This window comes from Paracoccus onchidii (assembly GCF_028294535.1).
GTDB lineage: Bacteria > Pseudomonadota > Alphaproteobacteria > Rhodobacterales > Rhodobacteraceae > Paracoccus > Paracoccus onchidii.
On sequence record NZ_JAQBIE010000011.1, the window covers coordinates 111564 to 160485 of the forward strand.

Below are 48922 nucleotides of genomic sequence, written 5' to 3' on the forward strand. Positions count from 1 at the left end.
TGCAATTGTCGCGCGATTATCCCCGCGAAAGCCGGCTGTTCGCCTATGAAGTGCTGCAAGGGGCACCTCATCTGGAAGGCATCCTTGGGGGCAGGTTGCGCGATCTGGTCGAGAACACCGTGGCGGTTCTGGAACGTTGGATGGCGCAGGGAAGGCTGAAACCCGTCGAGCCGCATCACCTGATTTTCTCGATTTGGGCGTTGACCCAGCATTATGCTGATTTCGATGTTCAGGTAAGGGCGGTGCTTGGCCCCGGACATGATCCCTATGCCGAGGCCGAGCTTTATCTGGAGAACCTGTTTCGGCAGATGTTAGAGCCCTAGGTGTTTGATCCCACAGTTTGATGGTGCGATCCTTTCTTTGGAATGGAAGGATGCCCTATGGGACAAGTTCGTCACGGAAGCGCCACGACCACGCACGCAGTCAGAGCAGCAATAATGAGGGCGGCCCGCCATCGGTCCGAGGGCCTGCCCGAATAATCGCAAGCTTCGCTCGCGACGCTGAGCCGGGAGCTGGGGATCAATCTGAAGACGGTTGCGAAGTGGCGTAAACGGCAGACGGTCGAAGATCTCAAGACCGGCCCAAAGGAGCCACGTTCGACGGTCCTCACGGAGGCTGAGGAGGCGGCCATCGTCGCGCTTCGGCGCCACACGCTGCTGCAGCTTGACGATTGCCTCTATGCCCTTCAGCCGTCCATCCCGCACCTGACACGCTCGGCGCTGCACCGTTGTCTGCAGCGGCATGGCATCTCACGCCTGCCTGACGTCGAGGGCGACAAACCGAGGAGGTCGAAGTTCAAACGCTACCCGATCGGCTTCTTCCACATAGACATCGCCGAAGTGCAGACTGCTGAAGGAAAGCTCTTCCTGTTCGTTGGCATCGACCGCACGAGCAAGTTTGCCGTTACCCAGCTCGTCGAGAAAGCAGACAGGAAGACGGCCTGGGAGTTCCTGCAACACATGCTCGAAGCTGTGCCATATCAGGTCCACACCGTCCTCACTGACAACGGCATCCAGTTCGCTGAGCAGCCCCGGGACCGGAACACTGCCTATTCTCGGCCTATGCGTTTCGACATGATCTGCGAGGCCAACGGGATTGAGCACCGGCTGACCAAACCCAATCATCCTTGGACCAACGGACAAGTCGAACGGATGAACCGCACGATCAAGGAGGCCACCGTCAAACGCTTCCACTACGACAGCCATGATCAGCTGAGAACGCACCTCTCGGACTTCATCGCAGCATACAACTTCGCGCGCCGGCTCAAGACCCTCAACGGGCTCACACCCTACGAGTACATCTGCAAGATCTGGACTTCAGAGCCGGACAGATTCATCTTGAACCCGATCCACCAGATGCCGGGACTGAACACCTAGGCTCAGCTGTTCAGCAGCTGGGCTGATCCGACGATCAGCGCCAGATGCTCCCGCGCCAGTGCGATCAGATCCTCTTGCGGGCCGGTCACCCATTGGCGGGTTGCGGTGTTGGTGGCTGCCACGATTGCCGCGGCCAGGATCTCGATCTTGCGATAATCGGTATCTGGAAGGCGACGTTTCAACAGTTCGCGCATCTGTGCACGTCGCGCAAGGATCGCGCTGCTGAACAATGCACCGACCTTTTGGTCTTCGGCGGCGAGGCGGTTGATCTGCGCGACCATTTCGCGATCCCCCAGGTAACGGGACAGGTGCGATTCAATCAGCAGGTTCAAATCGTCGATCAATCGTCCGTGGCCGGCAACAAACACCTCGGAGGCCTCGGCGGGATAATCGGGCGGCGGCCCCATGATCGCCGCTTCCTTATAAGGAAAATGGTTGAAGAACGTGCGCGTGCTGATCTCCGCCTGGCGGGCGATTGCTTCGGTCGTCACATTCGCAAGGCCGTGACGGGCGGCCAGGGTGACTGCTGCGGCCTGAATCTTGCGTGCGGTACGAAATCTGCGCGAAGTCTGGGGGTTCATCTGTTCCTGGTTTCCGCTATCCGTTTCGATGGTGGTAAACGCCAGCGTTTAGGAACAATTCAGACGCGTCAAGTGTTTCAGTGACAGGATGTTATGCCCGGATCTTCATGTAAATGACTCAGGAATGACAAAACCCGTGCGCCGCCTGGCAGGACGGGCAGGTGGCACAGGGGTTTCGTCGTTTGTTTCGGGTCAGGATCCCCAGCTGCGGATCGGCCCACAATCCATATGTACGAAATTCGAGCGCGAATACTTTCCGACGCCGCCTGCCTTGCAGGCCATCGCCGCCTTGTACATCTGGTTGACCGAGCGCGACTTGAGCCGCAGATCTGCGGCCTTGCCCTGCACATGCAGCGAATTCTTGGCCACGCCGCGCGAGCGACGGCGCAGCATCGCGTTGGTTTGGGGCGAGCGATAGCCCGACAGCATCATGTAAGGTTCGTTGGTTTGCAGCAGCCGATGCGAGGCCGCCGCAACGTCGATCGTGCGCGGGTCAATGCCGATCGCCGTGCCTGTGCGCCAGTCGCGCATGAAGATGTTCACTTCGTTGAGGGCTTCGCGGACGTATTTTCCATCGACCCAGTAAACGGTATCGATGCTTTCGCCGGTGCGGCCATTATACATCTTGATGCGCCGCACATCACCGGCCCCGCGAAGGAAACCGAATGCATTTGCCATCACTGGTGCAGCTGTTGCCGAGGTTGCCGCAAACACACCAAGCACGCCGCGACGCGAGATAAGGTCCATTGTCATGTCAGATCGCCTGTCCTGCTTCATTCTGCTGACCGCATTCCTTGCGGCTTAGACGGGTTTAGCCCCGACTTGCTAACAATATGTCAAATCTTGGTGGTTTTATAAACAGATTCCTGTGGAGCCTGCCTGATTTCTGCTATCATAGGCGAGTTTTCGCCGAGCCCTTGTCTTTGTTGCGACGCTGCCTCCTGGCGTGGCTGGTTTGCAACAGTTGTGTTCGCGGCATGGTTGAGGTGGGTGCAAGCTGGTGCCGCGCAGAATTTGCAGGCAAATTATTGGTAGTTGAGTATCGAGGTTGACATGTTGCGTATTTCCCAAAGATTTGCCGTGTCCTTATTTGCCCTGTTGGGGCTGGCCGGCTCTGCCGTGGGGCAGGGGGCGGTTCAAGTCAGTGCGGGCTCGGGCGCGCTTCTCTCGCCCAGGTTGAATTTTTCGGCTGCGGAAATGGAGCTGGCGCAGGCCGTGGCAGGGCAGCCTTACCTTGCGGAATTCTATGGCGGCAACGGGTTGAAGCCGGTGTTTCAGGGTGCCGAGGGGCGCGCATTGCGCGAGGCGTTGCGAAGGGTGGCGGTGGATGCGCCGCAGCATGGTCTGCCCCGGTCCCGCTATCGCCCGACTGCCTTGAAGACGACAGAAAACGGTTTGCGCGCAGAGCTGCTTTTTGCCGGTATGCTGGCGCGTTACCTTTCGGACATGACTGGCGGGGCGCTTGATCCGCAATCGGTCTCGGATCAGAACCATCGCCAGGTCCGTCGACCTGCGATCGGGCCCTTGATGGCGGCGTTCGTGGATGCGGCGTATCCAGTTGCGTTTCTGCGCCAGCAAGCGCCTGCCCATCCTGCCTATACCGCCCTTCAGGATGCGCTTGCGGGTCCGCGGAAATTGACCGTGCCCACACATCTGCCGCCCGCACCCGAGGCGGTTTGGCGCGTGGGTATGCGCGGCAAAGGGGTGCTTCCCTTGCGTGATCGCTTGGCCAGCATCGGGTTCGGGGCCGAGGTTGCCGATCCGATGCTGTATGATGCCGCCCTGTCCATAGCGGTTTCGCGCTATCAGGGGGCGGTCGGTCTGTCAGCGGATGGGATCGCCGGGCCGAATACGATTCGCTATCTGAATGGCGACATTGACGCGACGACAGATTGGCGGAGCCGCAAGATCGTCGCCGCGCTTGAACGTATGCGCTGGTTGGGCGGTGAAGATCTGGAGGCGCGGCATGTCTGGGTGAATATCCCCGAATATTCGGCGCGGATCGTTGATGGCGGTGCCGAGGTTTTCAATACGCGGGTCGTCGTGGGCAAGGCCGAGGCCAGACTTCAGACGCCAGAGTTTTCGGACAGTATGGAATATGTGGTTGTCAATCCGCGCTGGAACGTGCCGCGCTCGATCACCGTGCGTGAATACTTGCCGCGCCTCAAGGCCAACCGCCATGCGCTGTCCCATCTGGATGTGGTCGATGGCAGGGGCGGGGTGGTTGCGCGCGGCAGCATCGATTTCGGCCGCTACACGGCCGCCAGCTTTCCTTACCGAATGCGACAGAAACCGGGGCCGAGCAATGCGCTTGGTCTGGTCAAGTTCATCTTTCCAAACCGTTGGAATATCTATCTGCACGACACGCCAAGCAAGCATCTGTTTGGCAATCGCACCCGCGCCTATTCGCATGGATGCGTGAGGGTCGGAGACCCTTTCGACCTGGCCCGGGCATTGCTGTCGCGGCAAAGCAGCGATCCGGCGGCCTTGTTCCAGCGCGCGTTGGATAGCGACAGGGAAAGGTGGTTGAAACTGACGCCCGAGGTGCCGGTGCATCTGGTCTATTTCACCGCCTATCCTGACAAGTCCGGCCGGATCCGCTATTTTGAGGATGTCTATGGGCGTGATGACGCTATCCTGCGCGGATTGGACGCCATCGCACTGGATTCGGCGGGCGAAAGCGAATAAGTCGGCACTTGAAAGAGGGTGCGATGAAATCAGTAAATATCGGTGAGTTGGCGCGAGCGCTGGATGCGCGCAGCTGGGGGGATCTGACCCTGCCTGTGACTGGCGCGGCAGAGCCCGCCTCGACTGGTCCCGTGGGGCCCGAAGGCGGTATGATTGCGATGGCCATGTCGCCAAAATATGCCGACGCTCTGCAACCCGGAAGTATGGCGATCCTCGCCGAAGGAATGGACCCAGAGGTATATGGGTTGAAGGCGGCGATATTCGCGCCTCGTCCGCGCTTGCTGATGGCGGGGCTGACGCGGGCTTTTGATCCCGGGCTCGATATCGCGCCGGGCATTCACCCCAGCGCGATCGTCGACCCTTCTGCACGGATCGGTGAGGGGGTTGCGATTGCGCCCCTGGCCGTGATCGGCGCGAATGTGCGGATCGGAGCAGGGTCCCGGATCGCGGCCCATGTCTCGATCGGACGGGATTCCGTTCTGGGCGAGAACTGTGTCATCCATCCGGGCGCAAGGATCGCGCATGGCGTCAAGGCCGGTGACAGGCTGATCATGCAGCCGGGGTCGTCGATTGGTGGGGACGGGTTTTCCTTTGTCACCCCCGAGGAATCGGGGATCGAGGAAATCCGGCGCACCCTTGGCCCCCGTGCCGATATTCACGCCCAACACTGGACGCGCATCCATTCGCTGGGTGGTGTCGAATTGGGTGATGATATCGAACTGGGCGCCAACTCGACCATTGATCGCGGCACCATTCGCGCCACCCGAATCGGGTCGGGAACCAAGATCGACAATCTCGTCCAGATCGGCCACAACGTCGAGATCGGCACGGATTGTCTGCTCTGTGGCCTGGTCGGTGTCGCGGGATCGTCGCGTATCGGCGATCGGGTGGTTCTGGCCGGACAGGTCGGGGTTTCGGACAATATCGTCATTGGCGACGACGTGATCGCCGGTGGCGCAACCAAGATCTTCAGCAGGGTGCCCGCGGGGCGGGTCATTCTGGGCCATCCGGCCGTGAAGATGGAAACGCAGATGGAAATTCAGAAAGCGATGCGTCGCTTGCCACGTTTTGCACAACAGCTCGCCAAGCTTCAGGAAACTGTTACACGCCTGTTGGAAAAGGGCTGAACAGGAGGCCTCATGACCGACACGATCAAATCCAGAATCACAGCCATCATCGCGGAACAGGCGATGCTGGAACCCGATCAGGTGACTGACGACGCGACCCCCGAGGATCTGGGCATTGACAGCCTCGGCCTGGTCGAGTCGATTTTCGCATTGGAAGAGGAATTCGACATCACGATTCCCTTCAATGCCAACGAACCCGAGAAATCCGAGTTTGACATCACGAATATGGGCACGATCATCGCGGCGGTTGAACGCCTGGTGGCGCAGAAAGCTGCATGAGTCCCAAGAAGTCAGGTAAGAAGGCCGCCCGAAACGAAGGCGCGGCCGAGAGTACAGCAGCATCGGGATCTGCCAGCGCAGCACCTGAAATCGTCAAACCCCTTGCCGGCGAAAGCTACAAGGGATTGCGGCGCGTGGTCATCACCGGTGCAGGCACGATCAACGCGCTTGGACATGATGTCGATACGACGCTTGGCGCCTTTCGCGAAGGGCGCTGCGGGATCACGCAGCTCAGCTTTCGCGATGTCGAGCGGTTGTCGATCCAGATCGGTGCGCAGGTGCATGACTGGCGACCCGAAGATTACTTCAATCGCCAACAGATCCTTCTGTATGACAAGTTCACCCAGTTCACGCTGTTGGCCGCAAAGCAGGCGGTGGCCCAATCGGGTCTTAGCTTCGTTGGCGCGCTGGGGCTGCGTTCGGGTGTCATTCTGGGGACCGCTGGTGGCGGATTGAACACCTGGGACGAAAACTATCGAGCCGTCTATGAAGAGGGGAAGAACCGTGTTCACCCCTTTGTCGTGCCCAAGTTGATGAACAATGCCGCGGCCAGCCACGTGTCGATGGAATTCGGCCTGCGCGGGCCTGCATTTACCGTTGCGACCGCTTGTTCCAGCTCGAATCACGCGATGGGCCTTGCGTTTCAGATGGTGCGGTCGGGCGCGGCGCAGGTCATGTTGACCGGCGGTTCGGAAGCGATGCTTTGCTTTGGGGGCGTCAAGGCCTGGGAAGGTTTGCGCGTCATGTCCAAGGATGCGTGCCGACCCTTCAGTGCCAACCGGAACGGGATGGTGCAGGGTGAAGGGGCGGGGGTCTTTGTATTCGAAGACTATGAATCGGCCCGTGCCCGTGGCGCCGAGATCCTTGCCGAAGTGGTCGGGTTCGCAATGTCCTCGGATGCGCAGGATATTGTCATGCCATCTGCTCAGGGGGCCGAGCGTGCGATTACCGCCGCCATCGCCGATGCAGGGCTGAATCCCGAGCAGGTCGGTTATATCAACGCGCATGGCACCGGCACCGCGGCGAATGACAAGACCGAATGCGCCGCCGTGGCGCATGCGTTTGGGCATCACGCCGACAGCCTGATGATTTCATCCACCAAGTCGATGCATGGCCATCTGATTGGCGGGACAGGTGCCGTTGAACTTCTGGCCTGTATCATGGCGCTGCGCGACGGGGTGATCGCCCCGACGATAGGATATCAGGAACCTGATCCGGAATGCGGCCTTGATGTGGTGCCCAACGAAGCGCGGGATGCCAAGGTTGATGCCGTTTTGTCCAATGCGTTTGCATTCGGGGGGTTGAATGCGGTGATTGCATTGCAACGCGTTTAGGCGGCGTCAGAGATGCCCATGTAAAAACGGCGCCCGAATTCGGGCGCCGTTTCCTTTCCTGAGCGCGTGGGAAGTTTAATTCGCCGCAGCGCTGGCCTGATCTGAATATTCCGACAATTCGTTGAACGCCGCCGTGAAGCCCGACAGGGATAGTTCAAGCTTGACCGGGTTTTCCGGGTTTCCGCCGAACGGCATCAGCGAAAGATTCGCGACATTTCCGCCTTTCAGCGCCGTCAGTTCACCCGCGGTAAACCCGACGCGGGCCACACATCCGACCGGCGCACAGAAGCTGAACGGATATTCCTGTGTCTTGCTGCTGTCGATCGAGAACCCCAATCCCTTGATCAGATCGGTTTCCAGCGGCGCCACGATGGTCGCGCCCGCGGCAACATTGCCATTCTTCAGCGGGATCAGCGTCATTTCAGCGACCGAATTGCCCTCGCCGTCCTGCAACAGTTGATACAGTTCGCAAGGATCCTCTCCTTGTGCGGCGCGAATACAGCGCAAGGTCCAGTCGGTATGGGTCGATTTCACGTAATAGCTGCCGACCTGCGGTTCATCCGATTCCGCGGCGGCTTCACCCTCTGCGGTCGGGGTTTCATCGGTTGCCGTGGTTTCATCCGCTGCGGGGGCCTCTGCTGCGGGGGCTTCGGCGGGTTGTTCTGCCTCGGTCGCAGCCTGTTCAGCGGGTGCGCTGGTTTCGTCAGAGGCTTCCGGGGTGCTGTCCTGGGCAAACGCCGGCGCCGCAACAAGAGCCAGCGCTGCCAGCAAAGTCTGCGAGGGTTTGATCGGCATGTCTATGTCTTCCCTTTGCTCGATAGTCCACGCCCGCCTAGCATGTCTGTAGCGCTTTGTCAGTCCACAAGAACCGCGGCGCGCATCAACATGGGTTGAGTGTTGTTGAAACCATGAGATGTCAGGCTTGCGGTTGCGGGCCTGCATTCCCGTTTTCAGTAGCAGGGCGTGCGCAGAAAGTGGCGCCGGAATTGAAAAGGGCCGTGGTTCAACCACGGCCCCGACGCTAAGGCGTCCTCTCCCTGCCGGACGGGCCGGTCATCATTGCCTGCACGCTAGTCGCGCAACCGTGATCCGTCAACAGCCTATACAGATAGGTTCAATCACAAAAAAGCCGCGCCCGGGGGCGCGGCAGTCCAACAGGGAGGAAGGTCCGGACCGGACGAGGGTACCGGACAGTTCCCATACTGGCACATGGCGGTTAATTTTGTATTGTCGCAGCGTGCGTTGGGGCGCAACAGGGTGGAAGATGCAGCAGGAGGCGGCGCGAATGACGAATGTGCTGAATGAACAGGCGGGCACGATTTTCGTTGGCGGGGGTGGAAAGAATTACGGTGATCCACAATCACTGTTGCTGAAATACGCAAACCGTCACGGCATGATCGCCGGGGCGACCGGAACCGGAAAGACGGTTACCTTGCAGACCCTCGCAGAAAGCCTTTCGCTGGCGGGCGTGCCGGTGTTCTTGTCTGACGTCAAAGGGGATCTTGCGGGCCTGTCACGCGCCGGGTCCGAGCAGGGAAAGCTGCATGATGCCTTTGTTAAACGCGCGGATCAAATCGGATTGACGCTGGATTATCAGGCATTTCCAGTTACGTTCTGGGATGTCTGGGGCGAGCAGGGTCACCCCGTGCGCACCACGCCCGCCGAGATGGGGCCGCTGCTTTTGTCGCGGTTGCTGGGGCTGACCGATGCGCAGGAAGGCGTGATGAATATCGCATTCCGCGTGGCCGACGAGCAGGGATTGGCCCTGCTGGATCTGGATGACTTGCAGGCCATGCTGGTTTGGGTTGGCCAGAACGCCAAGGAATTGTCGCTGGAATACGGGAATATCAGCACCGCGAGTGTCGGGGCAATCCAGCGCGCATTTCTGGTGTTGGAAAATCAGGGCGGCAATCACCTGTTCGGAGAGCCGGCACTGGATCTGGCGGATATGCTGACGACCGACAAGGATGGTCGAGGTACGGTCAACATTCTGGCCGCGGATCGCCTGATGCATTCGCCGCGGCTATACGCGACCTTCCTGTTGTGGCTGTTGTCAGAGCTGTTTGAACAGCTGCCCGAGGTCGGCGATCCAGAGCGGCCCAAGATTGCCTTCTTCTTCGATGAAAGCCACTTGTTGTTCGACGATGCGCCCAAGGCGCTGATCGACAAGGTGGAACAGGTCGCCAGATTGATTCGATCCAAAGGTGTCAGCGTCTGGTTCATCAGCCAGAATCCTGCGGATATTCCCGAGGATATTCTGGGGCAGCTGGGAAATCGGGTGCAGCATGCGTTGCGTGCGTTTACCGCCAAGGATCAGAAGGCGCTGCGTCTGGCGGCGGAAAATTATCGCACCAATCCCGAATTCGATATTGCCCAGGCAATCCAGAGCGTGGGGACGGGCGAGGCCGTGACATCGCTGTTGGAACACAAAGGCGTGCCCGGTATCGCACAGCGTTGCCTTGTGCGCCCCCCCTTCAGCCGCTTGGGGCCGATCGATGAAACCGAGCGGGCACAGACAGTCGATGGATCCCCGCTGCGCGCCAAATACTCAGAACGGCTGGAACGAGAATCAGCCAAGGAAATTCTGACCTCTCGCGCCGAGGCGGCAGCCAAAGAGCTTGCCCAGAAGGCCTCTACCGCGCCCGAGGATGATCTGTTCAACATGGATCGCCCCGAATATCGCAACGCCCGTCGCTATGAACCCACATCCAAACCGAAGACCCGCAGCAGATCTTCTCGCAGCGACAGCGTTGCCGAGACATTCGCTAAAAGCCTGGCGCGCCAATTGGGCACAAGATCCGGGCAGGCCCTGGTCAGGGGTGTGCTTGGATCATTGTTCCGCGGTCGCTGATTGCGGTAAGGGCGGGTGCCGGAATTTCGCCGCGTGCGGTATCTGCCTTGGGGTCGGCCTGTCCGCTGACCTCTCGCATTTCGGCCAGGATAGCGATCATCAACAGGACGTGGCGATGCATGTCATAGTCGGATGCCTTTTCAAGGCGCCGCTCATTCATGACGGCTTCCATCGCGCGCAGGCGGGGAAGGGTCTGGCCAATAGCCGGACAACCGTCGCGGCGTAGCAGGCGGGCCAGGTCGCGGTTGCGTTTCCAGCTTGCCTGGCCCGCGCGGGCGGCGCGGATCAATGTCGCTGGCCGACGAAGTGCCGGCTGAGAAGAATGCTGGCGCAGAACGATGACGTTGCCGGTCGTGGACATGGGAGACTCCTTGATGCGTGTCCCAGTCAGCTTCACACAACCTTAACGTGTGTTGCCAAGTCATTGATTGGACCGTTCGCTGCAGCAATGAATCTTTAAAGTTTGTTAGGGAATGTTGCCACTATGTGCAGAAAGTTACCTGCGCATTAACCAGAGTGATGCAACCCAGGGTGGCAAACTTCTTGCTGTCCGAGGATGACAAAGGACCTGACATGACCGTATTCACCGGTGATTTCACCATCGAGGCGGGCGGCGCCGACCACCGATCCGAGATCGCCAGCGTGACCGCGACACGAACCGACCTTCCGGAAGATGCCCGATTGTATCTGCGCCATGTCGAGGACGGTGTGACCATCCGTGCGTTGGCCCGCGAGGCGGGCTGCCACGCTTCGACCATATTGCGTCGTATTCGCCGGTTCGAGGCGCGCCGCGATGATCCCTTGATCGACCGGGCCTTGTCGCCCGAACGTAAACCTTCGGCGAATGATGATGCCACAACCTTGCGGATCCTGCGTCGTCTGGCCGAGCCAGGTGCGGTTCTTGCCTCTGCCGAAGGGATGGACAAGGCAATCGTGAGCCGGAACGATATCAGGACTGCTGTGCTTGAACGCGATCTTGCGGAAATGATGGCGCTGCGCGGTTGGGTGGCCATGATTTCGAATGGGGGGCGTATCCAGCGCTATGCGATTGCCCCTGCCGGGCGCGAAGCCTTGCGCGCTTTGTTGTCGCGTTCGGGCATGGGGGCTGCCGTGCCCGGACCGGGTGATTTTTCAAACGCAACGCCTGTCGACTTGCCTTCGGCGCAAGGCGATGTGACCGGGGGGAACGCAACCGATCATGCAGAGCAGCATCGGGTGTGGGAAGAGCGGAAGATTCAGGATCCTGAAGACGGCAAGCGGCGCACGGCTCGTGTGAATATTGCCGAAAGCCCCTTGTTGCTGTTGGCGCGGCGGCGCGATCGGGATGGAAAGCCGTTTCTTTCGGCAGGGATGGTCACCGCAGGTGAGAGGTTGCGCGAAGACTTCGAATTGGCCCAGATGGGGCCGCGGGTGACACAGAACTGGACCGGGTTCCTGACTGCGGGCATCGACCGGTCCTTCAACGGTGGCGGGTATCGCGGCGGTTCCGAAAGTGCACGTGATCGCGTTGCGACCGCGTTGCGCGAACTGGGGCCCGGAATGGGCGATGTCGTCCTGAGGGTGTGCTGCTATCTCGAGGGTATCGAGATGACCGAACGACGCCTTGGCTGGTCGGCAAGATCCGGCAAGATCGTGCTGCGGCTGGCGCTGATGCGTCTTGAACGCCATTACGAAGAGGTTTACGGCGGCGGTTCGCGATTGATCGGCTGAGTGAATATTCAGGCTCATAAGGCAGTTGCGGCGTTTCCCGATGATCCGATAGTGTGCGCTTATGAACATCACCCTGCGTCAATTGCGCTACTTTCTGGCCCTGGCCGAACATGGTCATTTCACTCGGGCGGCTGAAACGGCACATGTGACCCAACCGGCCCTGTCCATGCAGATCAAGGCGCTGGAAGACGCCGCCGGTGCCAGTCTGGTCGAACGCACTTCTGCCGGGATCGTATTGACCCCACGAGGAAGACAGTTGGCCGCCGATGCAAGGCAGGTCATGGCGGCGATGTCCGGTCTTGAGCAAGGTTTGCGACAGCCCGGGCAGGGCGGTCGGCTGACATTGGGTATGATCCCGACGGTGGCGCCTTATCTGTTGCCTCAGGCTTTGCCGGTCTTGCGGGCACGCGATATTGGTCGCGATCTTCATCTGCGTGAGGCGCAGACCGACCGGTTGCTGGATGAGCTTGAAAACGGCCGGTTGGACGCCGCCGTGGTTGCGACACCTTCTGATCGCGACAATCTGTTGGCCACTCCGTTATTCGCCGATCGGTTTCTGTTGGCCGGCAGCGCCGAACGCATCCGACAGTTTCAAGATGATCGCGATTCGCCTCGTCCCGAAGATCTTGACCCCGGACAATTGTTGTTGCTGGACGAAGGCCATTGTCTTGGCGATCAGGCGTTGGAAGTATGTGGCATTGGCCGCCATCGCAGCCGCCTGGACCTCGGCGCCGCATCGTTGGCGACGCTGTGCAGGCTTGCCGCGCAGGGAATGGGTCTGACATTCCTTCCCGAAATTGCCCGGGCTCAGGAATTGGCGGCGGCACCCGGATTGGCAACGATCAGCTTTCCAGATCCCCAGCCGTCGCGGCAGGTGTTGTTGATGCGCCGCGCGACGACAAGCACGGCCGGATGGTTCGACGACTTGGCTCAGATATTGCAAAAGGCGGGGCGGGATCTGCGTTCAGCGGTGTGAATGAAAGAAAACGGGGCCGCATATGCGGCCCCGCCATCATGTTCGACTGTCCCGAGCCGATCAGGCCGGTTCGCCAACCTTGGCCTTTTGCAAATAGCCCAGAACCGTTTCAGGCGAGGATTCCCCATAGGGATCCTCGGCGTGGTTGTCTGCGCGGCCCGGTTCCTCGAACCATGCTTCGACAACTCCGTCATTGATGACAGCTGCATAGCGCCAGCTGCGGGCACCGAATCCCAGATTGTCCTTGCGCACCAGCATGCCGGCTTTTTCAGTGAATTCACCCGATCCGTCGGGGATGACATTCACATTCGCCAGACCCTGCGACTTGGCCCATTGGTTCATGACGAAACTGTCATTCACCGACATGCAATAGATCGCATCGATGCCCAGAGCGCGCATTTCGTCGAACGCCTTTTCAAATCCCGGCAGCTGATAGGTCGAGCATGTCGGAGTGAACGCACCGGGCAACGAGAACAGCACGACGCGCTTGCCTTTGAAATAGTCGTCCGTGGTCAGCGTTTCCCAGCGAAACGGGTTGGGCCCGCCGATCGATTCGTCGCGCACGCGGGTTTGAAAGCTGACTTGCGGAAGTGTATCACCGATTTTCATTGAATTGTCCTTTCAGCATGAATCTGCCTCCTCCCATTTGCCTTGTGCCGCGATGCGGCAACAGGGATATGCACGTGCAGCATGGACAGCGCCGTTGATCAAGCCCCCTTCAAACGTTAAGTAGGAAAAAAAGCTTCGAAAGATTGATCATGTCCGATCAGACCGCTTCCCAGCCGCCACGCCTGCGGCATCCTGAAAAGGCCCATCGGGCCGATCAGAGCCAGCCACGCAAGCCGGACTGGATCCGCGTGAAAGCGCCGACCTCTGAAGGTTACAAGCAAACGCGCGATATCCTGCGAGAAAACCGCCTTTCGACCGTTTGCGAAGAGGCCGGCTGCCCCAATGTCGGCGAATGTTGGAGCCAGGGCCACGCCACCATGATGATCATGGGCGAAATCTGTACCCGTGGCTGTTCATTCTGCAACGTCATCACCGGTCGCCCGGATGCCCTGGATGTGTTCGAACCGGGCAGGGTGGCGCATGCTGTTCAGAAACTGGGCCTGAATCATGTGGTCATCACTTCGGTCGACCGCGACGATCTGGATGATGGCGGTGCCGAACATTTCGCCCAAACCATTCGCGCGATCCGTCATCGTTCACCCGCATCGACCATCGAGGTGCTGACACCGGACTTCCTCAAATCAAAGCCCGGCGCACTGGAAACCGTCGTCGAGGCGCGGCCCGATGTGTTCAACCATAATCTGGAGACGGTGCCGGGGCTTTACCCCTCGGTGCGGCCCGGCGCGCGCTATTTCCATTCGTTGCGTCTGCTTCAAAGGGTTAAGGAACTGGACCCCGGCATGTTTACCAAATCGGGTATCATGGTTGGGCTGGGCGAAGACCGGCAGGGCGTGCTTCAGGTGATGGATGACATGCGCGCTGCCGATGTCGATTTCATGACGATCGGCCAATATCTGCAACCGACGCCGAAGCATCACCGTCTTGATCGCTTCGTCACGCCGGAAGAATTCGCCAGCTATGAAAAAGCCGCATTTGGTAAAGGGTTCCTGATGGTTTCGGCAACTCCGCTGACGCGATCATCCTATCATGCCGGCGACGACTTTGCGCGGCTTCGTTCCGCGCGCCTGGAAAAGCTGGGCCGCGCCTGACGGGTTCCAGGCTGACAGAGTCCGGGCGTCAAGGCCCGGGCACCGGGGCGGGTGTTTTCCGTTTCAGTGTCGTGTTTCATCCGCCATACGCATTCTTCAGATCACCTCTTGCATATCCTGTTTGATCTGCGTAAACGCAGCGAAGGCAATGGTTTGCCCGAGTGGCGGAATGGTAGACGCAGCGGATTCAAAATCCGCCGCCGCAAGGCATGCCGGTTCGAGTCCGGCCTCGGGTACCAAAGCAAAAACAACAGCTTAGACGCAATGTCGCGACAGGTTGTTGGTACGGGGGACGGCGAGTCCCAATGGCTTTTCCCACTTTCACTGTTCACCCCCTGTTCGTTCTTTCATCGAATGACCGGCCCGAGATAGAATCTTGCGATTTGCGCGGCGGCGGTAGTATGCGACCATTTCTGCGCTTTGATTGGTGATTGCCTGGATCTGTGCATCTGAGCATCCGGCCTCGGCCAAACGGATAATCGCAAGCTTGCGAAGGCCATGCAGTGAGTATGGGGCGGCCCGTTCGCCAAGGTCTTTTCGCCAAGCCCGGAATGCCTTTTCCACGATGTCATACCCGACTGGCTGGGTTAGGTTCTTTCCGATCACATAAGCGCCCGACACTGGCAAGCTTTCGATGTAGGCGCGTAGCTGTGTGGGGCAGAATACCTCATAGGCTTCATCGCTCTTTTCATCGGTGACTGTCATCCATTCCCCGGCAAACTGATCACGGCGCATCAGGATTGCGGCCTGTGGTCGCTGCCCGGTCCCGAGGATCAGTTCGGCGGCGCTGCGAACCCGTTCCGGGGCGGTGTCCAGCTTCTTGACCATCCAAGCGGGCCAAGGCTCGAATTCTCGCTGCTTGCCATACAGGTCGATGCCGGATGCGACATTCTCGATCTTCCAGCCAAGTTTGCGGATCGCGAAGTTCAGCAGCAGGCGAACCACCTGAATATACCAGTCAGCCTTGCGCGGAGTGTCAGCGTATTTGGCGTGCACATCCATCAGCGCCTTGCGCGTCATCTGCCGGACGGATTTATCGGCGTTCTTTTCCAAGATGCGCTCCATGATCCGGTCATATTCCTTGCGTGTGCCTGCCGCCAGCTTGCGATACTTGGCAGAGGATCGATAGGCAGTGATCAGTTCTCGCCACGTGTCCCTTTGCTTCGGCTTCACCTTCTCGGATGTGCCCGACCTGATCGCCCAATATTCGGTGGAAAATTCAGGGCTGTCGATGTCATCGGGCAGGCGAACAAACCGCTCCCGTCGCTTACCACCATCGGTCCAAACTTTGCGGAAATAGACGCGTCCGGATTTGATCGCGACATATGGCGGCAGGTTCTTCCTCACAGGTCAAAATCCTCAGATGGGCGCACAAATTCACCACGCATGGTAGCGCGGATCTGTTCAACGTCCCAACGCTGGTGGCGGACGGGGCCCGGCAATGCCCCGGCCTCGACCAGACTGCGAAATTCTGTTGGCTTCATGTCCAGCATCTTTGCTGCCGTATTGGCGCTGGCGAACATGGGCTGCATGTCAGGCCGTCTCATGCTATTCCCCCATTGCGATTTTGCGTAGCTGAACAAGATCCATGTCCAGCATCCTGCACATGGCCTTGAATGCCTCTGCTGCGGTGTGGCCTGCATAGAAGGCACGATCGTCTTCAGCCCATGCGAGAAACGTTGCGGCGGTGATCAGATCATCAACAAAGGCTGATCGGTCGTATCCCGGCAACCGCCCGCCTTTGCTGATGTATCGATCGGCTATCCTGGAATTGGTTTGCATGGCTATACTGCTTTCCCGCATCCGCAATCGCCGGCATAGTGGCAGGCCCAGCAATATTCGTCGCCCTGAACCGGATCGGGGTGACGGTGCGTGCGGGCGGGATCGTTTGCGCTGTGTCGGAAGTGATCCAACGCCGCTTCTTCGGCGGCACTTTCGATCAGGCTCTCGACCGACCGCCCGAGCTTCTGGGCAATGGCGTGCAGGCGGCGGTCGGCAGATTCATCCAGTGAGATGTGATAGCTGTTCATGCTACTTCCTCCAGTGCTGTTGCGCCCCATTGATCCGCGCAGGCATCCGCGACACCCTCGAAGGTGCGGCTGCGTATTTTCCAGCGATCGGGGCCGGGTGGTGCGCGATGGACGGCATTCCACGCCTTCCATTCCGCGCTGCCCTTCTCGGGTTCTTTGAGGCGGTTGGTTTCTGTCAGTTGCGGCAAGCCGCGAAGGTAAAAGCCGGTGGCCTTGTAGGCCGGTTCGCCAAACCAGAAGGGCTGGACGATCTGGGGTGAGGGCAAGTCCGGCGGCATCCGATCTTGCGCCAGGTCATTCATTTCGGGGTTCTCGATCGCGACCCGCTCGATCGGGGCGCGCCAACAATCGATGAACAGGCTGACCCCTTCTTCAAATTCTGCCCGCAGGTCCTGGACCGTGCGGCCCTTTGGCAGCTTCTTGGGCGGCGTCCATTTGCCCGGCCCAGACATCCAGCGCCGGCCGGATCGGCACAGGCGGGTGCAGGGCGGGTGCATGACGGCAAGCAGGTCCCAGCCATCGTCCAGCAGGTCGCGAACATCGCCACGGATATGACGGTTGCTGCCATCCTCGGCCGGAAGCAGATCGCATGACCAGACATCGTGGCCGCGGCGTTCGAATGCGCGGCGCATGACGCCCGAGGTTTCGCACGCGATCAGGATCTTCATGGTCGTTGTATGCTGGGTGCCAAACATCGGATCAGGTGAACATCCAGACGGCCAGTGCGCCGCCGCCGATCATGCAGGCGGTGGCCACCGAAATTGTGAGGATGTCGCCCTTGGTCACTGCCTGCAGCGGGGTCTGGTCGTCGGTGTCGGCAAAGGCCGGCAGGTCGATGGGCAGGTTGTCGGTGCTGTGCGGCGCGTGATCATGCTGTTGCATCACCGTGCCTCCGCGATTGCGGCCACGCATTCCGCGCCGCGATAGTCGCCGCAGGTGTCGGGATGGGTCGGCCTGTCGATGGCCCACAGAGCCAAAAGCACAAGGGTGATCACGGCACCGCCGATCACGAGGGCAGCGACGAGGGGCAAGCCGATGTCCTGATCGGCGCCTGCCTTATTAGTCGGTATGGCTTGATTGGAAGTGCAGGGCATTGGTTGCTCCATCGGGGTGCGATGGAGGGTAAAATGCCCAACAGGAATATTCCTGTCAATGATAAATATTCACAGCAGGAATAAATTGCGCTGCACGCAATGGTTGTGCCTTGCCTCTGCGCCCGGTTGGGTGCAGGTTGTTGCCGTTATGTTCTATTTCGAGGGGGCGGTGTATTGGGGTTGGTTGTGAGATTTGAGGAGGCGTTGCGGAGGATGAGCAACGATCAGTTTGCCGAGTTTCTTAACCTTCTTTCGAAGAGTGGGGAGCTAGCATCTCTGCCATGTCAATCCAGCCCTGCTGACGTTCAGGGGGAAGGCGGCGAAACGCAGAAAGTATAGCGTTCTCTGGCCCTGTTCTAGATTCTCCAACCAAATCGGCAAGTGTTATATCCAGCGCTTCCGCAATCTTGTTGAGGGTTCGAAGCGTTACGCCATCAAAGCCCTGTTCGATTTTTGACACAGTTGGTTGTTCAACGTCTGCCATCTCGGCGACGTCTTTCTGTGTGAGGCCCCTGGCCAGGCGTATTTGCTTCAGGTTCATTTGATCATTGTCCGGCAACCTGTTGGTAACGGCAAACACGCAGCAAGAATTATATGCTTGACGGGAATATTCCTGACATGCATACGATGCGCCATGATGACACTCAGCCAACATCTTGAGAGCACCGGGGAAACGCAGTCAGCGTTTGCCGCACGAGTTGGTGTTCAACAAGGAACCATTTCAAAGCTTGTCAGGCAGCAAATCACGCCAAGCTTCAAGCTTGCTCAAAAAATCGAGGCTGCGACATCAGGAAATGTCGCGGTTTCAAGTTGGGTGTTGTCGTTCACAACAAATAGCGAGTTCTCCCATGTTAAATCCCAAGACAACGACGCAGCGTGATCGCTGTGCGCGTCAAATGTCCCATGCCAATCTGCTTGACGGTCGTGGGCGCGGTCACAGGCATATCCGCCGCGCCCACGTTCATGCGCATCGCCCCGATCGGGCGGTGTTCCTGCAACGGTGGTCGTTGCTGATGATCGCCAGCTTTGACAGCCGCGAAGCCTGCGCCGTGCATTTCGGCGTGACCTTTCAGACGGCCTGCAACTGGTTCGACGGTTTAAACGCGCCCTATGGCCATCACGTCGATTTCGCCCATGCAAGCCTGTCAGGCTTTTCCAAGGTCATGCGGGAGGAGAAAACGTGAGTTGCCTATCCACTTACAAGGGCGTGGAACTCGGTTTCACCGAGGATTTGAATAGGCTGCCCATCCGCAATAAGTTCCTCGGCTTTCCGGTGCTTGCTGCTTTTGTCGTGCCCGTTCAAAACCTCAAGGTCTTGATCGCCGACAACGAGAATGTTGAGCTTTTTCGATACGCCCGTCCGAACAGTAAGGCCGGACTGCGCAGCAATCTGAGCGGCTTCATCGCGAGACATGCCCAACTTGCCTGTAAAACACACAGTTTTACCGTGAAGCGGCCCGGCTTCGTTTCCGGGGATCGACACTCGTTTGGGGTAGCTGCGTTTGGTAGGATTGCGCGTAAGTATGCTGTCAAAGGCTACCCCGAGCCGTTCCTCTGCGAGCAGCACGACCTGTGCTGCTGCTCTGGCATCCTCTCCGGCGTCGTGGTGATCGAAGTCGAGACGGAGTTCGTTCTTCAAGTTCGCGAGCCCGTGTCCGCCGTTGCCTTTAAATTCAGGCCAGGCGCGACGGGCGATCTGAACGCTGTCGATCCATTGGCTTTTGATCTTTTCTATCGCGGCCAAATCACAGGCGCCATTAAAGGCGCCTCGATCGAACGTGCTGTGCTGAATGAGGATGTGGCGGTTGAGGAAATCAGACAATGTGCCGAAAATTTCAGGGAACGCCGGTGCTCCGGCGACCTTGCGGTGGTTGATGCCATGGAGGTCGATATTGAACCTCGCGAAGTTTTCTCGAGGGTTCACGAAGCAGCTGTAAGTTCTGATTGTGTTGTCGTGATCAACGAGAGCAAGGCCGATCTGACAGATGCTGTGGCTATTTTCGTTTGCGGTCTCAACATCGACGGCAACAAATTTATAGCTCGTGCCAAGGAAGTCGAGGTCATAGTTCGATCTTCTCTTGGCAGCATAGGCCTCAATGGCGGTCGCGCCGATCTTCTTCTTCTTGAACAAACCAAACACTGTCTACTCCACACAGATTCGCAAACGGGTATGTCCGCACAATATCCAGTAGCGATTGGCCCTGTCTACGCTGGGGTTTCTATCTAATGCAGTTCGGGTTTTCAGGTTGCCCGGGGCGGGGGAGAGGTGGGGTCGCAGAACCTGGCCGAAACCTCGTCGTGATTCTGGCCGCTTCGGGCGGGTTGCAAACCGGAATCACGGAACCTGCGGCTGGCCCGGCCGAGAGCCGTGCTGAGGTGGCAGAACGTCAACTTCAGTCGGCAGGGCAGAATTTCTCACTTTTCGAAAATTCGGCACTCAAATCAGCGCGAATACAGAACAAAAGTTTTACGGAAGGTTTGGGTGAACATGATGACTGATCGAACCATCAGCTCCCAAGCAGCGCTTTCACAATGCACCGCGACCGACGGCGAGTTCGTTGCCGTCGATGCCTGCCGGTCGTTGTGGTGCGCCGTGTTGGTGGGGGCTTGGCGGGAAGCGTTCTCGACCAGTCCGAAGGCTACGCGCAAAGACCTTGCCGCGGCGCGACGTTGGTTCGGGTCGGGCGATTTTCACACGGTTTGCGCGCTGGCCGGTTTTGACGGTGATCACATCCTGGGCGGTTTCGAGGCGGCTTTGCGCGGCGATCGGCCCGTTGACGCCATCTTCAACCCACGCGGCACGGGTCCGGTTCAGAAAGGAAGGGTGGCGGCATGACAGTGCAATTGGCCCGAGCTGACGATCTGGACGAATATCCTCTGTCGGCCGATGAACGTCTGGATAGCCATTACTTCATGCCATGGGAACGGCGGCGTTGGCTGAACTGCGACATGCGGTTGAAGGGCACCGCCGAATGTCGCGCACTGTATTTCGACCTGATCAATATCAGCTACGATCAGTCGCCAGTTGGCACGTTGCCAACCGATATGGCGGTTCTGGCGAAGATGCTGTTTGTCGATCGGGGCCATTTCGAGCAGCTGTGCCGCCTGGAGTTCGGGCCGCTGCACAAGTGGCGGCGCGTGTCCTGCGAAGGCGAAGTCCGGTTTATGCATCCTATGGTGCTGCGGTCCTTGCATGACGCCATTTCGCGGCGTGAGGATCATCGTGCGCGCAGTGATGCGGCGAACACCAAGAAGCGGTTGCAACGTCTGAGATCGGTGATTGGTGGCCAGTGGACCGAACTGGCCAAGAACGACGCCTGCATCTTGTGGGTAGATGAGTGGTTGCAGGAGCAGGGCTGCGAATATCGCACGTCGAGCTGGGTCGAGCGCGCAGTTTCTGCCTGGCACAACCATAGTTTCTCGATCGAGCGCATGCGGAAGATGGACGCGCGTTAATTCGTCCTAACTGTCCCAACATTGTCCCGGGGACAGTTCAAGACAGTCCGGGGACACTCTGAGACTGTCCCGCACGATAGAGACAGGGACAAAGAAAAAGACAGGGACAGCGACTGTTCCGCGACATTTCAGGTGTGGTGCCTGTGGATAACTTGGCTGGCTGAGAAAGGGGTAAAGCGATGTCCGGTGCGACAGCAGAGGCGAAGGCGCGGGTTGATGCGTTGCTGATGCAACCTTTGGCGGGGTTGGCGCGCAAACGCGGGATTAGCGCCGAGGCGCATGAAAAAAGTTTGGAGCGGCTGCGATCCTTCCTGACATACATGTCGGATACGAACCTTTCGGGGCTGGTCGATCTGATTGCCCGGCATGCTGCCAAGGGTGTCTGGCCGGAAGAGGGTCTGGTTCGTGCCTGGGCGATGACCTTGCAGGTGCCGCCGCCGCGCGATTGCGCCTATGCGCGCAGCCTGATCCGGTCGGCGATGGGGCGGCGCGCGATGGAAGAGGGCTGGGCGGTCGAGCTGTTTCAGGTCGCGCGCCGCCTCGGTCCGCCGCCGGGCAAATACATCATCGCCAATCTCAAGCGCGATGCCGAAGAACACCGCCACCGCCGTCGCGTGATCCGCGAGAACATCGAGGCGGGCTTGGCGACGAATGACGAAAAGGCCTGGCTGGAAGGGTGGCATGCCGATCTGGCCGAGGTCGAGGCGATCCAGTCAGCCGTGGAAGAAGGGGCAGCAGCATGACAGTTATCGACAGGCAGGCAGCGAATACCAGGTCTCGGGAAGAGCGGGCGCGAATGGAGGCGATCCTTGCGCGCGCGACTCCGGCCGAGGGTTGCGGTCCTGCCATACCGGTTGCGCCGGCGCGGGGCGCGTGCCGATCGGTCACGCCGCAATCGATGGTGCCGGATGCGAAAGACAGGACGGGGTGGAAGGCCGAGGAAATGGGCTGGCGGGGTTTCAAGGCTGCCGCTGCGATGGATGTCTTTGACACGCTTGCCATGAATGCCGCCCGGCGCAAGCAGCCGCCGCCATTTTCCAAGGGTCAGGTGACCGTCGCCCGGTTGTATCGTGATCTGGTCGAACGCCACGATGCAGGTGGCATGAAGCTGGCCAGCCTGGAAGGGCGCGTGGCATCGGGTTCGGGCACAGGTGGCGACTTCATGGATGCGTTTCTAGCTGAAGGCGATGCGATCAAGCGGCTGCGTTCACTGATCGGCACCGGCGTTGCGATGCCGGTCAGGCGAGTGCGGCCGGGTGCTCGTGGCGGCAAAGGTGCCCGGGCCATTCTCGATCGGGATCTGGCCGATGCCGTTTGTCTTCATGGCCGCAGCTTCCGGTGGGTGTTGCGAAAGCATGGATGGAGTGAGGGAGAAAAAAATGTCGTGCGCTGCGTGGCTGCTTTGCGCGATTGCCTGGATCGAATGCAGGGGTATCCGGTAACGCGGAAAAATTCTTCCTTGACGGCTTAGTACGCACGGCCCCATAACTTTTGACATCATCCAGAAGTGCGCCCGAAGCTTTGCCTTGCGGGCGCTTTCGCGTTTGGAGGTGCTGCATGGTGATGAAGCTGTGCTGTGCGCCGGGCTGTGATGAGGTTGCCATCGATGGGCGGGCGCATTGTCCCGAGCATGCTGCGGCAGCGGATGCGCGTTTGAGGGCGCGGCGAGATGCGGCAAAGACTTCTGCGGTCGCCCTGGCGGGTGCTGCCTTCTATCGGACGCGGCGTTGGCGCAAGCAATCAAAGCTGTTTCTTGATCGGCATCCGCTATGCGCTGACTGCGCGGCAATCGGGATCGTGACCGCGGCGCGCGAAGTTGATCACATCGTGCCGCATCGTGGTGATGCAAGGCTGATGTGGGACAAGTCGAACTGGCAATCGCTTTGCAAGCCCTGCCACAGCAGGAAGACGGCGCGCGAAGTTTTTGCTGGCTGCCGCCGCGATTGATCCCGGGACACCGGGGGTGGTCGAAAAATCAGAGCTACCAGCGGTGGACCGGCGGGGGGAGCTTCCTTTTCGCGCACGTTGATTTAATAAAAAAAGCCCATCTGTCAGAAGGTTAGTTGGGTTTCCTGTCAATCTTTCAATGAAGGAGGCGCATATGCGAGGGTCCAAACCATCGCTGGACAATGTTGTCCCGATGAAGGGTGACATGGCCGCAAGGCATATTCCGGAGCCATTGCCACATATGGCAGGGCGCTCGGTTGAAGTCTGGAAGGAGTTGGCGCCGCTACTGGTCGCAAAGGATCGCCTCGATCCGCTCTACCTCTACCAATTCGCGTCTTATTGCGAGGCGGTCGCCAACTTCATCGATGCGACTTACTCGATCGGCATGGAGGGGATGTATTACGAGGTCGAGACCCGAAATGGGCGGCAACAGAAGGCCACGGCTGCGTCGCGCGCACAGCAGGAGGCCATGAACCAGATGCGCCGGGATTCGGCGCTGTTTGGCCTGTCGCCAGTTGATGCAGCCCGGATCTCGGCGGGAGCGCAGGGTGATCTTTTCGAAGACATCATGCGCAAGATCGATGGAACCGATTGACCACCCGGTCTCGCGCTATGCGCTTGATGTGGTCGAGGGGCGCGAGGTCGCAGGCGAGCTGGTGACATTGGCGTGTCAGCGCCACTTGCTGGATCTGGAAACCGGCAGAGATCGTGGGTTGTGGTTCGATTGCAAGGCTGCAAGCCGGATCACGAATTTTGCCCAGCTGATCCAGCACACGACCGGGCCGATGGGCGGCCAGCCTCTCAAGTTGGAACCGTGGCAGGTCTTTCGGCACGGCAGCGTGTTTGGATGGAAGCGCGAGGAAGACGGGCTGCGCCGTTTTCGATCGACCTATCACCAGGTGGCAAAGAAGAACGGCAAGACAACGGATACCGCGGTGCCGGCGCTGTTCACGCAACTGTTCGACGGGGAAGCCGCGCCGCAGGGATATTGCGCGGCAACGACGCGCGATCAGGCCGGGCTGCTGTTCAAGGAACTGAAGCGGATGATCAATGCATCGCCCGCGCTCAGCCAGTTCATGAAACCCTGGCGCAGCTCGATCGAGATTCCGCGTACCAGTGGCGAAATCAAATGCCTGTCCCGCGACGGCAATACCTCGGACGGGATCAACCCGCATTTCGCGGCGCGCGATGAGGTCCATCGCTGGACGGATCGCGAGCTGGCAGAAATCGTGGTCAACTCGATGATCGCGCGCGCCCAGCCGATCGATTGGGCGATCACCACGGCCGGCGCGGATATGGTCTCGATCTGTGGTGAATTGCGCGACTATTCCGAGCAGGTTCTGCGCGGATCGGTCACGGATGACAGGTTTTTCGGATATGTGGCCGAGCCGCCGCATGAATGCGACATCCATGATCCAAGGATCTGGAAAATGGCCAATCCGAATCTGGGCGTGGCGTTCAAGGAAGAGGATTTTCGCGCCAAGCTGAATGAGGCCCTGGCAATCGCCGGGCGGATGCCGAATTTTCGGAGGTTGCACCTCAACCTCTGGACCGAAGGTGCGCAGTCCTGGATCGAGCGCAGTGTTTGGGATCTGGGCGCCGATCCTTTCGATCCTGAAAGCCTGTTTGGTCGCAAGGCATGGGTCGGGTTGGACCTGTCGAAGACAACCGACCTCACCTCGATCGTGGTTGCGGTGCCGATGGACGGGTTGATCTATCTGATCTGCTACAGCTTTCTGCCATCCGGACCGAAAGGTTTCATCGCTCGCGCTCAGTCTGAAAAGCGCGAATACGTGCAATGGCGGCAAGAAGGTTGGCTGGAAGTTCATGGCGGTGGTGCCATCGATGAAGATCAGATCATCGAAAGAATGGAAATCATTCGGAATGTCTTTGACGTCCAGGAAGTCGCTTACGACCGCTGGGGGATGAAATATGTGGCGAAGGAACTGACGCGCCGACGGTTCCCGCTGATCGAACATGGCCAAGGCTATGCATCGATGTCGTCACCAATGAAGCGGTTCGAACAATCGGTCGCGCGCAAGCGTCTGCGCCACAACGGCAATCCTGTTCTCGCCTGGGCGGTGGGCAATGTGCATCGCGATGAGGATGCGGCCGAGAACATCAAGCCCAACAAGGCGCGTTCGAAGGGCAGGATAGATCCTGCCGTCGCCGCGATCATGGCAGTCGGTCGCGCAGAGGCTGCCGAAGGTAAACGCAAGGCTCGGGAGATCGAGACGGTATGAGCATCATTACGCGGATCTTTGGCGGCAGTTCGGCCCCGCAGATGCGGGAGGTTGCACCCCATATCCGGGCCGAGCCGCCGGTCCGTTCTGTTGCTTGCGCCGATGGGCCAGTTGGAACGGCGTCGGCGACAAGCTGGATGGCGGAGGCGGGCTGGAACGGGCAGAGCCGTGTCAGGACATTGCCGCGTGTCTCGGCGACCATCGCCCAGAAGCACGCGACGGTCTTTGCGTGCTGCAACATCATCGCAGGCGATCTGTCGAAGATCCCGCTCAAGCTGTATCGCCGCCGGGAGGGTGGGACGGAAGAGCGGTTGCGCGACCATCCTGCAGCCTATCTGCTGAATGTCGAAAGCTCGCCTGGTGTGCCGGCGGCTGTGACCCGGTTGGTGCTGGGTTATACCTTCGCCTTGCGTGGCAATGCATTTGCCTATGCGCCGCGTGATGGCTCGGGCGAGCTGGAACTGATCGAAGCGATCGGCCCCGATGCGGTTTCGGTTCTGCGCAACGGGCGCGCGCGGTTTTACGATTTCGAGGATGGGGCGGGAACGTTGCGGCGGGCGCCTTCCCGGTCCATGCTGCATCTGCGTTACATGGCCCTGGACGGATGGACGGGACGTTCACCTTTGGAGGTGGCATCCGAAAGCGTTGGGGTTGCGCTGGCCGGCCAAGAGGCGGCAGCGCGGACGGTATCCGGAACCTTGCTTCGTGCCTATATCAAGATGGAAGACAGCTACGAGGATGAAGAAGCATACCGGCGCAATGGGCGCAGGGTGCGTGCTGCCATCGATGACCCCGATTCAAATGGCATGCCGATCCTCGGCGCCAGTGACGAAATCAAACGGTTGGATCTGTCGGCCGCCGACCAGGAGCTGCTGGCATCCCGGCGTTTCGATCGCGAACAACTGGCGTCGATCTATCGGGTGCCGATGCCAAAACTGCAGATCCTCGAAAACGGGGTGAAGGCAAATGCCGAGCAGGCGGCCATCGACTATCTGACCGACTGCCTGCTGCATTGGGGCAAGCAACTGGAGGATCAATACGCCATGTCCCTGCTGAGTGAACGGGAACGGCGTAGCGGGTTCTTCTTCCGCCACGACTTCGACACGCTGCTTCGCCCGACCACCAAGGAACGTTACGAAGCGCTCGGCAAGGCTGTTGGCGGGCCTTTCGTGTCGCCCAACGAGGCGCGGCGCAAAGAGGGGTGGGCCCCGATCGAAGGCGGCGATGCGCTCTATCCGCCGCCCAACATGACACGCGACAGCAACGCAAAGGACAACGGCGATGACGAATAGCATCAAGGCAATGTTGGCGGGGGCTCCGGTCGCGATCGCCAGTGACCTTGCCCACGACCTGATGTCGATCGAATTGCCCGATGCGGCGATGCATCAAGAACAAAGGGCGGCGGCATCTGTCGAGAGATTTACCGTCACGCGCGGAATCGCGGTGCTGCCTGTCCGGGGTCTGTTGACGCCGAACAGCGAAATCCTTGAGCGCTATCTGGGGTGGTCAACCTATTTCGGGCTGACCGAAGCCGCCGCCGAGCTGTCTGAGCGCGGCGATGTCTCGGCTATTGTCCTGGACGTGAACAGCCCTGGTGGCACTGTCGTGGGTTGTGAAGGTGCCGCCGAAGCAATCGCCGAAGCCGCGAAGAACAAGCCGGTTCACGCAATTGCCTCGCCGATGGCGGCGTCGGCTGCGTATTGGCTCGCCTCTCAGGCACACAGTATTGCTGTCATGCCCGGCGGCATCGTCGGGTCGATCGGCGTCGCGATGATGGCATCCAGTGTCGTCGGTCCGGACAGCTACGGCGAGCAGAGATATCTTCTGACATCCAGCCATGCCCGTGCGAAGCGCCCCGATCCTGGCACTGAAGAGGGCATGACCGAGTTGCGCCGGTCTCTGGATGAGGCAGAGGGCCAGTTTCATGCGGCCGTTTCGCGGGGCCGCGGCATCGCGTCGGATGCTTTGCTGGGCCAGTTGTCGGTCACCGATGATGAGCGTGATGGTGGCGCCGTCTTTGTCGGCCAGCAGGCCATCGCGCGAGGCTTGGCGGACAGTGTTGAGACGCGGGCCGCGTTCTATGCGCGGATGATCGAAGCCTATGGTGCTGCCGGATCGTCGGGTCCGTCTGTTCGATATCGCGCCCGTGCCGAAGCCGCTGCGGCATTGGCGCGAATTTAACCGAGATTTTCATTCCTGCCGGTCGCGGCAGGTTCACCTGGACCGCGCATTGCGCGGTCTTTTTCGTAGGAGCATGACAATGCCGAAAATCGATGACCTTCGCCGCGACCGTAAGGCCGCTGCCACGAAACTCCAGGAAGCCGCCGATGCGATTGCGGCGCTTGAGGATGCCGGGACCGGCGTTGAAGAGGATGCGCATAAAGAGGCGGTTGCGGCCTTCGACGCAGCCCAGGCGGAATTCAACACACTCAATGCGCAGGTGAAGCGCGCGGAAGCGGCAGAAGCGGCACAGGCTGCGGCAGCTATCGGAGATCAGGGTGCTGATACCACCACGGCCACCACGCCACGCCCGGCCGTCGTCGCCGATCCCAACCAGAAGGGCGTAAGCCTCGGCTTTATGGTTCATGCTCTGGCCCGGTGCCGCGGCGATCGCGACAAGGCAGCCAGCTATCTTGACAACGAAGGGCATTCGGGAATTTCGGCTGCATTGTCGGGTGCGTCGGAAGCGGCGGGTGGCGTGACTATCCCTCGACCGATGGCGCAGGAAATGATCGAGCTGCTGCGTTCGCGTGTTGTGGTGCGTCGGGCAGGGGCGCGCACATTCCCGATGCCTGCTGGTCAGATCCGCCATTCCAAGCAAACCGCATCGGCCACCGCGACCTATACCGCTGAAAACGCGCAGATTGCGGCGAGCGAACCCGAGTTCGACAAGATCGACCAGTCGTTCAAGAAGCTGACTGGTCTGGTTCCAGTTGGGAACTCGCTGCTTCGCCATTCCGGAATGGCCATGGCGCAGCATGTTCGTGACGATCTGCTGAAAGTCATGGCCCGGCGCGAGGATCTGGCATTCATTCGCGGCACCGGCACGGCCAATACGCCGCGCGGGATCCGCAACTGGCTGTTGGCTGCGAACTGGATTGCGGCGCTCGATGCCGGGATCGGCGCAACATCGGCAGCGGCAGAAGCGGCGCTGCGCACGGTCGTGTCGCGTGTCGAGGATGCAGATGTGAACATGAGCCAGGCGGGCTGGATCATGCGGGCGTCGGCCAAGAACTTCCTGGCCAATCTTCGCGATGACAACGGCAACAAGCTGTTCCCCTCGATCGAGGCCAATGGGCAATTGCTGGGCTGGATGATCCACACCACGTCACAGATCCCCAACAACCTGGGCACGGATGGCGATGAAACCGAGGTCTATTTCGGTGAGTTCTCTGAAGCCATGATCGGCGACAGCATGGATCTGAGCATCGGCGTTTCCACCGAGGCCGGATATTTCGATGGATCGGATTGGGTTTCGGCTTTCCAGAACGACCTGACCCTGATGCGTGCGATCTCAGAGCATGACTTCGCCCTGGAGCATGACGTGTCCTTCGCCGGTTTCAACGCGGCCGGCTGGTCGCTCTGATCGTCGGGTGCGCGGGATCTGATTTCGCGCACCATTTCGTCACCCTGAACATTGGAGAGCAGCCATGAAGAAAGTGGCAGTTGAATTCAAGCGCAGCTGGTCGCGCTACAACCCCGGCGAGGTTGCCGGGTTCGACGAGGCGCAGGCAGATGAGCTTGTAAAGGCCGGACATGCCGTGCGCGCGGGAAAGCAGCCCATGCCAAAAATGGAAAAACTGACCATCGCGGTGGGCGATATCCGTGAAACGGATGCGTTCAAGGATGCGATGTCCGAAATCCAGGGCGAATGGCAGAAGCTGGAAGAACGGGCCAACCAGGTGGAGGCTGAAGAAAAGCGTCTCGAAGGCGTTCGTGCGCAACTCGATCTACAGATCGATGCCTCTGATCCGGGTGATTTCTGTGTGGTTGACGCCAAGGATTCCGGTGATCCGGATAATCAGCCCGATACGGCTGCTGGCGAACCCGAGGCCAAGCGCAGTGGCAAGGGCGGTCTGCCCAAGCAGGGCCGCTAAGGCGCGATCATCATGAGGGTGCTTACCGATATCGTGGCGTTGCCTCTTTCAGCGTCAGATCTGCTTGATCACATCCCTTTCGATCCGGATGCAGAGCACAGAATCCAATCTCTGATCGAGGCGGCAACCGCGGTTGTGGAAGCTGCGACCAACCGGCCGATGATGCGGCGCGAGGTCGAGATCGAGCTTCCTGCATGCGCCTGGTCGGTTTTCTGGTTGCCTTGTGCGCCAGTGATATCGCTTCGGGATGCGAATGGTGCGGAGCTGGTCAGCGCCTTCAATGAGCCTCGTATCCGTCGGGGCACCTATGCCGGCGAGACGATTGTTGCCGAGGTCGGATATGAGCATAAGGGCCGTATTCCGCAACAGATGCGCCAGGCAGTGATCCTGCTGGTAAAGGAGTGGCTGGAAACCGAGATCTCGGTTGGTGATCGATATGATGCGCCGGTTTTGAGTTTCGGTTTCCAACGGCTTGTAAAGCAGGTGAAATATAGCCGCCCGCAGGTGTTGTGCTGATGGCCCGTATTTCTTTTGATCGCCGTATTCAGTTCCTGCGCGCCCAGATGATTGACGATGGGTTCCAGTCGCGGCCAGGAGATTACACGCCGTTCGGTTCCCGGTTATGGGCGGCAAAGAGCGAAATAAGCGACGGCGAAAAATTCAGTGCGGGCACGATCGTGCCCAATCTTCAATCCCGTTTCACCGTTCGTTGGTCCAGGCTGTCTGCAAGCATCGAGCATACCGATCGGATCGAAGCGGAGGGTCGCGTTTATGCGATTGTCGGCATCAAGGAGGTCGGACGGCGCGCGGCGCGGGAGTTCACGACAGCATTGGTGGCGCCATGAGCGTGACCGTTGATGTGGAAGGCTTCGCCGAACTGGAAAGAACGCTCGACAATCTGTCAAAGGCAGCCGGCAAGGGGGTATTGCGGCGTGCGCTGAAAAAGGCCGCTCAGCCCACCGCTGACCTGGCGAGTTCAATGGCCCCGGTGAGAACCGGGAACCTTGCGAGATCCGTGATTGTCGGAGCCAAGTTGGACGGACGTCAGGCGCGTATTCACCGACGTATGTTTCGCGATGACAAATCCTCGGTCGAGATGTTCGTCGGTCCGTCTTATCTGTCGGGGGACGGCGGGCGGCATGGCCATCTGGTGGAGTTCGGCACCTGGAAGATGGCGGCACAACCGTTCATGCGCCCGGCTTGGGATCAGGACAAGCGCGCCATGCTCGATCGATTGTCCGAAGAGCTGTGGGCCGAACTTGAGAAAGCTATCCGGCGCGCCGAGAAACGCGCCGCCAAGCTGGCGGCGAAGGGCTGAGCGATGGAAGAAGCGTTGCGTGCGATGCTGCTGGCCGATGGCACGATATCGTCAGTGGTGGGCGGTCGTGTTGATTGGGGTGAGGGAATGCAGGGCGCGGACCTGCCCGCGATCGTCATGCAGGTGGTCAGCAGCGAAAATCAACACAGCATGCAGGGGCCTGACGGGTTGTTTCAATCACGGGTCCAGATCGACGCCTATGCGCAAAATTATGGGGCCGCGAAACGACTGCAACGGGCCGTTCTGGCGGCGTTGGATGGCTATCACGGCGGGCCAATGCAGGGAGTATTTCACGCGGGTTCGCGTGAAGGACGGGAAGCGGGGACCAATGAGGCTGAACGGCCATACCGGGTCTCGATGGATTTCATGACAAACTGGAGCGAATGACATGCCAGATGGACAAATCGGCTATGGCAGCCAGGTGCGGATCGGTGTTGGGGCAACGCCGAACTGGACCGAACTTGAATTTGTGGGTGATATCGAGATGCCTGATGAGCAGATCGATGAAATCGAAGTCACCCATATGCAGTCGCCCGGTCGGCGCAAACAGTTCATCTCGGGCCTGACCGATGGCGGCGAGGTCAGCATCCCGATGAACTATATTCCGGGCAGCGCCAGCGATGTTCTGTTGTTGGGTCTGAAAGCGTCGGGCGAAACTGTCCAGGTCGAGATCACCCTGACTGCCGCCGGGACGCCGGAAACCTATGCGGGATTTCTGAAAGGTTACGCACGCACCGCGCCGGTGAATGACAAGATGATGGCCACGGCCACATTCCGGCTGTCGGAGGCCATCGAACCATGAGCAACCGGTTTCTGGGCGAAGCGACTGCAACGCTGGGTGGCAAGACCTATACGTTGCGTTGTGATTTCAACGCGATGTGTGAATTCGAAGATGCAACGGGAAAGGATGCACTCGCGACCTTCGAGGCCTTCGAGGGCTTCGAGGCGGGGAAGGTCAGCGTGAAGGACATGCGGGCCATCATGTGGTCGTTCATGTTGCATCATCATCCTGAGGCCACGTTGACCGAGGCCGGCGAACTTCTCAGCGCCGATGTCGATGCTCTGGTGACTGTGATCAGGGCCGCAAGCCCGTCCGCATCCGAGGCAGCAGAGCTGGGAAAGGGACAGGCCGCTCAGGGTCCGGCGGCCTAGACTATCTGGCGATGTTGCGGGCCTATGCAGCTGCTGGCTTTTCGCCCTCTGATTTCTGGGGTCTGACGCCCCGGCTCTATCTTGCGCACATGTTGGGTGCGTCGGATCGGATGGATCGGGATCATCGAAACAGCGCCTGGTTGGCCTGGCATGTCGAAGCGCTTCGCCGCGCCAGGAAACTGCCGGATGCCAAGCGGTTTATCTCTGGTGATGCCGGGCGGGTCGAGGATCAGGCCCAGGTGGCGATCCGTCTGGGCTGCCTGCGAGCGTCTTTGCCTCGCATCACTCAAGCGCAGTGGCGTGCGCGGTTCGCGACTTAGAGTTCTTCAAGGGATACCAGTCGCCATGAGTTGTCGGTGGTGTCGATAACGCAGGACCATTGCGAAAGAATTTTTGTTCCAAGCGCATTATGCACACGGAACGAAGGTTCTACGGTGATCGTGCTGCCGTTTACCCGAGCGGGCCAAGTCGCATACCAGTTGTCACTGCCCATTTCCCATTCGGCGGATTCGGGGTCGTGCAGGTTCGCCGCGATTGACTGCTGGCATGCATATCTCGCTTCGCTCAGATCCTTATCTTTCTGGGACATCTCTTGCTTTGGTGGGTTCAGATCGTCGTCGGTCCAAGACCACCAAAGAAAGGGAGCCGCGATTGCGATCACTCCGAGTGAAAGTATCGCTTTTACATTTTCGTTCATAGGGATTCCTTTTTGGGGGTAGGTGGATGGCACAATCGGTTATTGGTGCGCTTCGAGTAAATCTGGGACTTGATAGCGCGAAGTTCGAGAGTGGGGCCAGACGTGTCAAGCAGCCTCTTGCTGCCATGCGAACACAGTTTCTCGCAGTGGCGGGGGCAGCATCTGCATTGGGAGCGGCTATCGGTGCTGCGGCCCTAAAAGGGGCGGGGGATATAGATAAGGCCGCGAAGTCTGCGCGCCGACTGGGTGGAACTATAGGTGGGTTTCGCGCAATCGAGATGGCTGCTGGCGAGGCAGGCGTTTCTCTTTCGACGCTGACCGATGCTGTCCAGACGATGGATCGCGAAGTGGCGCGTGGTAGCAAGAACGCGGTCGGCGCACTTGGACAGCTTGGCATTGCCGCTGCGGATCTTGATGGCAAGGACGCCGATGAAAAGCTTGCATTGATTGCGGACCGCATCGTCGAACTGGGTATTTCGACCGGTGAAGCCTCGGCGTTGTTGCAGGATCTGGGCGTGCGAAACCGGGAAATGTTGTTGGCTGTCATGGCCGGCGGCGATGCCTTTCGCAATGCCCGTCGTGATGTCGAGGAATATGGTCTAGCGCTTGGCAGCGTGGATTCCGACGCGATAGAGCTGGCGAATGATCGGATCGGTCGGCTGGGATTGGTTGGCCAATATGTCGGTCAACAGCTGGCGATCACCATCGTTCCGACTTTGGGTCGGCTGGCCAAAGCAATGACCGATAGCCTGCGCGAAGGTGGTCATCTGCGTTCCGTGATCGATGGCTTGACGAATAACCTTCAGCGGTTGGGAACATATGTTGCTGTCGCGGTTGCCGGTTTCGGCGTGCGTTATGTAGGTGCCATGGTGGCGGCACGAGTAGCGACATTGAGCCTTTCTGGTGCGCTGGTGGCTCTGCGGGGGGCGCTAATCCGGACCGGGATTGGGGCGCTGGTCGTTGTCGCCGGTGAGTTGGTTTACCAGTTCGGGCGGCTTGTGAGCGCAGCTGGTGGATTTGGGGAAGCGATGGGGCAGTTGGGGGAGCTGTCTGCTTTGGTCTGGCAAGGGATAGCAGATTCGGCACAGGCTATTCCTCCTGCGCTTGCGGCGGTTTGGGCCAACGTGAAAGCCGGGTTCCTGCGGTTCGTGGGTGACTTGCAGTGGGCTTGGTATTCCTTTCTCGGCAGCATGTCGGCGGGCGCCAGAGACCTTGGTATGGGTGATGTTGCAGATAGTCTTCAGGCTCAGGCAGCAGCTGCTGGTCAGGCATGGGACGGCATTGCTGCGAAAGAGGCTGATGCCCGCGCCGCTGCAAGTGAAAATGCCGGTAGAGCGGCTGGTGCGATATCGGAGGCGTTTGCCCCTGCCGCTGAAAAGCTTCGTGAATTGCGGGGGATGGTCGCAGGTACTTCCGAGGCGTTGGATCATGGCGCGATGTCTGCGGCCAGCTTTGCGGGATCGTTGGATGATGTTGCAACTGCCGCTTCGGGTGGCGGTGCTGGTGGTGGTGGCAAGTCTGGCGGGGCTGCGGGTGCGCTGCGAGATGTCGGAAAGGCCACGGATCAGGCCAGTGAAAAGGCCGATGACTTCAAGGCATCGTTCGGGGCCGCGTTCGAGGGCATTGTGACGGGATCGAAAACAGCCCGTGAAGCGATCAGCGAATTGCTCAACGGTTTGTCCAGCGTGTTCGCGAACCGGGCCTTTGAGGCGCTGTGGGGCGGGATGGCAGGCGGTGGCGGGCTTCTGTCATCGGCCTTTGCTGCGGTCGGCATGCCTGCATATGCCAACGGCGGCCAGCATGCTGGCGGCTTTCGGTTGGTCGGCGAGCGCGGCCCCGAAATCGAAGCGACTGGTGCAGCGCGTTACTACAGTTCAGCACAGACGCGCGACCTTCTCAGCGGGGGCACTGCACAGCCTTCGCGATCGCAGATTGAAATCGTGCCAAGCCCGTATTTCGATGCGCGCGTGAAGGAGGTCTCCGATCGAAGTGCGGCGGATATGGGGGTCAAGGTTTCAAAATCGATCCCCGGACAGATCCAGGAATACAACCGCAATCCGAGAAAGCGTTTCTGATGCCACTGAGCTATCCATATCCGCTGAGTTTCTTTTGCGACCAGTTGCGCGTCAAGAAATGTCGGGTTTTCATGCAGCGCTTCGATGAGAGTTCGGGTTCGGGCGATGGCCGTGTTTGGTCAAGCGAATTGTCGCGCCCCTTGTGGTCTGCCGAACTGAGCCTGGCCGATCGGGCGGCGCATCTTGCGCGCGACATCGAGGCCAGGATCGACGGGCTGGATGGGGCGCGCAAGACATTCCTGTTTTCCGATCCCGGCTATTCTGGCCCCCAGAACGGAATCACTGCGGGTCTGGGAAGCGTGACGATCGACAGTATTTCTTCGGATCGATCACGCGCGGCCTTTTCGGGCTTCCCGCCGGGCTTTGAGCTGACGGTCGGCGATTTCTTCTCGATCGCCTATGGCGCCGACAGATATTACTTCGGCCGCGTCATGGAAGGGGGCGGATCGGCCGGCGCATTGCGCGAGGTGCGGCCCTATCTGCCATTGCCGGTGTCGACCGGTCTTTCGGTCGAGCTGGTGAAGCCGCGCTTCAAGGCGATCATTCCGCCCGGCGGCTATCAGCCGTTCGATTTCGATTTGCCTGGGGGTGACATCGCGCGCGGCGGATCGATGAGGATTGTCCAGAAACCATGAAGATACTTGAGCCAAGCCTGATTTCGTCCCTGCAGGCGGCGAGGGATGAGGGCATTGCACCGGTCTATTTTGCATGGATCGAGGGGCGCAGCAGGGACACGGGTACGGTCGAAGGGCTGGGGTTCTGGTCGGGTGATGACGATCACAGCTTCAACGTTCAGACGCCATCGGGCGGGCTGACCAGCCGCGCATATATCGGCGGGTGCAACCTGACCATCAGCGATCCGACCTATGTCGCCGACTGGACCGACAACCCGATCAGCATTGGCCTGTCGCAGATTGCCGATGCCGCGCAATACCTGGCGCGCGGCCTCGATCTGCGGCTGGCCTATGTCGAGACCCATGTCACCACCTGGGATAGCGGTCGCCTGAGTTCGAACCCGCAGCTGCACTGGATCGGCATCGTTGATGATGCGCAGATCTCGACGCCATCTGCCGGGGGCGATGGCGGCATCAACCTGACCGTGCGTTCCGAGCTGCTGTCCCAGATGTCCACGGTCAATCCGGCAAAATCATCGGACGCGCACCAAAAACGGCGCAGTTCTGGTGACCTGTTCTCGGTCTATTCCGGCATGATCCGCAGCCGCAAAACTCAATGGTGGAACGAATGAGGCGGTTGGAGAACTGGCGGGCGCGATTGTCGGCAGAGCTGGACGCCCAACGCCGTGCGCCCTTTGCCTGGGGCAGCCATGATTGCGCCATCGGTTTTGCCTGCCGCGTGGTTGAGGCGATCACCGGCGAGGATCTGGCTGCACCCTATCGCGGAACATATGACAGCCCGCTGGGGGCGCTGCGCGTGTTGCGCGATAGCGGGGCCCTGACCCTTGGCGATTTCGTGGCGATGCACCTGCAGGAGATCGCGCCTGCGCGGGCGCATATCGGCGATCTGTGCCTCGTGCCGTCAACCGGCCCGATCGGGCAGGGGCTTGGGATGGTCGATGCGACCAGCCTGATTGTATTGACCGAAACCGGCCAGGGCCGTCGCCCGCGCGCCGACATGATCCGCGCCTTTCGCGTCGGGGAGTAAATCTTGAAGAAGCTGCTTTTCCTGACCGCCGCGTTGATCGCGGTGGCTGCACCTGCGCATGCGGACCCGGTAACGGCTGTCGCGACATGGATCGCCACCAGCCTGAATGTGGGTGTCGCGACGGCCTTTGCGATTGCCAATACGGCGATCGGCATCGGTGTGTCGGCGATTGCCTCGGCCTTCCAGCGCCCTCCCGAGTTCAAGGGCGCGTCGGTTCAGTTCGATGTGCAGATGGCTGATGACCTGCCGCTGTCCTTCACGGTCGGGGAATACGCGACTGCGGGCAAGCGCAAGTATATAAAGTCCTGGGGCAAGAATACCCGCTTCATCACCGAGGTGATTGAGTTCAGCGCCTTGCCGCAGAGCCTGTCGCGCATGTGGATCGATGATGAACCTTGGTCGGTCGTGGCCGGCCGGCGTGGATCGGTTCCGACCGGCGCCGGCCCAGACCCGATCGAGAGTGTCATCGCCTATAATGAGGGGTCATTGCCCGCTGGTCATGTCGATCTGGGCGCGGAGCTGAACAATTACCGCGATGACGGCGACAGCACCAACCCACGCATGTGGGTCAAATGGGTTGACGGCACGCAGACGGCGGCGGACCCGCTGACGATCTTTGCCGCGACGGGCGACACGGATTACCCGTGGACCGCCGCCATGATTGGCGAGGGCAAGGCCTATGCGGTTGTGACGGTGCGCTATGACAGCGACTCGATGACCAGCTATCCCGCCTATCTGTTCGAGCCTGAACCGCTGCCGGTCTATGACATCCGTCAGGACAGCAGCAACGGCGGCAGTGGGTCGCATCGCTGGAACAATCCCGCGACCTGGGAACCTTCGCGCAACCCTGCCGTCATCGCCTATAACATCATTCGCGGCATTCGCTTCGAAGGCGAATGGATCTTCGGGGGCAAGGATCTGGACGCCTGGCGCCTTCCGTCTGCCGAGTGGATTGCGGCTGCCAATGCTTGCGATGAGACGGTGAATCTGTCTGGTGGAGGCACCGAGCGGCGCTATCGCTGCGGGATGGAAATCAGCGTCGACGTGAAGCCCGTGGATGTTCTGGAAGAGCTGGGTCGCGCGGCGAATATGCGCTTTGCCGAGGTTGGCGGCCAGATCAAGCCCGTGGTCGATATCCCCGCAACCAGCGTCTTTTCCTTCACGGATGAGGATATCATCACGACCGAAGGGCAGTCGCTGAAACCGTTCTATCCGGTGACGGAAACCTACAATGCCCTGTCCGCGACCTATCCGGAACCCGGCGAGAAATGGGCCAGCAAGGACGCGAAGGAATATATCGATGCCGACGCCACGGCGGATGATGGCGGGCGCTATCTGCCGACCTCGATCAGCTACGGGGCAGCGCCCTTCGCCAAGCAGGTGCAGCGGCTGCAACGATCGCAGATGCGGGATTTCCGCCGGATGCGCCGTCACCAGTTCTATCTGCCGCCCGAGGCTTACGCGCTGGAACCGGGGATCGACACGGTGTCCTGGACAAGTGGCCGCAACGGCTATGACAGCAAAAGGTTCATGGTCGAGACGGTGGTCAAGACGCCGGGCATGAATGTCCTGGTCTCGCTGCGCGAAATCAATCCATCCGATTATGATTGGTCCAGCGATTTCGAAGCCCCCGTGACCATCACCGTGCCCAGGAACCCGGTGCGGATCACGCAACCAATCAACGGCCTGACGGTCACGCCAGCCGCGGTCGAAGATCGCGACGGGATTGGCCGGCGTCCCGCGATCCTTGTGGCCTGTGATGGGGATGAGGTGGGCGTCACCGATATCCAGATCCAGGCGCGGGTGTCGGGGCGTCCGGTCACGATCGACACGACGCGCCGGTTTGCAGATCCGCATGCCTGGTATCTGCGCGATGTCCTGGCCAGCACGGATTACGAGGTTCGGGCGCGGCTGTTGTCGCGGCTGACGCCCAAGTCCAGCTGGTCATCGTGGCTGTCGGTCCGCACACCCGATATCGGCCTTACCTGGCTTGATTTCGAGGAAGAGGTCACGCAGGCGGTTGCGGATGCGCAGGCGCAAGCCGCCGCCGCGGCGGAAGCAGCTGCCGATGCGGACGAAAAGGCGGATGACATCCGTGCCGACCTGACATCGGCCCAGACATCGCTCAGCGATGAGATCGATGCTGTCGAGCAGCTGGCGATCGACAACCTGAATATCGCCAGGAACTACACCGATACCTCTGTCCAGTCCGAAACCACCGCACGGCAGACCGCGACTGATGCACTGGCGGCGCAGATCAATTCACTGACGGCTGTCCTGAACAGCGAAAACTACCTGGAAAACCCGCGCTTCAGCGACGATCTGACCGGATGGGCGGGGCATACCGGCAGCGCCACGGTTGTCGCGCAGGATGAGGCATCGCCCGATCCGATCACTGCGAATGCGCCCGCCGCGAATTTTGTCGAGCTGGACGGGCATGCGTCGTTCAATCGCGAGCTATTGCAGGTCTTCTCGGTCGATCTGGATACGGGTGAAGTGTTCCAGTGGCGCCTGAATGCGACCTCGGCCGGGACCGGGCGGGATCTGGATGTGATGATCCAGTTTCTGGACAGCGGCGGCGCATCGCTTGGGCATCCGTCCACGACGATCAGCCTGACCCAGAATGAATGGCGGGTGTTTTCCGGTCAGGAAGTGCCGCCCGACGGCACGGTCAGCGTCAGGTTCCGCACGCGGATCACACCGACCGCTGCAACCGATCCGATCGCGATCACCGACCTGTCTTTCACCAAGGTCGATCAGTCCGCCATTGCCCGGATCACGGATCTGGAAGTGGTGGTCGCAGACAATCATCAGGCCTTCACCGCACATCGCGACAGCGCGAACAGCCGTCTGGACGCGGCCGAAGCAGATATCACGACAGAATCTGCAACCCGCGCGTCGGAAACCGGGGCGCTGGCTTCGCAGATGACGACGGTTTCTGCTGAGGCATCTCGCGTTCGGACCTTTCGAAATTCGACCGCGCCTGCGAATCCGCGCAATGGGGATATCTGGTATGATACCTCGAACCACAATCGGCCTTATCGGTGGTGGGATGGCTCTTGGTTGCCCGTTGAGGACTCGCGTATTGATAGCCTGACAGCTACGGTCACGACGCAAGCCACCGCGATCTCCGACCTCGAAGGCAATGCCAGCGCGGGCTATCTGATCCGGGCGCAGGCGGGCGGGTCGGTCTCATTGCTGGATCTGGTCGCCGCCGATGGATCGAATGGGTCTGTCTCGGTGGCAAAGCTCGATGCCGATCATATCCTTCTGAAAGGCAGCGTGGCCGCAGACATGCTGACCGTGATGGATCTGTCTGGCAACATGGTTCCCGATGCGGAAATGGTCAGCCCGAGTTCATGGGGCATCGATGGCGATCCGGATTGGATCATGCTTTCTCCTGATGAATTCAATTGGGTCAAAGGCGAAAGCGCCGGGGAAATACAATGCTCGGTTACAGGCAGTTATGATGTCAAGAACAGCCTTACCTTCAGTATTCTGGAGGGGGAAACCTATACCTTCAGCGGCATTATTCGCGCCATTGGAAACAACGCTGCGTCTGCCGCAATAACAGTGGGTTGGTTGGATAATCAGGAAAACATGCTGAGCCAAGACACAGTGGTCGGGCTTGGCGACAACGGTTTCAACGAAGGTGAGCGCAGCTTGACAGCCCCCGAGGATGCCAGAAGGGCGCGCATCCGTTTGCTTGTATATAGCAATAACTCAGCGACAGTCGGGTTCAGTAGTGTCAGCTGCATTCGAAAGCGTAGCGGTGCCACGTTGATCACGCCTGGCGGGGTCACCTCGGACCTGATCACCGGCAACACGATGCGGGCGCTTCTTGGTCAATTCGTCAGCCTGGAAGCGGCGAACCTGACCGTTGGAACCGGCGAGATCGACACCCTGAACATCAAGGGTGACGCGATCTATGCACCATATAATTTCAGCCGGTCTGACCTGACGATTTCGCGCGACCGGTCAGATCCGCATACGATCATCAGCCGGACGATCACCGGTTTCGAAGGGGGCGGGTTCACGGCCTTCTTCTCGGCCGTTGTCGACACGATCAACCAGGGGCCGGATAACTTCTGCGTTCTCTACATGGAAGTCAATGGCCAGGAGGTCGCGCGATCCCGCTTTGGTGTCAGATCCAGTGGCGATGGCGATGTGAAATACGCCATTCCTGCGCATCTGATCGCCACGACCAAAGGGTCCAGCTCGGTTCATGTAGCAGTTTATGGGTTCAGCCGCGAATTCAGCAATGCCGCCGTATCTTCCGGCCCGCTGGATATCACCAACATCACCCTGTCAATTTCCGGAAGCAAGAGATGACCCGCTATGCCTATCTCGATCCCGATGACGGATCGATCGCGATCGACGATATCGCCCCTGAAGACATCAGCTCCTATGTGGTTGCTGACGATACGGATCCCAATGACATCTATATCAAGAACGGCGCGGTCTGGGCGATCCCGCCGCGTCCCGATCATCCCCATGTGGTCTTTGATGTCACCACCGATCAGTGGATCGATCCACGCAGCCAGGCCGAATATGACGGGGCGCTGCATCAGGCCCGAATGGCCACCGAGATTTCGACAAGCCTGGCGTTTCTGCGCTTTGCCGAGGCGGGCGCATATCCGATGTCACAGCTGGCCGATGATACGACCTCGCTGCCGGCGACGGTCGAGGAATTTCTGAACCTGCCCGAATTCAGTCCTGCGCAGCATGATCTCATCAAGGCCGGCCTCAAGTCCTGGCCAACCATTTCGCGCGGAAATACGCGCCTTGTCGGGCCATTGCATCCCGATGATCCGGGCGACGGGCTGCCGTATTTCGTGCCGTGGCTGGCATCTGCAAAGGGCATCACGATCACCGACGAAGATCTTGACGGGATGTTCGAGGTGCCGGTTCCCGCGCCGATCTACACAGGGGAATGACATGACGACAGTTTACAGGCAGGGGGAGGCCGGAACGCTTGGGTTTCCGGTGATCGATCCCGAAACGGGCGCACCGTGGGATGCGACGGGTCTCGATGCGCGAATGGTCATCTATCTGGATGGCGTCGACCTGGTTCTGCCCGGCTACTGGCTGACGGATCAGCAGGTCATCGATGACGGCGTGGCCATGCCGGCCGCGACGGTCATGGCCTTCGACATTGCGAGCGATTCAATTCTGCTGCCGCCGCGCGTTTACAGGGCTGCATTGCAGATCGAAGGCCGCAACGGATGGCGCACGTTGCCGGATGGCGAAATCAACATCGAAGTCAGGAGTTTGTAATGGCGATCACTGGATTTTGGCGGGGCGAGCCCGGATCGGGCGGCGGTGGTGGCGGTGATTGGGCCGATGTGACGATCGCGACGGGCGCGGCTGGATCTGATGTCACCTATGATGAGCCGTCGAACACGCTGACCATCCCGCGCGGCGATGAAGGGCCAGCCGGTCCGCTAGGCCCGCAAGGTGATCCCGGCGCGGATGGGCAGGACGGTGCGCAAGGCATTCAGGGCGAACAGGGCATCCAGGGTGAGCAAGGACCGCAGGGCGATACCGGACCGGCTGGCGCTGATGGTCAGGACGGCGCAGAGGGTCCGCAAGGCCCTGCTGGGATTGACGGCGAGAGCGTGACCATCACCACATTCACCGACCAGACCGCGTATGACGCATACAGCCCCGCGGCGCTGGAAATTGCAGTCCTGACGGAAAGCTGATCCATGCCAAAACTCGATCTGTTGAACGCCACGGCCATCAAGGTTGCTGGCGGGAATGCACTTGCGCTGAAGGGGGTGGGGTTCTCGTGGTCCCCCCCGCCTGCGACCCCGAATATGGGGGTGGGCACAGACACCCCCATGATGATTGCGGGCGGATCGTATCCGGTGGGCTTGGCCTATAACTGGTGGGGCGGTTCTGACGGTGATCAGCAAGGCAACACCGGGCATGGTATCCTTGCTGATACCCGTGGCGATTACACCGGCGCTGTGACGTCCTCCGCACTGGGAGAGACACTGCCGGGGGTTGGGTTGGCGATGCAGGTTGGCCCTGCAAACAATTCCCAGTGGCTGTGGAACCGCTATCACGGCGAGTGGGGCGACTATTGCGATCCACGTAATGACATGCCTCTGTTCTCGGGCGGTGCTTTCCTCATGTATGAGGGTGAGCAGATGCTTCATGAGGATTGGGTAGCGCGAGAATATACAGGCGTATTCGCCCAGCCTTACATCTGGCGCTCCAATGGGCATCGGATCACTTTGGCTCGTGATCTGGATTATGAATATCGCCTGTTTGAGCTGGCTGCACAGAACGGCGTGACGCCTTACATTGGTGGTAACTGGCCCCCGATGGTTATTCTCCCGATCGATGATGCCGCCTGGCGTGGCCGGTTTGATGGCTATGACATCGCTCTACGTTATCGCCGCGAATACCTGTCCGCTCAGCTCGCCGCGAACAGCCTTCCGTCGGATGTGTGGATTGTCCCGACGCACTGGATCTATGCCCGTGCCTATGATGACGATCAGGCAGGTAATTTGCCGGCAGGCATCGCTTCGCACTTGGATTTCCATGCTCTTGAAAATGGCTATTCGGCTGAAAACCGTGGGCATCATCCCTACATGCCAAGCAAGCTGGCGATCTACTGCGCCCGTGCCATGATCTATGATGTGGTCGAAGGTCAGGACGCCTTGGCGCTGCCCGACAATGCATCGGAGGGCATCACCGGCACCGTTGCTTCATACCTGCGCCAGATGGCCGCAGACATCGTGTCAGACTATGCACCTGCTGGTCGCGGCGGTTCGTCCTATTCAGAACCGGCGCTGCTCACAGCGACCGCACAGGCTCCCGAGCTGGCATTGGGTGATTGGGTCGGCAGCTATGTCAGTGGCGGCAGTGCCATGACCAATGCCAGCTCCAATGGGGTCCGGTATCTGGCGGCCATTGCGAATTTCGACAATGCTGACAGCCATGTCGTGAACAGCGAAACCGAGTTGGTCCATCTATATGGGCCAGACAGTGACCACATGGTTCTCAAAGTGTCTCGCCCGGATTGGCACAACAGCGGCAACACCACGATCCTGTGGGGCGAGGTCTGGGACAGCACGGGGGCCGGTCAGGGCTTTGCTATGGTTGATGCGCCCACATCCGGCGACTGGCTGGTCGAGATTTGGGTTGATGATGGGCAGGTAAGGTTCCGAAAGGTTGATCTGAATGCCTCTTGGGATTCCGCGGACAAGGTAACTTACCAACAGTATGGCGGCGGCTCTGATCCAACGCCATCGGCTGCTGACAGCTTCACCGTCAATGATGGGCAGACATACTATCTGATCCATGCGGCATGGGCAGCAGAGGCTCCTCCCAGTTCTCAAGGCTTTGTTGATCTGAACGCGTGGATCGATGGGCTGAACCCGTCATGGGTTGCCTGGGAGTGACGCGGCGCGGACGATCGGAAGGGGCGGGGGATTTGCCGATGAGCGAAAGACTGAAATTTTGGGCCTTCGTGGCCGATGAGGCGAAGAAATGGGCGACCCGGGTTGCCTTTGCGGGATGCGCAGCGGTGATCGTGTTGCTGTTCACGCCCTGGAAAGAGAGGCTTCTGGAAATCTGGGACAGCCCGGATCGTCTGGCCAGCATTTCCGACAAGCTGGACTATCTGACCGAAGAGGTCATGCGGGCCACAGGCGAAGATCGGGTGATCCACGAAGCCCCCGGCCTGACCTATGTCACCGAGCCGGTTTACCTGGGCGACCGGATCACGCTGAATATCGTGGTGCGGCGCACCCGCACCGGTGCCGCCTGCACCTTGCTCAGTCGCACGGCGCTGTTCACCGATGAAACGAATATCGCCACGCCCGGTCCGCGTGTCGGACCATCGCGCCAGGTGGGCGATTCCGACACGCCGATGCGGCTGCGCCTGGATCTGCCCCGCCAGCTCAGGGCGGGGCGGGTGACGGTGCATCTGTCACTGGAATTCGACTGTGGGGGAAAACGCGTCTTCGATCGCACCTCGCCCGTCGCCTTCATGCTGCTCAGCCCGAAGTGACTTGTGCCGGGCCTGTCAATACAGATCACGCGCCGACGATTTCCCGGCGCGCCGAGGAAGAGATAAACGCGGATCGGGTCATCCCCCGCGCCTTCGCGGTTTCATCGATGGCGCGCAACAGGCCCCGGTCAAGCGAAATGTTGACGCGGGCAAGCGCCGTGTCCGCAGGAATATAGGGCACGGGCATCAATACGGCACCTTCGGCCAATTGCTGTCGAACATCGTCGCGCCGGCGCAGCTCCTCAAGGGATAGGGGTTCGACATCCGGCATGTCTTCGAACCAGAGGTCAAGGGCATCCGCAACTGCCGCCGGAATGGCGTTCCAATCATCGGCAGCCGCGAAGCAGCCGGGAAGGTCGGGAAAGCTCAATCCATAAGCGCTGTCATCGTTCTGATGAACGACGGCTGTGAAATAACGCATGCTGTCCATCCTGTGCGGTTGCGTTGGTGAAGAAACGGTGGATGGAGGGGCCATTACAGCCCCGCCTGTTCGTAAATGCTTCTGACTGTCCCCAGTGGCAGGTCTTTCTTCGGGTGTGGAAGGATCACGGTGCGATCGCCTTTCCGAAGCTTGAGGTGTGATCCCTTCTTCGAGATCTCTTCAAAACCTGCGGCCTTGAGCAGTTTCAGGAGCTTTCGGGAATTGGTTTCAAGCTCCACCGCCCCTCCTTTCTGTGTAAATATATACACATAACTCAAGCTGTGCACAAGACCTGAAAACACAAATAAATACACATCCACCCGCCTCGCGCGGGCTTTTTCATGCGAGGTCATCATGAAGAGAATTATCTGGCACTGGACGGCGGGAACCCATCGCGCCAGTGCAGTCGATCGGGACCATTACCATCTGCTGATTGAGGGCGATGGCAAGGTTGTCTATGGCGCGCGGCCGATCAGCGCCAATGCCGCGCCGCTATCGGCCAATTATGCGCGTCACACGGCCAGCCTGAACACCGACAGCATCGGGATTGCCGTCTGTGCGATGGATGGGGCCGTGCAGTTGCCTTTCGATGCCGGCAGGTATCCGATCACAGAAGAGCAGCTGCACCAGCTGGTCACCGAAACCGCCCGGTTGGCGAAGGGATACAACATCCCGGTCAGCCGCCAGACGATCCTATCCCATGCCGAGGTGCAGCCCACCCTTGGCGTGACGCAAGCGGGGAAATGGGACATTGCCTGGCTGCCCGGGCGCAGCAGCGCAACCGATCCGATCGGCTGTGGGGATCACCTGCGCTACCTGGTCGCCCAGGAACTGGCCGGCACAAGCCGCCCGCCGGTCAAGCCCGATATTCCCGCGCCGGATGCCCCGGCCGCGAAACCGAACCGCCACGCCCCCGCGCTGATCGTCGGAGCTGGCATCGGGGCCATCGCAATCCTGAAACTGTTGGGGGTGATCTGATGCTGCGCATCATCCGTGAAATCAATGCAACCGTGAAACTGGCTAATGAGATCGCGGCCGCGGCGGGGCAGGGACCGCGTTGGACCCTGTTCGTGACCAACCGGTCTTTCATCGCCCAGGTGCTGGCACTGGTCTTTGCGCTGGCCGGGTTGTTCGGGGTGCCGCTGCCGATCGGCGCCGAGGATATCAGCGAAGTGATCTATCTGATCGGCTTCGCCGCGGCTGAAGGATGGGCGATGTTCGAGCGCTTCACCGGTCGCACCCGCGCCGTCTGGTCGCGTGAACAGGCCTTGAAAGCCCGAGAGGAAGCCGACGCCCTGTCGGCTGCATTGCGCCATGCGACAACGCAATGAAAGGCCGCAAGCAGCGCCCGACCTGGTGGAAGCTGTGGAAACGTTGACACCCGTCACGCTGGGAATCACGCGTGACGGGTGTCGATCTGGCAGGGCGGGCGTCGGATCCTGCTGGTCGATCACCACGGCCTGCCGGGCATCGCGCAGCGGTGCCTGATCGCGTGGCATGAGGGACGGTGAGCGCGAGACATCTTATGGGGTGGTTGGATTCAGATTGCGTCTGGGTCGAAGTCATCGGGGGCGCCGCAGTCAAGGGATCCAAAGGGGGCAGGTCAGGCGGCTTGAGGTTGTCGCCGCGAAAATTACTCCAAAAACCGTGACCGTTTCGCGTCCACCACATGGGGGCGGGCGGTTTGCAGACATGCGGCGGCGCAGCATGGAAAGCCCGGCGGTGGAAACAGCGGTCATTCGTCGAGCGTGATCGGGCGCCAAGCCTTCGGCCGCAAAAGTCCCATAGCTGAGGCTTGCCGCTCGGGAGAATGCGGGTGGCAAGGTCTCCACTTTCGGATGACCTGATTCCAGATGCAGTTGGCGTTGTCGGCGGGACATTGTGTGTATATGTAGCGCTCGTATTTTTTTATTTACACACTCTTGGTTAAGCTCACATAGTGAAGCCAGGAAGAAGAGAGCGGCATCACATGGCACAGGTAGCAATATCGCCAGCCGTCCTAGAGTGGGCGCGAGAGCGCGCTGGCATGCCATTTGAAACTCTATCTAAGCGCTTCAAGAAATATCCGATCTGGCTGGACGGGCAAGGCGGACCCACGTTCCAGCAGCTCGAAACCCTTGCGAGCATCCTTCACCTGCCGATGGGCATGTTTTTCCTTCGGGAGCCCCCGGAGGAGAGGCTGCCGCTTCCAGACTTCAGGCGCATGGCGGACGGCGGGGTTCAAAGACCTAGCACGGAGTTGATCGACACGATCCACATCTGTCAGCGGCGACAGAGGTGGTATCGCGAACATGTTGCCGGTTCTCGTTCCGACTCTCTCCCCTTCGTGGGTGCAGCCGACGTGGGCGATCAACCCGCGGTAGTGGCAGGGCACATCCGAACTGTTTTAAAGCTCGAAGTTGGAAGCCGAAACGAAGCGGCGACCTGGGAAGAGTTCTTACGTCAGTTCATCGCGCTAGTGCGCGAGGCGGGTGTTCTGGTAATGATCAACGGCGTGGTCGGAAACAACACCCATCGCGCCTTGAACACCCGAGAGTTCAGGGGATTTGCGATTACAGATCCCTTCGCCCCGCTGGTGTTCATCAATGGCGCCGATACCAAGTCTGGGCAAATCTTCACCCTCGCACACGAACTGGCTCATATCTGGATCGGCAAGGACGGCGTGAGCAATAGCGCCGCTGACGATCTGCCTGAGCAACTTGGTCTCGATTCCAAGGTGGAGCGCTTCTGCAATGCGGTTGCGGCTGAGGTTCTTGTTCCGATGGCGCAGCTATCCAATATGGATCTGCCGCTAGATGTCGACCAGGCAAAGGCGATGATTGCCCGGTCCTTCAGAGTAAGCACGCTGGTTGCACTCCGCCGGATGAAGGATGTGGGACGCCTGTCTTATGACGATTTCCAAGATGCCTATGACGCCGAGTTGGATTTTCTCAAGAGGAAGGCCAAACAGAAGAAGTCCGGTGGTGGCGATTTCTACAATACGATGGGCGCCCGTGTTGACCCCCACTTCGCATCCGCGGTGATCTCGTCGGCGCTCGAAGGCCAGACGCTCATGGGCGATGCGTTCGACCTTCTCAATATCAAGAATTCGACCACCTTCCGGAAGGAAGCACGGCACCTTGGAGTGACAAGTTGACCCTGCTTCTAGACACCAACGCATTCCTCACGCCTGCGATGACGTATTACGCTTTCGACATTTGCGGCAGCTACTGGTCGTGGATCGTTCATGCGGCAGCCAAGGGTGAAGTTAAAAGCATTTCACCGGTTAAGCGGGAGCTTAGACAGAAGGATGATAACATCCGAAACTGGATCGACATGCATGGTTCCGCCATTTTCATGCCTGATGACTCTGCGGTTACGAACACCATGTCGCAGGTCGCAACATGGGCCGGCTCCAATGGTTACACCCCTGCAGCGGTCGCCGAGTTCCTGGGCAAGGCCGACTCCTATCTGGTGGCTTACGCTATGCTTGGAGGGCATCAGATAGTCACGCTCGAAGCAGGCGCGCCGACAGCAAAAAACAAGATAAAGATTCCAGACGCTGCCAACGCGCATGGGATTTCGACGATAACTCCCTATCAGATGCTCCGGCAGCACGGCGTATATTTCTGAGCGGAATTCAGAAGATCATCTCGTTCTGCCGGTCATCCTAGGCTGGCTTGGCGCGGTTCAAGCATCGTCATGCACGCCCTGTGTGCGCAGGGTTCCTGCGTTGCTGCATATTCACTTCGAGCCCTCCCGGCTCGTTCGTCCCGGTGCAGCGAACGGTCGCTCCCGGGACTAGCGACAAGCCTGCCAGAATCGCGTAGGTTTCCGTCCAGCCTGACCTTCTGGCATGGCAGCAGCACGAGAGAATGGTCAGAGGCGGCTCTTTCTGGTTGTGGGGTAATGGAATAATGGGCTCAGAGGCTAGAAACTTGGCATTCAGAAAATCCGCGCGGAGTGTGAATAGCCCCTAGATTCGTAGACGCCTTCTTCCCTAATTTTGAGGCAAGGAGGCCGAGATGGGCAAAGGCAATTTCAGCGCCGAGTTCAAGCGTGACGCGGTCGCGCAGATCACCGAG

The 48922-nt window shown here is 59.7% G+C and carries 59 protein-coding genes, 1 tRNA gene and 1 pseudogene (1 of these 61 running past the window's edge); 44 read left to right on the forward strand and 17 right to left on the reverse strand.

Features of this window, described 5'->3' with window-relative positions:
- Positions 1 to 323: the 3' portion of a TetR family transcriptional regulator C-terminal domain-containing protein gene (locus PAF17_RS10320; protein ID WP_271889011.1), read on the forward strand. The gene continues 295 nt to the left of window position 1, outside the view; only the last 323 of its 618 coding nucleotides appear in the window; its start codon lies beyond the left edge, outside the window; its stop codon occupies positions 321 to 323.
- A gap of 57 nt (positions 324 to 380) precedes the next feature.
- Positions 381 to 1376 (forward strand): annotated as a pseudogene (locus PAF17_RS10325) (IS481 family transposase).
- Positions 1377 to 1378: 2 nt separating this feature from the next.
- Here the strand turns inward: PAF17_RS10325 and PAF17_RS10330 are convergent.
- Positions 1379 to 1957, reverse strand: a complete 579-nt coding sequence (locus PAF17_RS10330; RefSeq protein ID WP_271889012.1) for a TetR/AcrR family transcriptional regulator — start codon at positions 1955 to 1957, stop codon at positions 1379 to 1381.
- A 192-nt stretch (positions 1958 to 2149) separates the two neighbouring features.
- Positions 2150 to 2710, reverse strand: coding sequence for a YcbK family protein (locus PAF17_RS10335; protein WP_271889013.1), 561 nt, complete (start codon positions 2708 to 2710; stop codon positions 2150 to 2152).
- A 327-nt stretch (positions 2711 to 3037) separates the two neighbouring features.
- On the opposite strand from PAF17_RS10335, the gene PAF17_RS10340 reads away from it, so the two are divergent.
- The 4 genes from PAF17_RS10340 (at position 3038) to PAF17_RS10355 (ending at position 7385) form a co-directional block, all read left to right on the forward strand.
- Complete coding sequence (locus PAF17_RS10340) at positions 3038 to 4645, forward strand: L,D-transpeptidase family protein (protein WP_271889014.1); 1608 nt, start codon at positions 3038 to 3040, stop codon at positions 4643 to 4645.
- Between the two features lie 23 nt (positions 4646 to 4668).
- On the forward strand, positions 4669 to 5772 hold the full coding sequence (locus PAF17_RS10345) for a UDP-3-O-(3-hydroxymyristoyl)glucosamine N-acyltransferase (RefSeq protein WP_271889015.1): 1104 nt from the start codon (positions 4669 to 4671) through the stop codon (positions 5770 to 5772).
- A 12-nt stretch (positions 5773 to 5784) separates the two neighbouring features.
- On the forward strand, positions 5785 to 6051 hold the full coding sequence (locus PAF17_RS10350; protein ID WP_271889016.1) for an acyl carrier protein: 267 nt from the start codon (positions 5785 to 5787) through the stop codon (positions 6049 to 6051).
- Between the two features lie 125 nt (positions 6052 to 6176).
- Positions 6177 to 7385, forward strand: a complete 1209-nt coding sequence (locus tag PAF17_RS10355) for a beta-ketoacyl-[acyl-carrier-protein] synthase family protein (protein ID WP_271889076.1) — start codon at positions 6177 to 6179, stop codon at positions 7383 to 7385.
- A gap of 75 nt (positions 7386 to 7460) precedes the next feature.
- Here the strand turns inward: PAF17_RS10355 and PAF17_RS10360 are convergent, their stop codons facing one another.
- On the reverse strand, positions 7461 to 8180 hold the full coding sequence (locus PAF17_RS10360) for an invasion associated locus B family protein (RefSeq protein WP_271889017.1): 720 nt from the start codon (positions 8178 to 8180) through the stop codon (positions 7461 to 7463).
- 490 nt (positions 8181 to 8670) lie between these two features.
- Here PAF17_RS10360 and PAF17_RS10365 point away from each other — a divergent pair, with 490 nt between their 5' ends.
- Entirely contained in the window at positions 8671 to 10236 is a 1566-nt protein-coding gene (locus tag PAF17_RS10365) for a helicase HerA-like domain-containing protein (RefSeq protein WP_271889018.1), read from the forward strand.
- On the opposite strand, the gene PAF17_RS10370 is transcribed toward PAF17_RS10365, so the two are convergent.
- The gene (locus PAF17_RS10370) at positions 10199 to 10597 is read right to left on the reverse strand and encodes a DUF6477 family protein (protein ID WP_271889019.1); all 399 of its coding nucleotides are present in this window, start codon (positions 10595 to 10597) and stop codon (positions 10199 to 10201) included. The two genes, PAF17_RS10365 and PAF17_RS10370, sit on opposite strands and share 38 nt — an antisense overlap.
- 212 nt (positions 10598 to 10809) lie before the next feature.
- Between PAF17_RS10370 and PAF17_RS10375 the strand changes: the two genes are divergently transcribed.
- Both PAF17_RS10375 and PAF17_RS10380 read left to right on the forward strand, forming a co-directional pair.
- Positions 10810 to 11946, forward strand: a complete 1137-nt coding sequence (locus tag PAF17_RS10375; protein ID WP_271889020.1) for a DUF6456 domain-containing protein — start codon at positions 10810 to 10812, stop codon at positions 11944 to 11946.
- Between the two features lie 61 nt (positions 11947 to 12007).
- On the forward strand, positions 12008 to 12922 hold the full coding sequence (locus PAF17_RS10380; protein WP_271889021.1) for a hydrogen peroxide-inducible genes activator: 915 nt from the start codon (positions 12008 to 12010) through the stop codon (positions 12920 to 12922).
- A 60-nt stretch (positions 12923 to 12982) separates the two neighbouring features.
- Here PAF17_RS10380 and PAF17_RS10385 read toward each other — a convergent pair whose 3' ends face one another.
- Positions 12983 to 13531: a peroxiredoxin gene (locus tag PAF17_RS10385; protein ID WP_271889022.1), complete on the reverse strand. Its 549-nt coding sequence runs from the start codon at positions 13529 to 13531 to the stop codon at positions 12983 to 12985.
- 149 nt (positions 13532 to 13680) lie between these two features.
- Between PAF17_RS10385 and lipA the strand changes: the two genes are divergently transcribed.
- Together lipA and PAF17_RS10395 are read left to right on the forward strand one after the other, a co-directional pair.
- A complete protein-coding gene (gene lipA, locus PAF17_RS10390) occupies positions 13681 to 14640 on the forward strand; it encodes a lipoyl synthase (RefSeq protein WP_271889023.1) in 960 nt (319 codons plus the stop codon).
- A gap of 155 nt (positions 14641 to 14795) precedes the next feature.
- Positions 14796 to 14879 (forward strand) — tRNA-Leu (locus tag PAF17_RS10395).
- A gap of 82 nt (positions 14880 to 14961) precedes the next feature.
- On the opposite strand, the gene PAF17_RS10400 is transcribed toward PAF17_RS10395, so the two are convergent.
- From PAF17_RS10400 to PAF17_RS10435, 8 genes are all read right to left on the reverse strand, one after another.
- Positions 14962 to 15987, reverse strand: a complete 1026-nt coding sequence (locus PAF17_RS10400) for a tyrosine-type recombinase/integrase (RefSeq protein WP_271889024.1) — start codon at positions 15985 to 15987, stop codon at positions 14962 to 14964.
- Positions 15984 to 16187 (reverse strand): hypothetical protein, encoded by a 204-nt coding sequence (locus tag PAF17_RS10405; protein ID WP_271889025.1) that lies wholly within the window; start codon positions 16185 to 16187, stop codon positions 15984 to 15986. The genes PAF17_RS10400 and PAF17_RS10405 overlap by 4 nt, the downstream gene beginning before the upstream one ends.
- A gap of 1 nt (position 16188) precedes the next feature.
- A complete protein-coding gene (locus PAF17_RS10410; protein ID WP_271889026.1) occupies positions 16189 to 16422 on the reverse strand; it encodes a hypothetical protein in 234 nt (77 codons plus the stop codon).
- A gap of 2 nt (positions 16423 to 16424) precedes the next feature.
- Positions 16425 to 16670 carry a hypothetical protein gene (locus PAF17_RS10415; protein ID WP_271889027.1) on the reverse strand — a complete coding sequence of 82 codons (246 nt, stop codon included), beginning with the start codon at positions 16668 to 16670 and terminating at the stop codon, positions 16425 to 16427.
- Positions 16667 to 17338, reverse strand: a complete 672-nt coding sequence (locus PAF17_RS10420) for a hypothetical protein (RefSeq protein ID WP_271889028.1) — start codon at positions 17336 to 17338, stop codon at positions 16667 to 16669. The genes PAF17_RS10415 and PAF17_RS10420 overlap by 4 nt, the downstream gene beginning before the upstream one ends.
- 31 nt (positions 17339 to 17369) lie before the next feature.
- Positions 17370 to 17552 carry a hypothetical protein gene (locus tag PAF17_RS10425; RefSeq protein WP_271889029.1) on the reverse strand — a complete coding sequence of 61 codons (183 nt, stop codon included), beginning with the start codon at positions 17550 to 17552 and terminating at the stop codon, positions 17370 to 17372.
- Positions 17552 to 17701 carry a hypothetical protein gene (locus tag PAF17_RS10430; RefSeq protein WP_271889030.1) on the reverse strand — a complete coding sequence of 50 codons (150 nt, stop codon included), beginning with the start codon at positions 17699 to 17701 and terminating at the stop codon, positions 17552 to 17554. Before PAF17_RS10430 ends, PAF17_RS10425 begins: the two co-directional genes overlap by 1 nt.
- Before the next feature lie 304 nt (positions 17702 to 18005).
- On the reverse strand, positions 18006 to 18305 hold the full coding sequence (locus PAF17_RS10435; RefSeq protein WP_271889031.1) for a helix-turn-helix domain-containing protein: 300 nt from the start codon (positions 18303 to 18305) through the stop codon (positions 18006 to 18008).
- Between the two features lie 93 nt (positions 18306 to 18398).
- On the opposite strand from PAF17_RS10435, the gene PAF17_RS10440 reads away from it, so the two are divergent.
- Positions 18399 to 18644: a helix-turn-helix domain-containing protein gene (locus tag PAF17_RS10440; RefSeq protein ID WP_271889032.1), complete on the forward strand. Its 246-nt coding sequence runs from the start codon at positions 18399 to 18401 to the stop codon at positions 18642 to 18644.
- Complete coding sequence (locus tag PAF17_RS10445) at positions 18613 to 18948, forward strand: hypothetical protein (protein WP_271889033.1); 336 nt, start codon at positions 18613 to 18615, stop codon at positions 18946 to 18948. The genes PAF17_RS10440 and PAF17_RS10445 overlap by 32 nt, the downstream gene beginning before the upstream one ends.
- A 5-nt stretch (positions 18949 to 18953) precedes the next feature.
- Here PAF17_RS10445 and PAF17_RS10450 read toward each other — a convergent pair whose 3' ends face one another.
- A complete protein-coding gene (locus tag PAF17_RS10450) occupies positions 18954 to 19904 on the reverse strand; it encodes an exonuclease domain-containing protein (RefSeq protein WP_271889034.1) in 951 nt (316 codons plus the stop codon).
- A 351-nt stretch (positions 19905 to 20255) separates the two neighbouring features.
- On the opposite strand from PAF17_RS10450, the gene PAF17_RS10455 reads away from it, so the two are divergent.
- The 17 genes from PAF17_RS10455 to PAF17_RS10535 all read left to right on the forward strand — a co-directional run bounded on the left by PAF17_RS10455 (position 20256) and on the right by PAF17_RS10535 (position 31977).
- On the forward strand, positions 20256 to 20600 hold the full coding sequence (locus PAF17_RS10455; protein WP_271889035.1) for a hypothetical protein: 345 nt from the start codon (positions 20256 to 20258) through the stop codon (positions 20598 to 20600).
- The gene (locus PAF17_RS10460; RefSeq protein ID WP_271889036.1) at positions 20597 to 21220 is read left to right on the forward strand and encodes a hypothetical protein; all 624 of its coding nucleotides are present in this window, start codon (positions 20597 to 20599) and stop codon (positions 21218 to 21220) included. The genes PAF17_RS10455 and PAF17_RS10460 overlap by 4 nt, the downstream gene beginning before the upstream one ends.
- A 179-nt stretch (positions 21221 to 21399) precedes the next feature.
- A complete protein-coding gene (locus PAF17_RS10465; RefSeq protein WP_271889037.1) occupies positions 21400 to 21963 on the forward strand; it encodes a hypothetical protein in 564 nt (187 codons plus the stop codon).
- The gene (locus PAF17_RS10470) at positions 21960 to 22691 is read left to right on the forward strand and encodes a hypothetical protein (RefSeq protein ID WP_271889038.1); all 732 of its coding nucleotides are present in this window, start codon (positions 21960 to 21962) and stop codon (positions 22689 to 22691) included. The genes PAF17_RS10465 and PAF17_RS10470 overlap by 4 nt, the downstream gene beginning before the upstream one ends.
- An 86-nt stretch (positions 22692 to 22777) precedes the next feature.
- Positions 22778 to 23167 carry an HNH endonuclease gene (locus PAF17_RS10475; RefSeq protein WP_271889039.1) on the forward strand — a complete coding sequence of 130 codons (390 nt, stop codon included), beginning with the start codon at positions 22778 to 22780 and terminating at the stop codon, positions 23165 to 23167.
- A 154-nt stretch (positions 23168 to 23321) separates the two neighbouring features.
- A complete protein-coding gene (locus PAF17_RS10480; RefSeq protein ID WP_271889040.1) occupies positions 23322 to 23762 on the forward strand; it encodes a P27 family phage terminase small subunit in 441 nt (146 codons plus the stop codon).
- Entirely contained in the window at positions 23749 to 25410 is a 1662-nt protein-coding gene (locus PAF17_RS10485) for a terminase large subunit (RefSeq protein WP_271889041.1), read from the forward strand. The genes PAF17_RS10480 and PAF17_RS10485 overlap by 14 nt, the downstream gene beginning before the upstream one ends.
- A 41-nt stretch (positions 25411 to 25451) precedes the next feature.
- Positions 25452 to 26702: a phage portal protein gene (locus PAF17_RS10490; protein ID WP_408636403.1), complete on the forward strand. Its 1251-nt coding sequence runs from the start codon at positions 25452 to 25454 to the stop codon at positions 26700 to 26702.
- Positions 26692 to 27591 (forward strand): S49 family peptidase, encoded by a 900-nt coding sequence (locus PAF17_RS10495; protein WP_271889042.1) that lies wholly within the window; start codon positions 26692 to 26694, stop codon positions 27589 to 27591. The genes PAF17_RS10490 and PAF17_RS10495 overlap by 11 nt, the downstream gene beginning before the upstream one ends.
- 73 nt (positions 27592 to 27664) lie before the next feature.
- Positions 27665 to 28996 (forward strand): phage major capsid protein, encoded by a 1332-nt coding sequence (locus PAF17_RS10500; protein WP_408636402.1) that lies wholly within the window; start codon positions 27665 to 27667, stop codon positions 28994 to 28996.
- A 64-nt stretch (positions 28997 to 29060) separates the two neighbouring features.
- A complete protein-coding gene (locus PAF17_RS10505) occupies positions 29061 to 29507 on the forward strand; it encodes a hypothetical protein (RefSeq protein WP_271889044.1) in 447 nt (148 codons plus the stop codon).
- A 12-nt stretch (positions 29508 to 29519) separates the two neighbouring features.
- Positions 29520 to 30023, forward strand: a complete 504-nt coding sequence (locus PAF17_RS10510; RefSeq protein WP_271889045.1) for a hypothetical protein — start codon at positions 29520 to 29522, stop codon at positions 30021 to 30023.
- Entirely contained in the window at positions 30023 to 30352 is a 330-nt protein-coding gene (locus PAF17_RS10515) for a head-tail adaptor protein (RefSeq protein ID WP_271889078.1), read from the forward strand. The genes PAF17_RS10510 and PAF17_RS10515 overlap by 1 nt, the downstream gene beginning before the upstream one ends.
- Positions 30349 to 30825, forward strand: coding sequence for an HK97-gp10 family putative phage morphogenesis protein (locus PAF17_RS10520; RefSeq protein ID WP_271889046.1), 477 nt, complete (start codon positions 30349 to 30351; stop codon positions 30823 to 30825). Before PAF17_RS10515 ends, PAF17_RS10520 begins: the two co-directional genes overlap by 4 nt.
- A gap of 3 nt (positions 30826 to 30828) precedes the next feature.
- Positions 30829 to 31212 carry a DUF3168 domain-containing protein gene (locus PAF17_RS10525; RefSeq protein WP_271889047.1) on the forward strand — a complete coding sequence of 128 codons (384 nt, stop codon included), beginning with the start codon at positions 30829 to 30831 and terminating at the stop codon, positions 31210 to 31212.
- Between the two features lies 1 nt (position 31213).
- Complete coding sequence (locus tag PAF17_RS10530; RefSeq protein ID WP_271889048.1) at positions 31214 to 31627, forward strand: phage tail tube protein; 414 nt, start codon at positions 31214 to 31216, stop codon at positions 31625 to 31627.
- Positions 31624 to 31977, forward strand: a complete 354-nt coding sequence (locus PAF17_RS10535) for a GTA-gp10 family protein (RefSeq protein WP_271889049.1) — start codon at positions 31624 to 31626, stop codon at positions 31975 to 31977. The genes PAF17_RS10530 and PAF17_RS10535 overlap by 4 nt, the downstream gene beginning before the upstream one ends.
- Positions 31978 to 32293: 316 nt before the next feature.
- Here PAF17_RS10535 and PAF17_RS10540 read toward each other — a convergent pair whose 3' ends face one another.
- Positions 32294 to 32674 (reverse strand): hypothetical protein, encoded by a 381-nt coding sequence (locus PAF17_RS10540; protein ID WP_271889050.1) that lies wholly within the window; start codon positions 32672 to 32674, stop codon positions 32294 to 32296.
- A 278-nt stretch (positions 32675 to 32952) separates the two neighbouring features.
- On the opposite strand from PAF17_RS10540, the gene PAF17_RS10545 reads away from it, so the two are divergent.
- The 10 genes from PAF17_RS10545 to PAF17_RS10590 are packed head-to-tail and all read left to right on the forward strand — an operon-like array spanning position 32953 to position 44437.
- Positions 32953 to 34749, forward strand: a complete 1797-nt coding sequence (locus tag PAF17_RS10545) for a phage tail tape measure protein (protein WP_271889051.1) — start codon at positions 32953 to 32955, stop codon at positions 34747 to 34749.
- Positions 34749 to 35384: a hypothetical protein gene (locus PAF17_RS10550; RefSeq protein ID WP_271889052.1), complete on the forward strand. Its 636-nt coding sequence runs from the start codon at positions 34749 to 34751 to the stop codon at positions 35382 to 35384. Before PAF17_RS10545 ends, PAF17_RS10550 begins: the two co-directional genes overlap by 1 nt.
- Positions 35381 to 35995 (forward strand): hypothetical protein, encoded by a 615-nt coding sequence (locus PAF17_RS10555; RefSeq protein WP_271889053.1) that lies wholly within the window; start codon positions 35381 to 35383, stop codon positions 35993 to 35995. Before PAF17_RS10550 ends, PAF17_RS10555 begins: the two co-directional genes overlap by 4 nt.
- Positions 35992 to 36411, forward strand: coding sequence for a DUF6950 family protein (locus PAF17_RS10560; protein WP_271889054.1), 420 nt, complete (start codon positions 35992 to 35994; stop codon positions 36409 to 36411). Before PAF17_RS10555 ends, PAF17_RS10560 begins: the two co-directional genes overlap by 4 nt.
- Before the next feature lie 3 nt (positions 36412 to 36414).
- Positions 36415 to 40743, forward strand: a complete 4329-nt coding sequence (locus tag PAF17_RS10565) for a phage tail protein (protein WP_271889055.1) — start codon at positions 36415 to 36417, stop codon at positions 40741 to 40743.
- Complete coding sequence (locus PAF17_RS10570; protein WP_271889056.1) at positions 40740 to 41348, forward strand: hypothetical protein; 609 nt, start codon at positions 40740 to 40742, stop codon at positions 41346 to 41348. Before PAF17_RS10565 ends, PAF17_RS10570 begins: the two co-directional genes overlap by 4 nt.
- 1 nt (position 41349) lies before the next feature.
- Positions 41350 to 41688 (forward strand): hypothetical protein, encoded by a 339-nt coding sequence (locus PAF17_RS10575; protein WP_271889057.1) that lies wholly within the window; start codon positions 41350 to 41352, stop codon positions 41686 to 41688.
- A complete protein-coding gene (locus tag PAF17_RS10580) occupies positions 41688 to 42116 on the forward strand; it encodes a collagen-like protein (RefSeq protein ID WP_271889058.1) in 429 nt (142 codons plus the stop codon). The genes PAF17_RS10575 and PAF17_RS10580 overlap by 1 nt, the downstream gene beginning before the upstream one ends.
- 3 nt (positions 42117 to 42119) lie before the next feature.
- Complete coding sequence (locus PAF17_RS10585; protein WP_271889059.1) at positions 42120 to 43826, forward strand: hypothetical protein; 1707 nt, start codon at positions 42120 to 42122, stop codon at positions 43824 to 43826.
- 38 nt (positions 43827 to 43864) lie between these two features.
- Positions 43865 to 44437, forward strand: a complete 573-nt coding sequence (locus PAF17_RS10590) for a hypothetical protein (RefSeq protein ID WP_271889060.1) — start codon at positions 43865 to 43867, stop codon at positions 44435 to 44437.
- Between the two features lie 25 nt (positions 44438 to 44462).
- Here PAF17_RS10590 and PAF17_RS10595 read toward each other — a convergent pair whose 3' ends face one another.
- Together PAF17_RS10595 and PAF17_RS10600 are read right to left on the reverse strand one after the other, a co-directional pair.
- Complete coding sequence (locus PAF17_RS10595) at positions 44463 to 44858, reverse strand: type II toxin-antitoxin system HicB family antitoxin (RefSeq protein WP_271889061.1); 396 nt, start codon at positions 44856 to 44858, stop codon at positions 44463 to 44465.
- A 53-nt stretch (positions 44859 to 44911) separates the two neighbouring features.
- A complete protein-coding gene (locus PAF17_RS10600) occupies positions 44912 to 45097 on the reverse strand; it encodes a type II toxin-antitoxin system HicA family toxin (protein ID WP_271889062.1) in 186 nt (61 codons plus the stop codon).
- A 115-nt stretch (positions 45098 to 45212) separates the two neighbouring features.
- Here PAF17_RS10600 and PAF17_RS10605 point away from each other — a divergent pair, with 115 nt between their 5' ends.
- From PAF17_RS10605 to PAF17_RS10620, 4 genes are all read left to right on the forward strand, one after another.
- Complete coding sequence (locus PAF17_RS10605) at positions 45213 to 45836, forward strand: peptidoglycan recognition protein family protein (RefSeq protein ID WP_271889063.1); 624 nt, start codon at positions 45213 to 45215, stop codon at positions 45834 to 45836.
- The gene (locus tag PAF17_RS10610) at positions 45836 to 46189 is read left to right on the forward strand and encodes a hypothetical protein (RefSeq protein ID WP_271889064.1); all 354 of its coding nucleotides are present in this window, start codon (positions 45836 to 45838) and stop codon (positions 46187 to 46189) included. The genes PAF17_RS10605 and PAF17_RS10610 overlap by 1 nt, the downstream gene beginning before the upstream one ends.
- A 695-nt stretch (positions 46190 to 46884) precedes the next feature.
- Complete coding sequence (locus PAF17_RS10615; RefSeq protein ID WP_271889065.1) at positions 46885 to 47994, forward strand: ImmA/IrrE family metallo-endopeptidase; 1110 nt, start codon at positions 46885 to 46887, stop codon at positions 47992 to 47994.
- Positions 47991 to 48470, forward strand: a complete 480-nt coding sequence (locus PAF17_RS10620; protein ID WP_271889066.1) for a DUF4411 family protein — start codon at positions 47991 to 47993, stop codon at positions 48468 to 48470. The genes PAF17_RS10615 and PAF17_RS10620 overlap by 4 nt, the downstream gene beginning before the upstream one ends.
- The last annotated feature ends 452 nt before the right edge of the window (positions 48471 to 48922 follow it).

Excerpts from the sequence above, each read along its gene's own strand:
- PAF17_RS10485 (WP_271889041.1), top strand. The coding sequence starts at position 23,749 with ATGGAACCGATTGACCACCCGGTCTCGCGCTATGCGCTTGATGTGGTC.
- PAF17_RS10595 (WP_271889061.1), bottom strand. The coding sequence starts at position 44,858 with ATGCGTTATTTCACAGCCGTCGTTCATCAGAACGATGACAGCGCTTAT.
- PAF17_RS10440 (WP_271889032.1), top strand. The coding sequence starts at position 18,399 with ATGATGACACTCAGCCAACATCTTGAGAGCACCGGGGAAACGCAGTCA.
- PAF17_RS10425 (WP_271889029.1), bottom strand. The coding sequence starts at position 17,552 with ATGCAACAGCATGATCACGCGCCGCACAGCACCGACAACCTGCCCATC.
- PAF17_RS10555 (WP_271889053.1), top strand. The coding sequence starts at position 35,381 with ATGAAGATACTTGAGCCAAGCCTGATTTCGTCCCTGCAGGCGGCGAGG.
- PAF17_RS10510 (WP_271889045.1), top strand. The coding sequence starts at position 29,520 with ATGAGGGTGCTTACCGATATCGTGGCGTTGCCTCTTTCAGCGTCAGAT.
- PAF17_RS10475 (WP_271889039.1), top strand. The coding sequence starts at position 22,778 with ATGGTGATGAAGCTGTGCTGTGCGCCGGGCTGTGATGAGGTTGCCATC.
- PAF17_RS10455 (WP_271889035.1), top strand. The coding sequence starts at position 20,256 with ATGACTGATCGAACCATCAGCTCCCAAGCAGCGCTTTCACAATGCACC.
- PAF17_RS10560 (WP_271889054.1), top strand. The coding sequence starts at position 35,992 with ATGAGGCGGTTGGAGAACTGGCGGGCGCGATTGTCGGCAGAGCTGGAC.
- PAF17_RS10535 (WP_271889049.1), top strand. The coding sequence starts at position 31,624 with ATGAGCAACCGGTTTCTGGGCGAAGCGACTGCAACGCTGGGTGGCAAG.
- PAF17_RS10410 (WP_271889026.1), bottom strand. The coding sequence starts at position 16,422 with ATGCAAACCAATTCCAGGATAGCCGATCGATACATCAGCAAAGGCGGG.
- PAF17_RS10370 (WP_271889019.1), bottom strand. The coding sequence starts at position 10,597 with ATGTCCACGACCGGCAACGTCATCGTTCTGCGCCAGCATTCTTCTCAG.
- lipA (WP_271889023.1), top strand. The coding sequence starts at position 13,681 with ATGTCCGATCAGACCGCTTCCCAGCCGCCACGCCTGCGGCATCCTGAA.
- PAF17_RS10525 (WP_271889047.1), top strand. The coding sequence starts at position 30,829 with ATGGAAGAAGCGTTGCGTGCGATGCTGCTGGCCGATGGCACGATATCG.
- PAF17_RS10345 (WP_271889015.1), top strand. The coding sequence starts at position 4,669 with ATGAAATCAGTAAATATCGGTGAGTTGGCGCGAGCGCTGGATGCGCGC.
- PAF17_RS10545 (WP_271889051.1), top strand. The coding sequence starts at position 32,953 with ATGGCTGCTGGCGAGGCAGGCGTTTCTCTTTCGACGCTGACCGATGCT.
- PAF17_RS10380 (WP_271889021.1), top strand. The coding sequence starts at position 12,008 with ATGAACATCACCCTGCGTCAATTGCGCTACTTTCTGGCCCTGGCCGAA.
- PAF17_RS10330 (WP_271889012.1), bottom strand. The coding sequence starts at position 1,957 with ATGAACCCCCAGACTTCGCGCAGATTTCGTACCGCACGCAAGATTCAG.
- PAF17_RS10585 (WP_271889059.1), top strand. The coding sequence starts at position 42,120 with ATGCCAAAACTCGATCTGTTGAACGCCACGGCCATCAAGGTTGCTGGC.
- PAF17_RS10575 (WP_271889057.1), top strand. The coding sequence starts at position 41,350 with ATGACGACAGTTTACAGGCAGGGGGAGGCCGGAACGCTTGGGTTTCCG.
- PAF17_RS10590 (WP_271889060.1), top strand. The coding sequence starts at position 43,865 with ATGAGCGAAAGACTGAAATTTTGGGCCTTCGTGGCCGATGAGGCGAAG.
- PAF17_RS10550 (WP_271889052.1), top strand. The coding sequence starts at position 34,749 with ATGCCACTGAGCTATCCATATCCGCTGAGTTTCTTTTGCGACCAGTTG.
- PAF17_RS10615 (WP_271889065.1), top strand. The coding sequence starts at position 46,885 with ATGCCATTTGAAACTCTATCTAAGCGCTTCAAGAAATATCCGATCTGG.
- PAF17_RS10580 (WP_271889058.1), top strand. The coding sequence starts at position 41,688 with ATGGCGATCACTGGATTTTGGCGGGGCGAGCCCGGATCGGGCGGCGGT.
- PAF17_RS10405 (WP_271889025.1), bottom strand. The coding sequence starts at position 16,187 with ATGAGACGGCCTGACATGCAGCCCATGTTCGCCAGCGCCAATACGGCA.
- PAF17_RS10415 (WP_271889027.1), bottom strand. The coding sequence starts at position 16,670 with ATGAACAGCTATCACATCTCACTGGATGAATCTGCCGACCGCCGCCTG.
- PAF17_RS10365 (WP_271889018.1), top strand. The coding sequence starts at position 8,671 with ATGACGAATGTGCTGAATGAACAGGCGGGCACGATTTTCGTTGGCGGG.
- PAF17_RS10610 (WP_271889064.1), top strand. The coding sequence starts at position 45,836 with ATGCTGCGCATCATCCGTGAAATCAATGCAACCGTGAAACTGGCTAAT.
- PAF17_RS10495 (WP_271889042.1), top strand. The coding sequence starts at position 26,692 with ATGACGAATAGCATCAAGGCAATGTTGGCGGGGGCTCCGGTCGCGATC.
- PAF17_RS10540 (WP_271889050.1), bottom strand. The coding sequence starts at position 32,674 with ATGAACGAAAATGTAAAAGCGATACTTTCACTCGGAGTGATCGCAATC.
- PAF17_RS10445 (WP_271889033.1), top strand. The coding sequence starts at position 18,613 with ATGTTAAATCCCAAGACAACGACGCAGCGTGATCGCTGTGCGCGTCAA.
- PAF17_RS10435 (WP_271889031.1), bottom strand. The coding sequence starts at position 18,305 with ATGAACCTGAAGCAAATACGCCTGGCCAGGGGCCTCACACAGAAAGAC.
- PAF17_RS10460 (WP_271889036.1), top strand. The coding sequence starts at position 20,597 with ATGACAGTGCAATTGGCCCGAGCTGACGATCTGGACGAATATCCTCTG.
- PAF17_RS10360 (WP_271889017.1), bottom strand. The coding sequence starts at position 8,180 with ATGCCGATCAAACCCTCGCAGACTTTGCTGGCAGCGCTGGCTCTTGTT.
- PAF17_RS10530 (WP_271889048.1), top strand. The coding sequence starts at position 31,214 with ATGCCAGATGGACAAATCGGCTATGGCAGCCAGGTGCGGATCGGTGTT.
- PAF17_RS10505 (WP_271889044.1), top strand. The coding sequence starts at position 29,061 with ATGAAGAAAGTGGCAGTTGAATTCAAGCGCAGCTGGTCGCGCTACAAC.
- PAF17_RS10385 (WP_271889022.1), bottom strand. The coding sequence starts at position 13,531 with ATGAAAATCGGTGATACACTTCCGCAAGTCAGCTTTCAAACCCGCGTG.
- PAF17_RS10350 (WP_271889016.1), top strand. The coding sequence starts at position 5,785 with ATGACCGACACGATCAAATCCAGAATCACAGCCATCATCGCGGAACAG.
- PAF17_RS10480 (WP_271889040.1), top strand. The coding sequence starts at position 23,322 with ATGCGAGGGTCCAAACCATCGCTGGACAATGTTGTCCCGATGAAGGGT.
- PAF17_RS10570 (WP_271889056.1), top strand. The coding sequence starts at position 40,740 with ATGACCCGCTATGCCTATCTCGATCCCGATGACGGATCGATCGCGATC.
- PAF17_RS10465 (WP_271889037.1), top strand. The coding sequence starts at position 21,400 with ATGTCCGGTGCGACAGCAGAGGCGAAGGCGCGGGTTGATGCGTTGCTG.
- PAF17_RS10420 (WP_271889028.1), bottom strand. The coding sequence starts at position 17,338 with ATGAAGATCCTGATCGCGTGCGAAACCTCGGGCGTCATGCGCCGCGCA.
- PAF17_RS10335 (WP_271889013.1), bottom strand. The coding sequence starts at position 2,710 with ATGACAATGGACCTTATCTCGCGTCGCGGCGTGCTTGGTGTGTTTGCG.
- PAF17_RS10470 (WP_271889038.1), top strand. The coding sequence starts at position 21,960 with ATGACAGTTATCGACAGGCAGGCAGCGAATACCAGGTCTCGGGAAGAG.
- PAF17_RS10515 (WP_271889078.1), top strand. The coding sequence starts at position 30,023 with ATGGCCCGTATTTCTTTTGATCGCCGTATTCAGTTCCTGCGCGCCCAG.
- PAF17_RS10500 (WP_408636402.1), top strand. The coding sequence starts at position 27,665 with ATGACAATGCCGAAAATCGATGACCTTCGCCGCGACCGTAAGGCCGCT.
- PAF17_RS10375 (WP_271889020.1), top strand. The coding sequence starts at position 10,810 with ATGACCGTATTCACCGGTGATTTCACCATCGAGGCGGGCGGCGCCGAC.
- PAF17_RS10490 (WP_408636403.1), top strand. The coding sequence starts at position 25,452 with ATGCGGGAGGTTGCACCCCATATCCGGGCCGAGCCGCCGGTCCGTTCT.
- PAF17_RS10605 (WP_271889063.1), top strand. The coding sequence starts at position 45,213 with ATGAAGAGAATTATCTGGCACTGGACGGCGGGAACCCATCGCGCCAGT.
- PAF17_RS10520 (WP_271889046.1), top strand. The coding sequence starts at position 30,349 with ATGAGCGTGACCGTTGATGTGGAAGGCTTCGCCGAACTGGAAAGAACG.